Genomic DNA, 55,498 nt, shown 5'->3' with positions numbered 1-55,498 from the left:
GGGAGATCGAGGCTGGATTCTTGCCAAACGCGCACATATTCCGCTTCCGGTCTTGTCAGCGGGACCCAATATTCAGGCGACATCGGCGAGAGAACTCGGCAGAATGGCGGGGTTTGACTGTTTTCAGGGGGGCGTGCCGGTGCACAGTTATCTCAGCGATCTCGGGTTGCTCCGGGATCGCCGTTTCGCGCTGCTGCTGTCGGCGCGGACCCTGTCGGTCCTGGGCAGCGCGTTCGCCCCGGTGGCCCTGGCGTTCGGCGTGCTCGGCCTGCCCGGCGCCACCGCCGCGACCCTGTCCGTCGTGCTCACCGCCGAGTCGGTGCCCATGATCGTGTTCATCCTGTTCGGCGGGGTGCTCGCGGACCGGCTGCCGCGCAAGTGGGTGATGATGGCCGGTGAGTCCCTGATGGCGATGGGGTTCTTCGCGCTGGGCGCGATGCTGCTCGCCGGCTGGACCCCGCTGCCCGCGCTGTCCGCGGCGGCGGCGGTGACCGGGGTGGGTATTGCGATCATGTTCCCGGCGCTGACCGGGATCATCCCCGAGGTCGTGCCGCCCGACCGGCTGCAGGCCGGCAACGCCCTGCTCGGCCTGGGCCAGAACGCCTCGCGGGTGGCGGGCGCGGTGCTGGGCGGCGGCACGGTGGTGCTGTTCGGCGGGGGCTGGGCGCTGGTGGTGAGCGGCGCGATGTTCGCGGTGGCGGGCGCGCTGCTGGCGCTGCTGCGGATGGAGCCGGTCGCGAACCGGCGGGAGCGGCACTCGGTGCTGGCCGACCTGCGGGACGGCTGGCGGGAGTTCAGCTCGCGGCAGTGGATCTGGGTGGTGGTCGCGCAGTTCTCACTGATGGTCATGGCCATCCAGGCCGGTCACGGGGTGCTCGGCCCGCTGATCGCGAAGGAGACGCTGGGCGGGCCCGCGGCCTGGTCGGCGTTCCTGGCGGGCGAGGCGGTCGGGACGATCGTCGGCGTGCTGGTCGCGATGCGGCTGCGGCCGCGCCGGCCGATCCTGGTGGCCGTGCTGCTCTGCCTGCCGCCCGCGCTGCCGTACGTGCTGCTCGGGCTGGACGCGCCGCTCTGGGCGATCGTGGCCGGGGCGTTCGTGCTGGGCGTGTGCTTCGACGTGTTCGGCGTCCTGTGGCAGACCACGATGCAGCGCGAGGTCCCGTCCGAGTCGCTGTCGCGGGTGAGCTCGTACGACATGCTCGGGTCGATGATGTTCGGGCCGATCGGGCTGCTGGTGGCGGGGCAGGCGGCCGACCTGTTCGGCACGGAGGAGACGCTGCTCGCCTGTGCCGTCATCATCGTGCTGTCCACCCTCGCCGCCCTGCTGGCTCCCGGGGTGCGCAACCTGCGCGCCCCGGAGCGGGAGCCGATCTCAAGCTGACCTGAAGTAGGCGTTGGCCCTGGGCTGGAACATCAGCGTCACCGCCCCCAGCACGGCGACCACGTGCAGGATCCGGCTGCCCGCGAAGATCAGCCCCATCGCGTCCGTCCCGGCGACGGCCTCGGCGATCGAGCCGCCGGCCAGCAGCCACTGGACGGGGCCGATCACGAGAGAGAGCGTGCCGAAGACGCCGAGTGTCACGCCGAGGGTCCAGCGCGCCCAGTTCGCCCCGGCCTTGAGCCGCAGCGCCAGGAAGGCGGCCCCCGCGAACACCGCCAGCCGGATCCCGACCTGCGGCAGCAGTTCGGCGACCGTGGAGGCGCCCGTGTACAGCTGCTCGGAGACCACCAGCACGGTCTCCAGCGCCCCGAAGGCGACGGCGACCAGCCAGAGCATGGCGGCGGTGTGGACGACGGGCGGCGGGTCGGTTCTGCGGGGGTTGTCGAGGACGGTGGTCATGGCGTGGCCTCCAAAGGTGAATGACTACGCCTGAAGTGTCCGCTTTCGGGCGGGGTGGGGGCATGCCCGCTGGCCGCCGAGTTCCGGTGAGGCGAGCCCTACCACGCGTGCGCCGGAGGGCAGGCTCAGGCGATGATGAGCCGTACCACGACGCCCGCGCAGTTTCCCGCCACGCAGATCCGCACCGGCACCTCGGAGATGCCCGCGGCCGCGGGCACGCCGCTCACGTGGCCGTCGGGCCCGATGATCACGTCGCGGGGCAGCGTGGCGCGGTCGGTCACGGTGAACGTCGGCAGCACGCCGGACGGGCCGCCGTTGATGCCGATCTCCCCGTTCAGCGGGGTGCCGGCCCGGCCGGGGAAGGTCAGCTCGCGCGGCTCCCACGGCACGTTGCCGAGCACGACGAAGGTGAGCCGCTGGTCCTGGCACGACTGTCCCTCGCACATCCGGACGGCGGCGAGGTACGTGCCGGAGCGCTGCGGCTTGCCGTACAGCCGGCCGCTCTGGTCGACCCTGATCCCGACCGCGAGGTAGCCGGGGCGGAACGTGACGCCCTTCGCGGCGGGCAGGAGCTGCTGGTGCACCTCGATGCCCTCGGTGACGTAGAAGGTGTCCTCGACCAGGCTCCCGTGCACGGGGTCGAGGGGGAGCTGCCGGGACATCGGCGTCATGGTGAGCGTGGGCACGGCGGCGGACAACGCGCACACGGCGAAGCCCGCGAGCAGGAACACCCACCACTGCCGCATAGCCACCCCCGACCTCTTCCCCCGGGTAAGTACCCTCACCAGCGCGAACAGTCACTGGATAATCGATCGCATGGCCGCTGAATCCGCTCAGACCCTGGAACGCGGGCTTCGCCTGCTGAGACTGCTCGCCGACGGGAGGGGCGGCCGGACGCCGACCGAGCTGAGCGCCGAGCTGTCGCTGAGCCGTCCCGTGGTGTACCGGCTGTTGACGACGCTGATGAACGAGGGGTTCGTGCGGCGGGACGCCGAGGGGCGGGTGCACCTCGGGTTCGGGGTGCTGGTGCTGGCGCAGGCCGTGCAGCCGCTGCTGCGGGCCGCGGCGGTGCCGACGCTGCGGCGGCTGGCCGAGGCCGTGGGCGCGACCGCGCACCTGACCGTGGCCGAGGGCGACGACGGGCTGGCCGTGGCGGTGGTGGAGCCGTCCTGGACCGACATGCACGTGGCCTACCGCGAGGGCTCGCGCCATCCGCTGACGAAAGGCGCGGCGGGGCAGGCGATCCTGGCGCTGCGCGAGGGGCGGGACGACTACTTCGCGACGGAGGGGCAGTTGCAGGAAGGTGCGCGGGGCGTCGCCGCGCCTGTCACCGGGCTGCCCTGGTTGGAGGCGTCGGTGGGGGTGGTGACGTTCGGGCCGCTCGAGGAGTCCACGGGCCCTCGGGTGGTCGTCGCCGCCGCCGAGCTGGCCGCCGCGCTGGGTTGACATCTCCAGGCCGATGGCGGACGGTTGTTACATATAAAGGACATATCCGTCCGATAAACGGACATCATGGAGGCAGCGGATGCCGTACTACCGCGTCGTTGGGGAGGTGCCGCGCAAGCGGCACGTGCAGTTCAGACGGCCGGACGGTGGTCTCTACGCCGAGGAGCTGATGGGTGAGGAAGGCTTCTCGTCCGACTCCTCGCTGCTCTACCACCGCTACCTGCCGACCGCGATCGTCAAGGCGGAGGCGGTCACGCCGACGGTGGAGACCCGGCTGGAGCCCAACCTGCCGCTCTCGCCACGCCACTTCCGCACGCAGGAGCTGTCCAGCGCGGGCGACCTGGTCACGGGACGCATGCTGCTGGCGGGCAACGGCGACGTCCGATTGTCGTACGCCGTCAGCGACCGGCCGAGCGAGCTCTACCGCGACTCGATGGGCGACGAGTGCGTCTACGTGCAGGGCGGCCGGGTCCGCTTCGAGTCCACGTACGGCGTGATCGAGGCCGGCGAGGGCGACTACATCGTCATCCCGACCGGAACGATCCACCGCTGGGTGCCGGACGGCCTGGTCAGCGTGCTGGCCATCGAGGCGGCCGGGCACATCAGGCCGCCCAAGCGCTACCTGTCGCAGTACGGGCAGTTCCTGGAGCACGCCCCCTACTGCGAGCGCGACCTGCGCAGCCCCGCCGAGCCGTTCACGGTCGAGGGGGAGGAGGTGCCGGTGCTGGTGCGCACGCGGGGCGGGCTGAGCCGGCTGGTCTACCGCAACCACCCGTTCGACGTGGTGGGCTGGGACGGCTACCTCTACCCGTACGCGTTCAACATCGATGACTTCGAGCCGATCGTGAAGAAGACGCACGCGCCGCCGCCCGTCCACCAGACGTTCGAGGGGCCGGGGTTCGTGGTGTGCTCCTTCTGCCCGAGGCCGCTCGACTTCCACCCGGAGTCCGTGCCGATCCCGTACAACCACCACAATGTGGACTCCGACGAGTTCATGTTCTACGTGGGCGGCGACTACTCCGCGCGCAAGGGCTCGGGCATCGACATCGGCTCGATCTCGCTGCATCCCGCCGGGTTCACGCACGGGCCGCAGCCCGGTGCGGTCGAGGCGGTGATCGACGCGGTCTCCCGCGGCATCACGACGACGAGCGAGAAGGCCGTCATGGTGGACACGTTCCGCCCGCTCGACCTCGGGCAGGGCGCGCTGTCCTGCGAGGACACCGGCTACGCGTGGACCTGGTCACGATGAGCGTCTACACCGAACTCGTGGACGACGCGGGCCTGTTCCCGCCGACGTCCCTGCACATGGACGAGGCGCTGGCCCGCAACCGGCGCGACCAGGAGCACGGCAGCTCCGTGCTCACGCACCGCTTCCTGTGCCCGGCCAGCCGGCTGCACCGGCTGCGCGACATGGAGTACCGGCCGCGGCGGATCGGGCTGATCCTCGACCAGGAGGAGGTGCCCCCCTTCGACGACCTGCCCGTGGACTTCGTCGAGACCGCGCTGCCGCCGGGCCTGACGATCGAGGCGCTGGCCGGCCGGCTCCGGTTGCCGGCGGGCGTGCGGCTCTTCGTGGAGGTGGCGGCGGGGAAGGTGAGCGTCGAGGTGCCCGACGGGGTCGGGCTGAAGGTGCGCTGCGGCGGGCTGACGGCCGACACGTTCCCGACGGCGGAGCATCTCGCGGCGTTCATCGGGTTCTGCGTCGAGCACGACATCCCGTTCAAGGCCACGGCCGGGCTGCACCACGCCGTACGCCACTTCGACCCCGCGCTGGGCGTCGACCGGCACGGCTTCCTGAACCTGGTGCTCGCGGTCTGCGAGGCCGTGGACGGGCGCGACCCGGTGCCCGTGCTGCGGGCCACCGACGTCGGGCATCTCGTACGGCTCGCGCAGTCCGTACCGAGTGAAACCGCGAAACGGGCGCGGCGGCTGCTGGTGAGCTACGGCTCGTGCAGCACCAGCATCCCCGTCGAGGACCTGCGCACCCTGGGACTGATCGCGTGACGGAGGGAAATTTCGTGAGCTGGGGAGTGGACAACCTGCCCTACGGCGTGTTCTCGCGTCCGGGCCAGGCGCCCCGCGTGGGCGTCCGGTACGGCGACAAGGTGCTCGACCTGGCGCCCGCCCTGCACGACGAGGTCTTCGACGCGCCCTCGCTCAACCCGTTCATGGCCCGCGGGCGGACGGCCTGGCACGACACCAGGACGCTGATCCGCAACAAGCTCACCGGCGACCTCGCCGTGACCGAGCGGCACCTGGTCCCGCTGGAGCAGGTGCGGCTGCACATGCCGTTCGAGGTGGCCGACTACGTCGACTTCTACTGCTCGATCGACCACGCGAGCAACATCGGCCAGATCTTCCGGCCCGGCACCGAGCCGCTGCAGCCCAACTGGCGGCACCTGCCCGTCGGCTACCACGGCAGGGCCGGGACGGTCGTGGTGTCGGGCACGCCGGTCAGGCGCCCGCACGGGCAGCTCGGGCGCGGGGCGTTCGGGCCGTGCGCGAAGCTGGACATCGAGGCGGAGCTGGGGTTCGTGGTGGGTGTGCCCACCGAGCTCGGCTCGCCCGCCGGGGCCTTCGAGGACCACGTGTTCGGGGTGACGCTGGTCAACGACTGGAGCGCGCGTGACATCCAGTCGTGGGAGTACGTGCCGCTCGGGCCGTTCCTGGCCAAGTCGTTCGCCACGTCGATCTCGCCGTGGATCACGCCGCTGGAGGCGCTGCCCCGCGTCCCCGGCCGTGCCCAGGACCCGGAGCCGGCCGACTACCTGCGCAGGCGGGCGGACTGGGGGCTGGACATCTCCCTTGAGGTCCTGCTCAACGGGGAGGTCGTGTCGCGGCCCCCGTACGCGAGCATGTACTGGACGCCCGACCAGATGCTCGCGCACATGACGGTGAACGGGGCCTCCCTGCGGACCGGAGACCTGTTCGCCAGCGGCACAATCTCGGGGCCCTCGCGCGGCGAGCGCGGCTCGTTCATCGAGCTGACCTGGAACGGGACCGACCCGCTCAAGCTCGCGAACGGCGAGACGCGCTCGTTCCTGGAGGATGGGGACACGGTGACGATCCGGGCCACCGCCGGCGCCGTGACATTGGGGGAGGTTTCCGGAATTATCGGATAGGTGACTCAACGTGCTTGACCGATGACTCGCCGCTACCCTGATGTCACCCCCCTTCCCTCGGACAGCAGGAGTGACATGCGGCGGGCCGTGCTGACTTGTGTCGCCTTCCTCCTCCTGGTCTGCGGCTGCTCCTCGGCGCCGGCCAGGGCCCCGTCCGCGCCCCCGGTCGTGCGGGTCTCGCCCGCGTTCGACTCCACGCGGGCCCGCACCGACCGCGGCCTGGTGGTCAGGGCCCGCGGCGGCACGCTCAGCCGGGTGCTGGTCTCGGAGGGCGGGGAGCAGGTGCCCGGCCGGCTCGACGGCTCCCACACGATGTGGCGCTCCGCCTGGACGCTCAAGCCCGCGGCCGAATACTCGGTGACGGTCACGGCGACCGGCGCCGGCGGTCCGGCCACGGTCGCCGTCGGCCGCTTCCACACCCGGGCCGCGGTCAGGTCGTTCCAGGTGGCCGCGACGGCGCCGCTGCCGGGCGAGACGGTCGGCGCCGGCATGCCGGTCGTCATCGACTTCGACACTCCGGTGGAGGACAAGGCGGCCGTCGAGCGGGCGCTGGAGGTCCAGGCGGAGACGCCGGTCGAGGGTGCGTGGCGGTGGATCAGCGACACCCAGGTGGTCTACCGCACCCGCCGGTTCTGGCCGCCTCACCAGCAGGTCACGGTCACCGCGCATCTGGCCGGCGTACGCGCGGGCAGCGGCCTCTACGGCACCACCGACTCCACCTTCGCCTTCACCGTCGGGCGCAGGCAGACCAGCACGATCGACACCCGGACCCACCAGATGGTCGTACGCCGCGACGGTGCGATCGCGCAGCGGATGGCCATCAGCGCGGGCATGGCCACCACCCCCGAATACACCACGACCAGCGGCATCCATCTGACCATGGACAAGGGCAACCCGGTCCGCATGGTCTCCCCGGGGCGCGTCAAGGGCGACCCCGGCTTCTACGACATGCTGATCGACCACGCCGTGCGCATCTCCAACAGCGGCGAATACGTGCACGCGAAGGACAACGTGTGGGCGCAGGGCCGGGCCAACGTCAGCCACGGCTGCATCAACGCCCGGCCCGACCAGGCGGCCTGGTTCTACGACACCTCCCTGCGCGGCGACCCGGTCACGATCGTCGGCACCGACCGGGAGCTCGGCTGGGACAACGGATGGGGTTTCTGGCAGCTCCCGTGGGAGAAGTGGCGCGAGGGAAGCGCCCTGGTCGAAGCCGGTCCCGCAGGTGCACGGGTGCCACCGGGATGATTCCGGGATTACGGTAGAGAGGGGGGAACCTGTCGCGAACTCAGGCCCGTTGTCCCATCAGGAGGGCCGGACATGGATGAATGGATCATCTGGGTAATCCTCGCGGTAGTCCTCGGCGTGGCCGAAATATTCACCCTCACGGCCTCGCTCGGGCTGCTGGGTGCGGCGGCTCTGCTCACCGCCGTCACCGCCGCCATCGGGCTGCCCGTCCCCCTGCAGTTGCTCTGCTTCGCCCTGTCGTCCGCCGCCGGTCTGATGGTGCTCAGACCGATCGCGATGCGCCACATCAAGCAGCCTCCGCTGCAGCGGTTCGGCGTGGAAGCACTCGTCGGCAAGCCCGCCTACGTGGTCTCGGAGGTGACGGGCCGCGACGGTCGTGTGCGCATCGGGGGCGAGGAGTGGTCGGCGCGCGCCTACGACGAGACGCTGGTGATCCCCACGGGGGCGACCGTCGACATCATCGAGATCGAAGGGGCGACAGCCCTCGTATATCCCCGGGAGTGACTCATGGATCCGCTGTTGCTGGTCGGACTGCTCGTCATACTCTTCGCGGTGTTCACCGTGCTCAAGGCGGTGCGGATCGTCCCGCAGGCGCGGGCCCGCAACGTCGAGCGCCTCGGCCGCTACCACCGCACGCTCAAGCCGGGTCTCAACTTCGTCATCCCTTACGTCGACCGCGTCTACCCCATGATCGACCTGCGCGAACAGGTCGTCTCCTTCCGGCCGCAGCCCGTCATCACCGAGGACAACCTGGTCGTCGAGATCGACACCGTCCTCTACTTCCAGGTCACCGACCCGCGGGCGGCGGCGTACGAGATCGCCAACTACATCCAGGCCGTCGAGCAGCTCACCGTCACCACGCTGCGTAACGTCGTCGGCTCCATGGACTTGGAGAAGACCCTCACCTCGCGCGACACCATCAACAGCCAGCTCCGCGGCGTGCTCGACGAGGCCACCGGCAAGTGGGGCATCCGCGTCAACCGCGTCGAGATCAAGGCCATCGACCCGCCCAAGACCATCAAGGACGCGATGGAGAAGCAGATGCGGGCCGAACGTGACAAGCGCGCCGCGATCCTCAACGCCGAGGGCCAGCGGCAGTCGCAGATCCTCACGGCGGAGGGTGACAAGCAGAGCCGCATCCTGCGTGCCGAGGGCCAGCGCACCGCCGCCATCCTGGAGGCCGAGGGCCAGTCGCGCGCCATCGACCAGGTCTTCCAGGCCGTGCACCGCAACGACCCCGACCCGAAGCTGCTGGCCTACCAGTACCTCCAGGTGCTGCCGCAGCTCGCGCAGGGCGACGGCAACACGTTCTGGGTGATCCCGAGCGAGGTCACCTCGGCGCTGCAGGGGGTCTCCCGGGCGTTCACGGAGGCCCTGCCCCGGTCGGCGGCGACGCGGGAGGAGGCGCCGGAGACGTCGGAGTTCGACGAGGAGGTGGCCAAGGCGTCGGAGGCTGCGGCCGAGGCGGTGGCGGACGCGCAGGACGCCGAGAGCCCCGACGGCCCGCGCCAGCTCACCCAGGGCGTCGAGGAGCCGTCCCCGTTCCCCGACCTGGACCGCAAGCACACCGAGGCCGAGCGCTGACACCCCAGACGGGCGCCCGCCGCGAGCCGGTGGGCGCCCCCGGTTGAGGGTCGAGGAGTGAGGCTTCGCGCTCGAGGGCGAGGTGAAGTGGTCGAGGAGTGAGGTCTGAGTCAGACGGGTTCAGGCGATGACTTCGAACAGGTGGCGAAGCCCGTCTTCCCGATGCGCGGCTTGGAAATTCCAAGTAATCATGACCCTCAACCTAGCAACGTCCCCTACGTTCTGTAGTCACTCGAATGCAATGGGCCAGGCGGACATGGCGAGAGCGGCGATGTGGAGGAGGTCGGCGTGGGTGGCGCCGTCGCGGGACTGGGTGGACATGCCCTGGATGACGGCGGCGTAGAAGGTCGCCAGCCCCGCCGTGTCCGTGCCGGCAGGAAGGCGACCGGCCGCCAGGTCGTCGTCGATGCGTGCCTTGAGCGCCGCCTTGCTGCCTTCCCTGAAGCCGCGTAGCAGCTCCTCGACCTCGGCCGACTCCGGACCGCAGTTCACCGCCGCCGTGATGATCAGGCACCCCGTCGGATGCGAGCGGCTCGAATATTCGTCGGCGGCCTCGCGCAGCACGCGCTCGATGGCCTGGCGGCCGGTCGGTTCCTCGGCGAGGGCCCGGGTGGTGAAGGCGCCGTACGTCTCCTGGTAGCGCCGCACCGCCTCCTCGAACAGCCGTCGCTTGTCGCCGAAGGCCGCGTACAGGCTGGGTGGGCGGATCCCCATGGCGGCGGTCAGCTCGGCGATCGAGGTCGCCTCGTAGCCGTGCCGCCAGAACGCGAGCAGCGCGGTCTCCAGCGCTGCCTCCCTGTCGAACGCCCGCTGTCTGGCCATGCCCACATTCTATAGCGATCGCTATGCTATGGTTTCTGTATCGATCGCTAAAGAAAGGTGGGGTGCCGGGATGAAGACCGCGCTCGTGACGGGAGCCAGCAGGGGCATCGGCCGCGCCATCGCGCTGCGCCTGGCCGGGGACGGCTTCCGCGTGGCCGTCAACTACGCCAGGGACGAGGCGGCGGCCGAGGAGGTCGTCGGCCTGATCGAGAAGGACGGCGGCAGCGCGTTCGCCGTGAAGGCCGATCTGGGCGAGGGGAGCCGGGCGCTGGCGGAGCGGCTGAAGGACGAGACGGACGTCCTCGACGTGCTGGTCAACAACGCCGGAATCGGGATGTCCCGGCCCATCGGCGAGGAGACCCCCGAGGCGTACGACCGGCTGTTCGACGTCAACGTCAAGGGGCTGTTCTTCCTCACCCAGCAGCTGCTGCCGCTGATCCCCGACGGCGGGCGGATCGTCAACATCACCTCGGGCGTGGCCCGCATCGCCTTCCCGGAGGGGATCGCGTACGCGATGACGAAGGGCGCGGTGCAGGTGTTCACGCTGGCCCTGGCCAAGGAGCTGGGCCCGCGCGGCATCACGGTCAACAACGTCGCCCCCGGCATCATCGACACCGACACCAACGCGGGCTGGTTGCGCGGCGACCCGCAGGCGCAGGCGTACGCGGCGAGCAGGCACGCCCTCAACCGGATCGGCCACGTGGACGAGATCGCGAACGCGGTGGCCTTCGTCGCCTCGCCGGAGGCGAGCTTCATCACCGGCAGCACCATCGACGCCACCGGCGGCGGAAACCTCTAGGAGCCTCGCATGCCCACGGTCACCCACAGCTCGGGCCCCGTCCACTACCTGCGGGCGGGCAGCGGGCCCGGCCTCGTCATGGTGCACGGCACCGGCGGCGACGCCGTCAGCAACTACGCCCACCTCGTGCCGGAGTTCACCGATCTGCGCACGGTCATCACCCCTGACTACGCGGGCAGCGGCCAGACCGCCGACCCGGGCGGGGACCTCACGCTCGACCTGCTCGCCGGGCAGGTCGCGGCCACGTTCGAGGGCCCGTCCGACCTCGTCGGCTTCTCGCTGGGCGCGGCCGTGGCCGTGGCGGTCGCCGCCGAGCACCCGGAGCTGGTCAGGCGGTTGGTGCTGATCGCCGGCTGGACGCACGCGGAGGACTCCCGGCTGAGCCTGGGCCTGCGCACGTGGGCCAGGCTGGCGGAGACGGACCCGGAGAGCTTCGCCGCGTTCGGTCCGCTGGTGGCGTTCGGCCCGGAGTACGTGAGCGCGGTCGGCGCGCAGGCCCTCACCGCCGGAGAGCCGCCGCACGGCGTCCGCCGCCAGATCGAGCTGGACCTGCGCCTCGACATCAGGGACCTGCTGCCGAAGATCACCGCGCCCACGCTGGTCGTCGGCAACACCCGGGACTGCCTGATCCCGGTCAAGCACGCCCGCGCGCTGCACGCCGCCCTGCCCGGCAGCGAGTACGCCGAGCTGGACAGCGGCCACGTCGTCCTGCACGAGAAACCGGCCGAAGTGACGACCCTTGTCCGAGAGTTCATCACCCGCGTATCCGCCGATTGACCGTCCTGGTTACGCTCCAGCCTCATGCAGACCAAGAATCTCGCCCTCACCGGGGCCGCCGCGTTGTGCGCGCTGGTCCTGGTGGCGCCCCCCGCGCAAGCCGGCGCCGCCTCGGTCACCGTCACCGTCATGGGCACGTCCGACCTCCACAGCAACGTCCTCAACTGGGACTACTTCAAGGACGCCGCGTACGCCGACAGCGCGGGCAACAGCGTCGGCCTGGCCAAGGTCTCCTCGCTGGTCAACCAGATCAGGGCCGAGCGCGGGGCGGACCGCACGCTGCTGTTCGACTCGGGTGACACCATCCAGGGCACCCCGCTGGCGTACTACTACGCCAAGGTCGAGCCGATCACCCAGACCGGCCAGATCCACCCGATGGCCAAGGCCATGAACGCCATCGGGTACGACGCCGTGACGCTGGGCAACCACGAGTTCAACTACGGTCTGCCGCTGCTGGCCACCTGGATCAAGCAGATGCGGGCACCGGTGCTCGGCGCGAACGCGGTCTACGACCGGACGGGGCTGCCCGCGTACAAGCCTTTCGTGATCAAGACCATGAAGGTCAACGGCGACAAGCCGGTCAAGGTCGGCGTGCTCGGGCTGACCAACCCCGGTGTGGCCATCTGGGACAAGGCGAACGTCGAGGGCAAGCTCCGCTTCACCGACCTGGTCGAGTCGGCGAAGAAGTGGGTGCCGGTCATCCGCGGGCTGGGGGCGGACGTGGTCGTGGTGACCGCGCACGCGGGCGACAGCGGCCTGTCGTCCTACGGCGGCGACCTGCCGGTCGAGAACGCCTCCGCGATGGTGGCCGAGCAGGTGCCGGGCATCGACGCGGTGCTGTTCGGGCACGCGCACAACGACGTGCCGCAGCGGTTCGTCACGAACAAGGTCACCGGTCAGCAGGTGCTGCTGACCGAGCCGGGCAGGTGGGGCCAGCGCCTGTCTAGGCTGGACTTCCAGCTCACCAAGCAGCGTGGCAGGTGGGTGGTCACCGGCAAGTCCGCCGCCACGATCAACACCAACACGGTCCAGGAGGACCCGAAGATCGTCCAGCTGCTCAAGCCGCAGCACGACACGACCGTGGGTTACGTGAACAAGGTCGTGGCCAAGTCGGCGCAGGCGCTGTCGGCCGCGGAGTCGCCGTACAAGGACACGCCGATCCTGGACTACATCCAGCAGGTGCAGGTGGAGACGGTCAAGCAGGCGCTGCCGGACAACACGCTGCCGGTGCTGTCGATCGCGGCGCCGTTCAGCCGCAGCGCCGTCTTCCCCGCCGGCGATATCCGTGTCAGGGACGTGGCCGGCCTGTACGTCTACGACAACACGCTGCTGGCGGTCAAGCTGACCGGCGCGCAGATCAAGGACTACCTGGAGTACTCCGCCAAGTACTTCAACCAGCTCGCTCCCGGCGACCCGGTGGACGTGACCAAGCTGACGAACGCCGGCAACACCCCCGACTACAACTACGACCAGCTCTCCGGGGTGTCGTACGACATCGACATCTCCAAGCCGGTGGGCCAGCGGATCGCCAACCTGTCCTACGACGGCGCGCCGGTCCCGGCCGGCAAGGAGTTCGTGGTCGCGATCAACAACTACCGGCAGTCGGGCGGCGGCGGCTTCCCACACGTCACCGGCGCGCCGGTGCTCTACAACGCCCAGGTGGAGATCCGACAGGCGCTGATCGAGTACGCCACCGCGAAGGGCACCATCGACCCGAGCGGGTTCGCCGTCCAGAACTGGAAGCTGACCAGGGACGGGGTTCCCGTCTTCTGACCTGCCGTCACAGATAGGACGGCCCCGTGACCCGATGCCTGAACATCCACCACACCCAGCCCTGGGCGGCCACCAGCAGCGGGATCAGGGTCAGGATCACCGGCACCAGCACGGGGCCGGAGGTGCCGGGCTCCAGCGGCAGCCGGAGCCCGGCCAAAATCCCCACCGCCGTCAGCGCGGCGGCCGTCAGCAGGTAAGTGCGGGCCTCGCCCGCCCCACCCGACAGCAAGGCCGCCCGCTCCCGCAGCGTCCCGCGCAGCCGCAGGGCCGCGAACGCCAGCCCGTGCGTGGCGAACAGCACGGCCACCACGAGGGCGGACGCCATGCCGACCAGTACGTGGCTCAGCAGGGCCCCCCAGCTCAGCGCCAGCCCCCAGCTCCCGGCCACGATCGCGCCGTCCCAGAACGTCTGCCACCGCGGCCCCGGCATCCGCCCCCGCAACCACAGCCCCATGTCACGCACGACCCACGACAGGACCAGCGCCACGACGACCGTGTAGTTGCCGCTCAGCAGCTCGCCCTCCAGCTCGGGGAACAGCCCGGCCAGCACCCCCGCCGTGGCGACCAGCCACACCTCGTTACCCAGGAAGAACGGCGCGATGGCGGCGATCACCTCGCGGCGCTCGGCCGCCGTCCGGCCCAGGTACGGCAGCACCATGCCGACCCCGATGTCGGCCCCGGCCAGCACGAGGTAGCCGAGCGCGAAGAAGGCCAAGACGAAGATCTCCATGACGGCTCCTCAGAAGCTCAGTGCGGGGGTGGCGGGGGCGCCCAGCGACTCCGCGCCGGGCCCGCGGCGGGCGTGCCTGGCCAGCAGCCAGTAGTTGATCGCGATCAGCACCGCGAACACCGTGGCGAAGGCGATGATCGAGAAGCGCATCTGGGCCGCGGTCACCGGTGACATCGCGTCGGCCGTCCTCAGCAGCCCGAACACGGCCCACGGCTGGCGTCCCAGCTCCCGGAAGATCCAGCCGGCCAGCATGGTCACGAACGGGACCGGGATCATCAGGGTCAGCAGCCAGTGCCACGGCCTGAACCCGCGTACGACGGGCCGGATGAGCATCAGCACACAGCTCAGCGCCGCGACCACGGTCATCACCAGCCAGAGCAGCATCATCGTGATGCCCGCCGCCTGCACGGGACCGACGGGCGGCAGGTAGTCGCCGGGGCCGTGCGCCGCCACCATCTGGGCCTGCGCCTCGGCCAGCCGGTCCGGATCGCCCGTCCACGCCGCCGATTTGGTCGGCTGCAGGGTCTGGAACGAGATCCCGCCGAAGGTCACGGTGAAGAACAGCGCGGGCAGCGCCACACCGATCCCGATGCGCAGCGACTTGCGGAAGAAGTCCTGCTCGGCGGTGCGCTTACGCAGGTGGTACGCGCTCACCCCGGCCATGAAGAACCCGCCGGTGATCATCGCCCCGCCCATCACGTGCCCGAACGCGATCAGCGCGGCCGGATTGCCCACCATGGCCCCGAGGTCCGCCAGTCGCAGCACGCCGCCGTCCAGCACGTGGCCGACCGGGTGCTGCAGGAAGCCGTTCGCGACCATGATCCAGAACGCCGACGCGTACGCGGTCAGCGTCACGACCCAGATCACCGCCAGGTGGGCCCACCGGTTCAGCTTGTCCCAGCCGAAGATCCACAGGCCCAGGAACGTGGACTCGACGAAGAACGCCACCAGCGTCTCGATGGCCAGCGCCGACCCGAAGACGTTGCCCGCGTACTCCGTGAGCCCGCTCCACGACAGCCCGAGCTGGAACTCCATGACCAGCCCTGTGACGATGCCCATCGCGTAGTTGATGATGTAGAGCTGGCCCCAGAACCGCGTCATCCGCAGATGCACGGGATCGCCGCTGAAGGTGGCCCAGGTCTGGATGACGGCGACCAGCGTCGCCAGGCCGAGCGTCAGCGCCACGAACAGGAAGTGCGCGCCCGCCGTGAGTGCGAACTGCAGGCGGGCCAGGTCCACGGTGTCCATGCCCCAGAGCGTCCCGGTACGGCTTCGCCCGCCGCGTCATGCCCGGGCGGCAACCCGGCGTACATCCCGGGTCGCACGAGGGCTCCCGGGCTACGACTCAGGGAGTAGCCCAGCCCGGGATGATCATGCCGGCCTCGTACGCGATGATCACGAGCTGGGCCCGGTCGCGGACCGACAGCTTGGTCATGATGCGGCTGACGTGCGTCTTCGCCGTGGCGGGGCTGAGCACGAGCCGGGCCGCGATCTCGTCGTTCGACAGGCCGCAGGCGACCAGCGCCATGACTTCGCGCTCGCGTTCGGTGAGCGCGTTCAGCTCGGGGCCGGGCTCGGGGCGCTTGACCCGGCCGGCGAACTCGGCGATCAGCCGCCGCGTGATCGACGGTGCGATCAGCGCGTCGCCCCTGGCCACGACCCTGACGGCGTGGATCAGCTCGGCCGGCTCGGTGTCCTTGACCAGGAAGCCGCTCGCGCCGGCGCGCAGCGCGCCGTACACGTAGTCGTCCAGGTCGAACGTGGTCAGGATGATCACCTTGACGTTCTCGAGCCGGGGGTCGCCGGAGATCTGCCGGGTGGCCTCCAGGCCGTCGAGCTCCGGCATGCGGATGTCCATGAGCACCACGTCGGGATGGTGCTCGCGGGCTCCGGCCACGGCCGCCGCGCCGTTGGCGGCCTCGGCGACGACCTCGAAGTCGTCCTCGTCGCTGAGTATGGACCGGAACCCGGCCCGTACCAGGGTCTGGTCGTCGGCGAGCAGTACGCGGATCATCGAGCCCCATTCCCGAGCGGCAGCCGGGCGACGACGCTGAAGCCGCCCTCGGGACGCGGGCCCGCCTCCAGGGTGCCGCCGAGCGCGGTGGCGCGCTCGCGCATGCCTTGCAGGCCGAAGCCGCTGCCCCCGTCGTACGTGGCGCCCGGCCCGTCATCCTCCACCCGGATCATGATATTTCCGTACGTGTTGTTGATGGTGAGGGTGGCCTGCTTCGCACCGGAATGGCGGGAGACGTTGGTCAGCGCTTCCCTCACGATGCGGGCGGCTGCCAGGTCCACCTCGGTCGGCACGGCGTCGAGCGGCCCCGACAGATCCGTGCGCACCTCCAGCCCCGACGCCGCGACCAGCGCGTCCACCCGGGACAGGCTGTCGGCGGGGGCGGTCGGCGCGTCCTCGTCCACCTGGCGCAGCACGCCCAGCGTGGTCCGCAGCTCGCGCAGCGTCTCCTTGCTGGTGTCCTTGATCGTCCGCAGTGCTGTCTCGGCGTCCTCCGGCCGCTTCCTGAGCCCGTGCAGCGCCGCCGCGGCCTGCACGTTGATCATGGAGACGTTGTGCCCGAGCACGTCGTGCAGCTCGCGCGCGATCCGCAGCCGCTCCTCGCTCGCCCGCCGCCTGGCCTCCTCCTCCTTGCTGTGCTCGGCTTCGAGCGCGCGCTGCTCGACAGCCTGCAGGTAGAGGCGGCGGCTGCGGGTGACGCTGCCGAACGCGACCGCCGCCACCTCCCAGCCGGCGATCATGAGGAACAGGCTGTTCTCGACGTGCCTGACGCCGCTGGTCTCGCCGAGCCCCATGCCCAGCAGCGACGCCGCCCCGATGGCGATGGCCGCGGTGAGGTGGCCCTTCTCGGCCGCCGTGTAGAGGTTGACGAACGGCAGGATGACGACGGGCCCGTCGAGCCCCGCGTACCGGTAGTAGGCGGCGACGCAGACCATCACCAGGAGCAGCGCCCCGACGGGATAGCGCTCCCGCAGCAGCAGGCCGCAGCAGGCGACGATCGGCAGCACCACGTCGAGGACGTTGGTCTGCGTCTGGCCCCTGGTCGCGTAGGAGATGGCCATGCCGACCAGCAGGCCCGCGATCACCACGAGTGACACGATCATGCTGGTCGACGGCTTGCGCATGCTCCCATTCTGGGGGGTAATCTCCGGGGCGCATCTGGGTAGAGCACGTAAATGAGCACAAAGGACGACCTGCGGCAGGTCGAAGAGGACCTGGCCCGGCTGAGGGCCGAGAACCAGGACCTCCGCAACCAGAGTCGCGACATGGGCGCGACCGACCAGGTGGAGATCTCGGCGTTGATCAGCCAGGCGGACGAGCAGGAGGAGCTGATCGCTCAGCTCGAGGGCCGCCGCGACTCGCTGCTCAGGCGCCTTGAGTCGGAAGGGGGCGCCTGAGCGCGGCACCGACCTCGTGCAGGTGGCGTAGTGCCTGCCCGTACGACTCGATCAGGCCGGTCTGGAGGTAGTCGACGCCGATCTCCGCGCAGTACCGCTCGACGATCGGCTGCGCCCTGCGCAGGTTGGGGGCCGGCATGTTGGGGAAGAGATGATGCTCGATCTGGTAGTTGAGCTGGCCGAGCGCCACGTCCGCGAACAGGCCGCCCCGTACGTTCCGCGAGGTCAGCACCTGCTTGCGGAGGAAGTCCAGCTTGTCCTCCGCGGTCAGGATCGGCATGCCCTTGTGGTTGGGCGCGAACGTGCACCCCAGGTAGATCCCGAACACTCCCTGGTGCACGATCAGGAACAGCAGTGCCTTGCCGACCGGCAGGATGGTGAAGACCAGGCCGAAGTAGAGTACGAAGTGCGTGAGGAGCATCGTCAGCTCCGACCCCCGCCGCTTGGCCTCGGGCTGGAACAGGGCCTTGACGCTGGCGATGTGAAGGTGCCAGGCCTCGAGCGTCAGCAGCGGGAAGAACCAGTAAGCCTGATATTTCGCGACAAATCGCGGTAGGCCGATGCTCCTGGCGACCTGCTCCTCCGACCAGACGATCACGGCGGGGGAGACGTCGGGGTCGTGGTCCTCGTGGTTGGGGTTGGCGTGGTGGCGGTTGTGCTTGGTGGTCCACCAGCCCCAGCCGAGCCCGATGGCGAGGTTGCCGATGATCAGGCCCGCGACGTCGCTGGGCCGCCGCGTCCTGAAGACCTGCCGGTGCCCGAGATCGTGGGCCAGGAACCCGAGCTGCGCGAAGACGACCGCCAGCGCGACGGCCACGAGAAGCTGCAGCCACGAGTCGCCGAGCCAGACGAACAGCGCCCAGCCGCCGAGGTAGACGGCGGCCATGATGGTCATCCGGATCGCGTAATAAAAGGGACGCCGGTCAAGAAGACCGGCGTCCGTGATCTGACGGGCTAGTCGGGCGAAGTCGCTGCCTCTGGTGTCGAGCCTGCCGGGACTGGCCACGGGTCTCCTTACAAGTGCGAGGTAGGTGACCCTAACCCTTGCGCATCGGGGACGGATCCGGAAGATAGGCTTTCCGGAGTGATCTATGCCGATATCCCGCTTACCCCGGAAATCCGTGCGGCCATGGCGCTGACCTGGGATGTCACGGGGAACGGCGAACGATTGCACGGTGGCGAGGAATCCGCCGCGTACCGGCTTGACGGCCATGTTATCCGCGTCGGACCGGTGGGGCGCACAGCCGCCGAGAGCGAGTGGTGTCACGCGATCGCCCGCCACGCCGCCGGCACGCTCCCCGAGGCTGTCGCACCCGTGCCGGCCCCCGACGGGGCGACGGTCGTCTTGGTGGCGGGCCGCCCGATCTCCTGCTGGCCGTACGTCGAGGGCGAATGGCCGGACTCCGACGTGCCCGCCCAGCGCGCGGCGGGCGCCCGCCTGCTGGCCAGGCTGCACGAGTCGCTGGCCACGTTCCGCCCGCCGCCGCGTCCGGTGCCCGCCTTCCAAGAGTCCGGCCTGTACGGCGACCCGCCCCGGGACGCCCTCGAACTGGACGACCCCGCCCTCGACCGCTGGCTGGCGGAGTTCCACGCCCGTCACCCGTTGCGCCACCCCCTCCACGGCGACTACTACACCGGCAACACCCTCGCCAGGGACGGCGGGATCGTGGCGGTGCTCGACTGGGACGAGACCTTCGTCGGCGCCCCGGAGATGGAGCTGGCCGCCGCCGCGCTCGAATGGGGGGACGACGAGCTGGGGCCGAGCCGGGCGTTCGTGGAGGCGTACCACGAGACCGGGGGCACCGCCGGAGAGCTGGACGAGGAGACGCTGGCCCAGCTCATCAGGCACAAGCTCCGCAGGGAGTACGCCTACTTCCGGAAAGCCGTGCGCGCGGGGGTGCGGCACGACGAGGACGACCTCGAATACCACCGCGACCGCGTGGCGCTGTTCCACAAGCTCCGTCCGTGAACGGGCCCAGAAAAGGGCATGGCAGCGGCTGACAGAGATCTGACAGTGCCCCCAGGGATCGTCCTCGGCATGACACACGTGCTGATCGTCGGCTCCGGGCCGACCGGACTGACCCTGGCCATCGAGCTGGCCCGCAGAGGCGTCGACCTCCGCATCGTCGAGAAGTCGCCGCAGCCGCCCGCGGGCGTGCGCGGCAAGGGCCTGCAGCCGCGCACGCTGGAGGTCTTCGACGACCTCGGCGTGGTCGACGAGATCCTCGCCACCGGCCGCGAGTACCCGAGCCTGCGCAGCTACCAGGGCGACCAGGTGGTCTGGGAGGGCCGGATGGACGAGATCCGCGAGCCGTCCGCCGACGTGCCGTACCCCAACCTGATCATGCAGCCGCAGTGGCGGACCGAGCAGATCCTGCGCGATCGGCTGGCCGAGCTGGGGCACGAGGTCGAGTTCGGGGCCGAGGTGACCGGCTTCGAGCAGGACGAGGACGGCGTGACCGTCACCCTGGGCAGCGGCGAGCAGGTCCGCTGCGCTTACCTGGTGGGCGCGGACGGCGGTCGCAGCGTCGTACGCAAGCAGTTGGGCGTCGGCTTCGTCGGCGACACGTTCGAGAGCGAGCGCATGCTGCTGGCCGACGTCAGGACCGGTGACCTGGACCGCGAGCACTGGCACGTGTGGGGCTCGCCGGCCGAGCAGAAGGTTCACTTCACGCTCTGCCCGCTGCCGAACACCGACGTCTTCCAGCTCGTCGCCCCGTACACCGGTGACGACGACCTGATCGCGCTCGTCGCCGAGCACGCGCCGCACGTGCGGATCGAGGAGATCCTGTGGCGGTCCGAGTACCGCGTCAACATCCGCATGGCCGACCGGTTCCGGGTCGGCCGGGTGTTCCTGGCCGGCGATGCGGCCCACGTGCACACGCCGGCGGGCGGTCAGGGGCTCAACACCGGCGTGCAGGACGCCTACAACCTGGGCTGGAAGCTGGCCATTGGCGCCGAGGCGCTGCTGGACACGTACGAGGACGAGCGGATGGCGGTGGCCGCGCACGTGCTGGGCCTCAGCACCCGCCTGTACCGGGAGCAGGACAACAAGCGCGGCGACGACACCAACCAGCTCGGCCTGGCCTACCTCGGCAGCCCGCTGTCCGTGGGCGAGCGCGGCGGCGAACGCCTCGGCGCGCTCTTCGCCGAGCAGCGCGGCACCGGCTTCCTGCTGCTGGCCGACACGGAGACGGCGTACCCGTTCACGGTGCTGCCGCCGCTCGACGGTCAGGAGGGCGTCATCCTCGTCCGCCCCGACGGCTACATCGGCTATCACGGGGACGAGAGCGGCCTCAGCGCGTACCTCTCCGGGTTCGGGATCGACGCGCCCCTCGCCGACGCCTCGCGGTAGCCGTGCTCGCCCAGCGCGGCCCGGCACTTGGCGGCCAGCTCGTTGACGTGGGGATCGGCGGACTCGCCGATCCCTCTCAGCGCCCGCGCGGCGCCGAGCAGCTCGGCGGCCGCCTCCGGCTCCAGGTGCTCGGCCACCCCTTCCAGCACGGTCGCCCGCGCGGTCCTGTCGGAGCACGTGGCCATCAGCTCCAGGGCCCGGCGCAGCGGCTCGCGAGGCTCGCGGACCCGGGCGAGCTCGACGTTCATGTACGCCCTGAGCTGGGCTGACACCTCGACGTCGAGCGCCAGCGCCGTCTCCAGCAGCCGGGCGGCCTCCTCCGGGTGGCCGATGCGCCTGGCCAGCTCGGCCCTGGCGTGCATGACCCTGACCACGATCGCCTGGTCGTCGGACCGCACGGCCGACTCCCACGCCTGTTCGAGCGCGCGGGCCGCTCCGGCATGATCGCCCGCCCGCCCTTTGAGCTGGCCGACCCGGATCAGGAACGTCATCGGCCCGAGCGGCGTGTCGAGCCCGGACAGCTCGGTGGCCAGCCGCTCCGGCTCCTCGGCCAGGGTTACCGCCGTGGCGAAGTCCCCGTGGTTCTCCGCGACCAGCGACAACCAGAAGAGCCCGGCCCACTGCCCCCACCGGTCCCCGACGGCCCTGAACCCGTCGACCGCCGGCGCCAGCAGGTCCTCGGCCCCGGCCACCGCCCCGTACTCGAACCGCACGATACCGGTGGCCAGCAGCGCTGCCGACCTCGTCCACAGGTCGGGATGGTCGCGCAGCCGCCCCGACTGCCGCTCGGTGAGGCTCACCACGTCGGCGGGCGTCCCGACCCCGGCCAGCGCCCACGAGTTCAGGGCGGCGGGATGGTCGGACTCCAGCACCGCCTCGGTCGGCGCGAACCCCGCCAGCACCCGGCAGATCCCGTGCGCCAGCTCCCGCCCCGGCGGCGGCGTGTCGCCCACCCTTCGCAGCACCGACGCGGCCTGCTCGTTGATCTCGCGATGCCGGCCGCGGATGATCCACGACCAGAGCCGCGGCAGGATCACCCGGAGCGGGTCGTCGGAGTGGCGCAGCGCCGCGTCCAGGTTGCCCCGCTCGGCGTCCAGCACGGCCAGCCACTTGAGCTGTTCGCCGGTCCGCAGGTGGGGGTCGGCGGTCTCGGCCAGCTCGGTGTAGTAGCGGGCGTGGGCCTGGCGCAGCTCGGGGAGGTCGGCGGCGGCGTACTGCCTGATGGTCTCCAGCATGGTGTAGCGGTCGCCGGAGACCGCGATGAGCGACTTGTCCACCAGCGAGGAGAGCAGGTCGAGGTCGCCGCCGCAGACCTGGGAGATCGCCTCGTACGTGGCGCCGCCCGAGAACACCGTCAGGCCCCTGAGCAGCTCGCGCTCGCGGTCGGAGAGCAGGTTCCAGCTCCAGTCGATGACCGCGCGCATGGTGCGGTGGCGCGGCTCCGCCGTACGGCCGCCGCGGAAGGCCAGCCGGTCGCCGAGCTGCTGCACCAGGACGGACAGCGGCATCGTACGCAGGCGCGCGGCGGCCAGCTCGATGGCCAGCGGGATGCCGTCGAGCTCGCGGCAGATCCGCGCTGCCTCTTCTGGTGCTACCCGCAGGTCGGGCCGGGCGGCGGCGGCCCGCTCCGCGAACAGCTCGGCCGCCTTCACCTCGGGCAGCGGCAGCACGTGGTGCAGGGTCTCGCCGGGGATGTCGAGCGGCTCCCTGCTGGTGGCGAGGATCCGCAGGCCCGCCACCTCGGACAGCAGCGTACGGGCCGTCGTGGCGGCCTCCTCGATCACGTGCTCGCAGTTGTCCAGCACGATCAGCGGCGCGGTGCCGCGCAGGGCCCTGACCGGGTCGGTCGTCCTGAGCGCGCCCTCCAGGGCGGCCCGTACGCCGGTGGCGGTGGCGAGCTCGACCAGCCACACGCCGTCCGGCACGTGCAGGCCCGCGGCCACCTCCACGGCCAGCCGCGTCTTCCCCGCGCCGCCCGGCCCGACGAGCGTGACCAGCCTGGCCCTGCCTAGCCGGCCCTTCAGCCGGGACATGTCCTCGGAGCGGCCCACGAAACTCGTGAGGCGGGCGGGCAGGTTGCTCTTCGGCTCGGCGTCCCGCAGCGCCTCCAGGTGGGCTTCCCGCAGCTCGGGCCCCGGGTCCACGCCCAGCTCCTCGGCCAGGGCCGCCTTGATCCGCTCGAAGAGCGCGAGCGCTTCGGCCCGCCGGCCCTGGGTGGTGAGGGCGCGCATGAGCAGGGCGTGGAACGGCTCCCGTAAGGGATGCGCGGCAACCAACCCCTCCAACTCCGCCACCAGCCCCGCCCCCCGTTCGGGATGCTCGGCGGTCGCCGCGGTCGAGGCGGGGGCCGGGTCGGTGGTGATCGTCGTGCTCAGGTCGGCGGCGATCCTCGTGGCCAGGGCGGTCAGGCGCAGCTCCTCCAGGCGGGCCGCCGGGGCCGTGGCGAAGGGCAGATCGGCCGCGTCGGCCAGCGCCGGACCCCGCCACAACGCCAGTGCCCGGCGCACGTCACCGGCCCGTACGAGCCGCTCGAACGCCCACGCGTCCACCTCACCCGGCGGCACATCCAACGCATATCCGGAGGGATGGGACGAGATCACGCCCGGCGCCTCTCTGCGCGCCCTGGACACCAGCGACTGCAGCGCCGCCATCGGATGCGCTGGCGCCTCACCCGGCCACAGGTCGTCGATCAGCCTGTCCGTGGTCACGACGCGTCCGGGGTCGAGCGCCAGCCGCACCAACAGCGCCCGCACCCGGGCACCGCCGACCGCGCACCCCGCCACCTGAAGCGGCCCCAGAATCCCGACCCGCATCCACCCTCCCCGCCCGGACTCCAGCGTACGCACCCCACACCCTCCCACCGCAGCCCCATCCCCCATCCGCACTTCGGCCGGGGTCCTTGGGGGAGGGGTGAGGTGGCTCGGGCTACCGCGCTCCGCGCCTCGCGCTTGGCGGTTTGGGCTTCGGGGCGGGACGGGGGTCAGGGGGTGAGGTGGGAGTCGAGGAGGTCGGCGGGGAGGTGGGGGACGGTGGCTTCGGTGAACTCGGGGAGTCCCACCACCAGCCCGTCCTCCCCGATCCCCAGCCCCGCCCTGGCCGGGTGCTTGCGGATGTGCCGGGGCTCGAAGTTATAGAAGCTGCCCGTCCCGTAGTCGATCCGTACGCTCTCCAGCGACGGCCGCGCGCTGGCCAGGCACGCCCCCATCGGCAGGCCCAGGTCGGTCGGGGAGGTCAGGGTGTGGAGGTTGCCGGCCACGACCAGCGCGGGTTCGGCGTGGGCCGCCAGCACCCGCTGCGCCATCAAGGCGTCGCGCTGCGACCAGTCGCCCGTGTTCGTCCACCCGTCGAACAACGTGACCCGCAGCCCCGGCACGGCTCGCAGCACCGCGAGGTGGCCGGCGGTGATGGCGCCGCTGCCGAGCCACCAGAGCGGATGGTCCAGCCCGGTCCCGTCGGTGAGGTAGCCGTCGAGCTGCGGCTTCAGCTCCTCGGGCCATTCCAGGGCCAGGCTGGTCAGGCCGAGCAGCCGCATGAGCCCGAGGATGACGAGCGGGTTCTCCCTGACCCCGTGCACCTCGCCGAGGAGCAGCAGCCCGCACGCGTCGAGCGACCGTCTGGCCCGGTCGAGCGCCGCCGCCTCGACGGGCAGCTCGTACGCGTCCGGATCGAACTCCGCGACCGCCAGCAGGAGGCCGTCCATCGTGTCGACGCCTGGCATGCCTCCACACTCTTCGCCCGGCCCCTCCCGCGCAACAGCCCGGGTCAGGAGAACACCTTGGCCTTCAGCGCGGGGAAGCGCTGGACCACCCGGAGGAAGACCTTGAACCCCGTCCGGCTCACCCTGCTGCCGCCGACGAACTGCTCGGCCGCGCGCATCGAGTCGCGGACGGCGGCGAAGCCGTACTCGCGCATCCGGGCCTCGTAGCCCGCGATGGCGTCAACAGGGTCGCCCCCGCTGGTGAGGGCGGCGCAGAGCAGGCGCGCGTCGCGCAGCGCGGTGTTCGCGCCGATGCCGCGCATCGGCGTCATGCTGTGGATGGCGTCGCCGAGCAGGGTGATGTTCGTGGCGGGCCAGGGGTCGATGGGGATCGAGGTACGGATCGGCAGCAGCGTGATCGTGTCGGGGTTGGACCGGCCGACCACTGTGCGCAGGTCGGGGTGCCAGGATTCGATCTTCCGGGCCACGGTGGCCTGGAGCTGCTCGCCCGACATTTCGGAAATGTCGGTTGGGAAGGCGGCGCCGGGCGCGCCGAACGCCCACAGGATGTAGCTGCTGGAGTTGTCCATCAGCGCGCCCTCCTGCTCCGTCACCCCGAACTCGCCGTACGCCACCCCGTCGCCCAGGTCGTGCGGCGCGGTGAAGAACCCCATGCCGCTGGGCGGGATGACGCTGTTCGGCCCGTCGAGCAGCCGCGGCGCCACGAGCTTCCTGGTCTCGGCGGTGATCGGGAACTTGCCCGCCACCGTCGTGATCCCGGTGTCCACCCGCTCGGCGTGCGGCAGGTACTGCTTACGCACCCGCGAGTTCCCGCCGTCGGCGGCGACCACGATGTCCGCGGTCGCGCTCGTGCCGTCCGCGAAGAACAGCTCGACCCGCCCGTCGGGGAGCCGCTCGTACCTCTCGTACGTCTTCCCGAACCGTACGACGTCGTCGAGCCCCGACAGCAGCACCTGCCTGAGCGTGATGCGGCTGGCCGAGTGGTGGTCGTCGGCCGGGTCTGCCGCCGTGGGCGCCTCGATCAGCGCGAGCCGACTCAACCGCTCGGTGACGAAGCCGAAGTCCTGCCCGCCGTGCCGCCCGGTCGTGTCGAGGAACGCCTGCCACAGATGCGCGGGCAGGCAGTCGTGCAGGGCGCGGGCGCCGTTCGGGTCGATGTGCACGCGGTAGCCCTGCAGCCGGTCGGCCGGGGTCCTGTCCCGCTCGTAGACGGTCACGTCGAGCCCTGCCTTGCGCAGCCCCTGGGCCAGGCAGAGCCCGCCGATGCCGCCACCGATGATCGCGATGTTCCGTGTCATGGCTCGACTATCATCCATGCGGATGATTCTGTCAACCATCCGGATGGATGATAGAGTGCGGACCATGAGACGAGCGCCCGAAGAGAAGCAGCGCGACCCCGAGCGCACGAAGGCCCGCATCCTGCAGGCGGCGCTGGAGGAGTTCGCGGCGAAGGGGTTCGCGGGGGCGCGTGTCGGCGAGATCGCCACCAGGGCCGGGGTGAACAAGCAGCTGATCTCGTACTATTTCGGCGGAAAGGAGGGCCTCTACGAGGCCCTGACCGCGCGCTGGCAGGCCGAGGAGAGCGGGTTCGCCGACCGGTCGGCCTCGCTCGGCGCGCTCGCCGCCGAATACGTGCGGGCCAACGCCGCCCGCCGCGACTACGGCCGGCTGATGCTCTGGCGGAGCCTCACCGACGACGGGCCGCCCGACCCTTCCTTCGTCGAGGACGTACGCCGGGATCTGGAGCTCCTGCGCGAGCGCCAGCGGGACGGGGAGTTCCCCGCGGACCTCGACCCGGCGGCGGTGCTGGTGGCGCTGTTCTCGATGGCGGCGGCCGGCATCGCGTTCCCGCAGCTCGTCCAGGCGGTGTGGGGGCGGGATCCGGCGTCGCCGGAGTTCGCCGAGCACTATGCGGGGGAGGTCGAGAAGCTCATGGGCCACCTGCGGGGTTCGTGACGGTCCGGGGTCCGTGCGGTGGTTTCCTTGTACTCATGCCTGATCTCGTGGTGGACGGCAGCGGCAAGCTCTGCGTGCAACTGCTCATCGAACTGCGCGGTCACGTGCGCCAGGCCGGTCCCGGAGCGGTGATCCACCTCATCGCCACCGATCCCGCCGCGCCCGTCGACCTGCCTGCCTGGTGTCATCTGACCGGGCACACGTACCTGGGGCCGGTGCCGGGGGCGGAGCCGCCGACGTACGCGCTGCGCGTGGCCGGGGCCGCCAAGGAGACCGAGGACGCCAAACCCTGGCACGTGGCTTAAGCGGTTAATTCCCTTACCGAATGGGGTGGCCTAGAGTATGAGGGTTACCCGGTTCAGAGAGGGAGTCCGTGAAGCGACCCACGATCGCCGACATCGCCGGCCGGGCGGGAGTGTCCAAAGTGGCGGTCTCCTATGCGCTCAACGGGCAACCGGGCGTATCGGACGCGACGCGGGCCAGGATCGTCGCCATCGCCGAGGAGATCGGCTGGCGGCCCAACAGCGCGGCGCGAGCGCTCAACGGCGCCAGGGCCAACTGCGTGGGCCTCGCGCTCTGCCGTCCCGCCCGCATCCTGGGCGTGGAGCCGTTCTTCATGGAGCTGATCAGCGGCATCGAGGGCGTGCTCGCAGACCGCTCGTACGCGCTGCTGCTCCAGGTCGTCACGAGCCATGAGCAGGAGAGCGAGGTCTACCGGCGCTGGTGGGGCGAGAGCCGCATCGACGGCGTGTTCCTGGTCGACCTGCACTATTCGGACTCCAGAGTGGTCGAGCTGGAGCGGCTGGGGATGCCGGTCGTCGTCATCGGACATCCCACCGAGTCGGGCTCGCTGTCGGCGGTCTGGTCGGACGACGGCGAGGCCGTGCGCGAGACCGTCGGCTACCTGGTGGCGCTGGGCCACCGCCGGGTCGCGCGGGTGGCGGGGCTGCCGGAGCTGGTCCACACGACCGTCCGCGACCAGGCGTTCGAGCAGGCGTGCGAGGGCGTGGCCGAGCACGTGACCGTGCACACCGACTACACCGGCGAGGAGGGCGCCAGGGCCACCCGGCGGCTGCTCAGCTCGCCCAACCGGCCCACGGCGATCATCTACGACAACGACATCATGGCCGTGGCGGGCATGTCCGTGGCCCAGGAGATGCGGGTCGAGGTGCCGCGCGACCTGTCCATCGTGGCCTGGGACGACTCGCCGCTGTCCCAGGTCGTCCGGCCGCCGCTGACCGCGCTCACCCGCGACATCCCCGCGTACGGGGCGCACGCCGCCCAGCGGTTGCTCGCGCTGATCGCGGGCGAGACCGTGCCCCCGTACGAGGACCAGGCGGCCGTGCTCACGCCGCGCGGCAGCACCGGTCCCGCTCACTCCGTGTAGCGCCGGCCTCGGCGCGTGCCGCGGGCGGGGCGGGCGGCTGGCAGACCGCCGTGTCCCGACCCGCGGCACGTGCCGTCCCCTCCTCCGCGGCACAGCCCGGAGCCGCCATGAACTCCCCCCGGCTCCAACCCTGACGGAGTACGCGGAAGAGCGTCTGAGTACCCCTATACCTAAACGAGATGAGACCGTGACCAGGCGTAGTGCCCATGATCGGGGCTTAACGGCTGGTCAGGCGGGTAGGCGGGCGATATGACCCGCTGAGGGGGTAACACAATGGTCGAGCCGGGCCCATGGATCGAGGGGTACGTACGTGCCTGGAACTCCAACGATCCTGACGACATCGCCGCGTTGTTCACCGAGGACGCCGTCTACTACACCGAGCCGTACAGCTCTCCGTGGCAGGGGCGGGACGAGATCATCTCGCAGTGGCTCGGGCGGCAGGACAAGCCTGGTGAGACCGAGTTCGAGTGGCATCCGGTGAACGTTGCCGACGACGTCAGTGTTATCCAGGGGGTCACGACATATCCCGACAAAACGTACAGTAATCTATGGGTGATCAGGTTTGTGCCCGATGGCCGGTGTCGTGAATTCACCGAATGGTGGATGCGGCATGATGCCAAATGATGCAATGGGCCGAGCCGTCTTCATCCGAGGAGATCCGTTGAGAGACAACCTCGACCTCGCCGCGAGCGCCCAGGAACTGGCAGACGCCGCCCCGACGGGATCGATCGACCACGCCGCAGCGTCGTCCGTGGCCATCACGCTCGCCACCACTCGTGACATCACCGATGCCAGGAAGACGCTGGACGGGGTCTCCCCGGAAGAGGTCCGGGAGGCGGCCCTGGCCCTCTTCGAACAACTGTCGACCGACGACTGACGCCTGGAACCCGGGCTCGGGCGCCGCATCTGCCGCGCCCGAGCTTTCGCGTGCCCTGGGACCGGTGGGAGCCGAGCGCGCCAGAGGTCAGGTGGTGAGGCGGGTCTGGATGGCTTGGCGGGCTCGGGAGGGGGCCGCCGGGTCGTGGTGGAGCTGGAGGGCGTGGTTCAGGGCCATGACCGCGCCGAGCAGCTCGAACGCGAGCTGATCCGGATCCGTCCCCGCGGGCAGCTCGCCCGCGTCCGCCGCGCGCCCGGCCTCCTTGCGCAGCCGTCCGCGCCAGGCGTCGAACCTGGCCTCCACCGCGTCCCGCACCGGCCCCGGCCGGCCGTCGAACTCGTGGGCCGCGGCCACGAAGAAGCACCCGCCGGGGAAGACCCCGCGCTCCAGGTACGAGATCCACGCCTCGCACAGCACCCGCAGGCGGGTCAGCCCGGGTGCGGCGGGCCGGGCGGGCTCCCAGACCTCGGCGCGGAAGATCTCCCCGGCCCGGTCGAGGACGGCGAGCTGCAGCGCCTCCTTGGAGCCGAAGTGCCCGAGCACTCCTGACTTGCTCATGCCCAGCTCACCGGCGAGGCGGCCGATGGTCAGCCCTTCGAGTCCCTCCGCGGAGGCGATGGCGACCGAGCGCTCCAGGATGGCCGCACGCGTGCCGAGGGCCTCTGCGACGGATCTGCGGGGACTCATGCGGGCAGTTTAGCGTCCGAACGTTCGCTTGCTATAGTCCGGCTTCATGACGGGATCACGACTTGTCGCCACAGGCCACTATCAACCAGCAAAAATCCTGACAAATGATGAGCTGGCGGCCATGGTGGACACCAACGACGAGTGGATAACCAAGCGCGTCGGCATCCGTACGCGGCACGTGGCCGAACCCGACGAGACCGTGACCGACCTGGCCCAGCATGCCGCCGCGAAGGCCCTGACGGCGAGCGGCCTGGACGCCGCCGACATCGACCTCCTCCTGATCGCCACCTGCACCCAGACCGAGCGCGCCCCGAACATCGCCTCCCGCGTCGCCGCCCGGCTCGGCGTGCCCAGCGCGGGGCTGATGGACGTCGGCGTGTCGTGCTCCGGCTTCACCCACGCCCTTGCCGTGGCCGACCACGCCATCCGCGCCGGCGCGGCCACGAACGCCCTGGTCGTGGGGGCGGACAAGATGACGGCCGTCACCGACTGGACCGACCGGACCACGTGCGTGCTGACCGGCGACGGCGCGGGAGCGGCCGTGATCAGCGCCGCTCCGGAGGCCGAGATCGGCCCCGTGGTGTGGGGCTCCGCGCCGGAGCTGGGCACCGCCGTACGCATCGAGGGCACCCCGACCCGCTTCTCCCAGGACGGCCAGACCGTCTACCGCTGGGCCACCACCCAGCTCCCCGACATCGCCAGGAAGGCGTGCGAGCGCGGCGGCGTACGGCCGGAGGACCTGGCGGCGGTGGTCTTCCACCAGGCGAACCTGCGCATCATCGAGCCCGTCGCGGCCAAGCTCGGCGCGGTCAACGCGATAGTGGCGCGCGACGTGGTGGAGTCGGGCAACACCTCGGCCGCGAGCGTGCCGCTGGCGCTGTCCAAGCTGCTGGAGCGGGGTGAGGTCCGGCGCGGGGCGCCGATGCTGCTCTTCGGGTTCGGGGGGAACCTGTCGTACGCGGGGATGATCGTCCGCTGTCCCTGACGGACCCGCCTCAGGAGACGCCCGGCGGGGAGGTGGAGTCGCGGATCACGAGCTGGCAGGGCATCTTGTGCACCCCGGGCGTCGCCTTCCCGTCGATGGCGGCGAACAGGTGCTGGGCCGCGGTGCGCCCCAGTTGCTCCAGGTTCATGTCCACGGTGGTCAGGGCGGGCCGGGTCTCCGTGGACAGCACCTCCCAGTTGTCGTAGCCGACCACCGCGATGTCCTCCGGCACCCGCCGCCCGCGTTCCCTGGCCGTCTCCACGAAGCCGGCCGCGATCTGGTCGCTGCCGCAGAACACCGCGTCGACCTCCGGCTCGGCCATCAGCAGCATCTCGGCCGCGTGCCGCCCCCACCGCTGCGACCACGGGCCCGACAGCGTCTGCCCCGCCTGCGGCAGCCCCGCCTGCGCGAGCGCCTGGCGCAGGCCCTCCTCGCGGTCGCGTGACGCCTTGTAGTGCGTGGGCCCCGTGATGTGCGCGATCCTGCGCCGGCCCATCGCCAGCAGGTGGTTGACGGCCATGGCGGCCGCGCCGACGTCGTCCGGCACGAAGGACACGTCCGACGGGTCGTCCGAGGGGCCGTAGGCGTACACGACCGGCACCGGCAGGTCCTTGCTCACCGACGGCCGCGGGCTCGTGCTCTCGCCCACCACGATCAGCCCGTCCACCCGGCGCGACAGCAGCGCCCGCACGTGGTGCTGCTCCCTGATCGCGTCGCCGCGCGCGTCGCAGAGCAGCACGGCCATCTCGCCGGCCCCGAACGCGTCCTCCGCCCCGAGGAGCACCGGAATGCCGAACCGGCCGACGCTGTCGGAGGTCAGCAGGCCGACCGTGCGCGTCTGTCCTGAGATCAGCCCCCTGGCCAGGGCGTTCGGCTGGAAGGAGAGCTCCGCCGCGGCGGCGAGCACCCGCTCGCGCGTCGCGGCCCGCACGTCCTGGCGCCCGTTGAGTGCTTTGGACGCCGTGGCGATCGAGACCCCCGCCAGCGAGGCCACATCGGAGATGGTCGCCCGCTTACTCGCCATGTTTCGAAACCCTTTTCGTCACCTGTGAACTGCATAGAACCCTAGCACCCATTGACATGGACTCTTGTTTCTTCTACGTTTCCGAAAACCTTTAAGTCCAGGAGCACAACATGAGACGAAGGCTGGCCGGGATCTCCCTCCTCGGTGTGTTAGCGCTCACAGCGGCGGCCTGCGGCAGCGGCGGCGGTGGTGGTGGTGGGGGCAGCACGCCGTCGGCGGAGAGTCCCGTGACGATCACCATGTGGACCCGTGCGGCCACCCAGACGCAGAGCGAGCGGCTGGTCAAGGCCTACAACAGCAGTCACAAGAACATTCAGGTCAAGCTCACCGTCATCCCGACCGACAACTACCAGCCGCGCATCGCCGCGGCGGCCGGTGCCAAGCAGCTCCCCGACGTGTTCGCGGCCGACGTCATCTTCGTCCCGAACTACACCTCTCAGGGTCTGTTCATGGACATCACGGACAGGGTCGCGAAGCTGCCGTTCAAGGACGGCCTGGCCCCCTCTCACATGAAGCTCGGAACGCTCGACGGGAAGATGTACACGCTCCCGCACACGCTCGACCTGTCGGTCTGGTTCTGGAACAAGGACCTCTACCAGAAGGCCGGGCTCGACCCGGAGCAGGGGCCGAAGTCGCTGAAGGAGTTCGCTCAGCAGGCGACCACGATCCAGGAGAAGCTCGGCAAGGACGGCAAGGTCCACGGCACCTTCTTCGGCGGCAACTGCGGCGGCTGCTACGTCTTCACATTCTGGCCCTCCGTCTGGGCCGGCGGCGGCCAGGTCATGAACGCCGAGGGCACCCAGTCGCTCAACGACCAGGCCGCGATGACCGACGTGTTCAAGATCTGGCGCGACCTGTACGACAAGAAGGTCACCGGGCCGACCGCCAAGGAGGAGCAGGGCCCGACCTGGACCGGTTTCTTCCCCAAGGGCGAGATCGGCGTCATGCCGATGCCCTCCACCACGCTCGGTCTCATGCCCAAGGACATGAAGATCGGCGTCACCCCGATCGCCGGCCCCGACGGCGGCGAGTCCACGTTCGTGGGCGGCGACTCCGTCGGCATCTCCGCCACGTCCAAGAACCCGGACGCGGCCTGGGACTTCCTGTCCTGGACGGTCTCCGACGACGCCCAGGTCGAGGTCATGGCCAAGAACAAGGACGTGCTCGCGCGTACCGACCTGGCCAGCAACAAGTACTCCGCGGAGGACCCGCGCGTGGTGCTGATCAACTCGCTGGTGGCCAAGGGCCAGACGCCGTACGCGCTGCGCTTCGGCCAGACCTTCAACGACCCGCAGGGTCCGTGGCTGCGCTACGCGCGCGAGGCCGTGTTCGGTGACGCCTCGAAGCTCCCGCAGCTCAACGCCGAGATCACGAAGTCACTTCAACAATGACTCTGACGATGAACCGAACCGGGCGGCGGGCGGCGCACTCCGCGCCTTCCGCCCGGTGGCGGAGCAGGAAGGTACAGGGCTGGCTGTACACGGCTCCGACGGCCGTCATCGTGGGCGTGCTCTTCATCGCGCCCCTCGTGCTGGTCGTCTGGATGTCACTGAACCGCTGGCCCCTGCTCGGTCAGGCCACGTTCAACGCCCCCGACAACTACCTCAAGATCGGCGACAACCCGCTCTTCATCGACGCGATCCTCTTCACGCTCAAGTACACGGCCATCACGACCGTCCTGCTGTCGGCCGTGGCGCTCGGTCTCGCCATGCTGGTGCAGGACCGCAAGCCGGGCATCGGCTTCTTCAGGACCGCGTTCTTCCTGCCCGGCGCCGTGGGCTTCGCCGCCGCCGGTCTGCTGTTCTACGGGATGCTGAACAACGACTTCGGCCCCATCGACCCCCTGCTCCAGGCGCTGCACATCACCAGCGAGCCGGTCAAGTGGATCGGCACGCCGAACATGGCGCTGTTCTCCACGATCACCCTGGTGCTGTGGCGCTTCGCCGGGTTCAACATGCTCATCCTGCTGACCGGCCTGCAGGCCATCCCGACCGAGGTGTACGAGGCCGCGAGGAGTGACGGCGCGAACCGCTGGCAGATCTTCACCAAGATCACGCTCCCGCTGCTGCGCCCGACGCTGGCGCTGATGCTGATCCTCAGCGTCACCGGCTCGCTGCTGGCCTTCGACCAGTTCTTCGTCTTCACCAACGGCGGCCCCGACAACAGCACGGTCTCGATGGTCATGGTCGTCTACCGCGACGCGTTCTTCCGCTTCGACCTCGGCGGCGCGGCGGCGCTCTCGGTCGTCCTGCTGGTCGCCCTCGTCGGGCTCAACACGCTGATGATGCGGAGGCTGCGATGAGCCGTTACCTCACGCTGTCCGCCCTGGCGGTGCTGTTCCTGTTCCCCTTGGTGTGGAGCGGCTACGCCTCGTTTGAGGAGCCGGGCAACTACCTGGAGATGGCCCGCTTCGGCGAGGGGCTCGGCACGTACGCGACCAACAGTGTGCTCGTCTCGGTGATGACGGTGGCGGGCACGCTGGTCGTCTCCGCGCTCGGCGGCTACGGCTTCGCCCGCTTCGACTTCCCCGGCAAGAACCTGCTGTTCCTGGCCACGCTGGCGATCCTCATGGTGCCGTACGCGACGATCCTGATCCCGCTCTACGTGCTGCTCGGCTACCTCGGCCTGCAGAACTCCCTGGTCGGGCTCTCGCTGGTGTTCGTCATGTTCCAGCTGCCGTTCGCGCTGTTCATGATGCGCAACGCGTTCGAGGCGCTGCCGCGCGAGCTGGAGGAGGCCGCGCTGGTGGATGGCTGCGGCACGTTCAGGGCGTTCGCCAGGATCCTGCTGCACGCCGTGCGGCCCGCGCTGATCACGGTGGGCCTGTTCGCCTTCCTGGCGTCGTGGAACGACTTCTTCGCGCCGCTCATCCTGCTCAACGACGGCGCTTCGTTCACCCTGCCGGTGGCCGTGGTCAGCATGACGCAGCAGACGTTCGGCGCCATCGACTACGGCATGCTCCAGTCCGGCGTCATGGTCATGGCCTTCCCCTGTCTCATCCTCTTCATCGTGCTGCAGCGCCACTACGTGCGCGGATTCATGTCAGGAGCTCTGCGTGGCTAACCCTGTCCTGCCCTCATCGGGCGCCCTGTCCCCCCTCGGCCTCGACGCGGTACGGCTGCTCCCCGGCTTCTGGGGCGACCGGGCCGCGCTCAACCGCGAGGTCACGATCGCCCACTGCCAGGAATGGGAAGAGCGAGAAGGCTGGATCGGCAACTTCCGGGGCGAGCGGCCCCGCCGGGGGCGGGAGTTCAGCGACTCCGAGATCTACAAGCTGCTGGAGGCCATGGCCTGGGCCGACCACCCGGCGCTGCCCGAACTGGCCGCGACCGTGGCCCAGGCCCAGGAGGGCGACGGCTACATCAACACCCGCTGGTCCGGCAGCCGCTACACCGACTTCGAGTGGGGCCACGAGCTCTACTGCTACGGGCACCTGATCCAGGCCGGGGTCGCCCGGCTGCGCATGCACGGCGAGGACCAGCTCACCCAGGTCGTGATCAAGGCCGCGGACCACGTGTGCCGCCGCTTCATGGAGGGCACCCAGACCTGCGGCCACCCGGTGATCGAGATGGCCCTCGTCGAGCTCTACCGCGTGACCGGCACCGAGCGCTACCTGGAGATGGCCCGCCGCTTCGTCGAGCGCCGCGGCCTGCCCGCGCTCGCCGACATCCCCTTCGGCCGTATCTACTACCAGGACGACATCCCGGTCAGGCAGGCCCAGGTGTTCCGCGGGCACGCGGTGCGCGCGCTCTACCTCGCCTCCGGCGTGGTGGACGTGGCGGTCGAGACCGGCGACCAGGAGCTGCTGAAGGCGATCGAGTCCCAGTGGGAGCGCACGGTGGCCCGGCGTACCCACCTGACCGGCGGCATGGGCTCGAGGCATGCCGACGAGTCGTACGGCGAGGACTACGAGCTGCCGCCGGACCGGGCCTACAACGAGACCTGCGCGAGCATCGCCTCCGTCATGCTGGCGCACCGGCTGCTGCTGGCCACGGGCGACGCCCGCTACGCCGACCTCGCCGAGCGCACCCTGTACAACATGCTCGCCACGGGGGTGGCGCTGGACGGCAAGTCGTTCTTCTACGCCAACCCGCTGCAGGTGCGGGTGCCGGCGGTGCCGCTGGAGGGGGTCAACCACGCCGCGGAGGGCGGGCTGCGCTCGCCCTGGTTCGACGTGTCCTGCTGCCCGAACAACATCGCCCGCACGATGGCCTCGCTGGCCGCGTACGTGGCCACGACCACCGCGGACGGGATCCAGATCCACCACCACACGCCGTCGGAGATCCGGCACGACGGCCTGGCGGTACGCGTGGAGACCGGCTACCCGTGGACCGGCTCGGTGAGCGTGCGGGTGCTGGAGGGCGGCGAGGGCCGGATCGGGCTGCGCGTCCCCGCCTGGGCCACGGACGCCACGCTCGCCCACGTCCCGGCGTCCTCGCCGGAGGCGCCGCTGGCGGAGAGCCCGGCGGTACGCCCGGTGGATCCCGGTTACGCCTACGTCGAGGGGCCGTGGCGGGCCGGTGACGAGATCCGGCTGGAGCTGCCGATGGCGCCCAGGTGGACGATGCCCGATCGGCGGATCGACGCGCTGCGGGGGAGCGCGGCGGTGGAGCGGGGGCCGCTGGTCTACTGCGCCGAGTCGGTGGCCGACGAGCCGGCGCTGGGCGACCTGACCGCGCGGGTCCAGCCGCCCGTGGAGCACCACGAGGCGGACGGCGTGGTGGAGCTGGAGGTGGAGGCGTCGCTGGGCGCCGGCGCCGGCAACGGCTGGCCGTACGCGCCCGCCTTCGACGGGCAGGCGGGTGGCGCCGGCGTCAGGCTCCGGCTCGTGCCCTACCACCGGTGGGGCAACCGCGGCCCCGCGACCATGCGTGTCTGGCTACCGATCTAGGAGAGGCAAGTGCGTAAACCGTTGGTGTGCTTAGCTGTGTTAACGCTCACAGCTTCGCTTGCCGCGTCACCTTCGTACGCCGCCCAGGACGACCTGGGGATGCCGGTGTTCACGGGCGCAGACCCGGTGCCCGCCGAACCCGTGGCGTACCACCCCCGCAAGATGATGGAGGAGATCTACAAGAAGGAGAAGGGCGGCGACTCGTACTGGATCGACCGCATGCTGGCCCGCCCCGGCGACGATCCGGCGGGCCCGTGGTTGATGACGCGCGGGCGGGCGCTGTTCATGAAGGAGCACGACCCCTCGGTCATCGGCTTCGGTGGGTTCGTGGCGTATTGGGAGAGCATCGACAACCGCGGCGCGTACGAGGTCTCGCTGGGCACCCAGCTCGCCGAGGACGTCTCCAAGCGCCTGCAGATGCCCAGCCACTGGACCGGGCAGTACACGGGTGACGGCCTGTCGGTCGGGGTGAAGAAGTTCATCACCCACGAGAACGTGGCCGTGACGACGCTGGAGATCACCAACACCGGGTCCGCGGCGCGCTCCGTGCCGATCACCGTGACCTCGCCGTACACCAGGACGCCCGACGGCGACCGCGAGCTGACCGGGACCGTCTGGGCCAAGAACAAGCTGACCACGATCTTCCCCCGGCTCAGCGGTGACGGGCTGAAGGTCTCCGACGGCACGCTCAAGGGCTCGCTGACGGTCGAGCCGGGCAAGACCGTGCGGACCAAGGTGCAGATGGGCTTCTTCACCGACGAGCTGCCCGGGTCGCGGGCCGAGTACGACGGCTACAAGGGCCGCTCGCCCGAGACGGCGCTGAGGCGCCAGCTCCAGGACTACAACGCCTGGTGGGCCGAGAACCTGCCCTACATCGACGTGCCCGACGAGAACATCAAGAAGTTCGTGTACTACCGCTGGTGGCTCATGCGCTTCAACTTCCTCGACGCCGACATCCCCGGGAACGACTTCCAGTTCCCCACGTCGGTCGAGGGGGCGCTGGGCTACAACAACGCGATCGTGCTGACCGTGCCGATGTTCGTGCAGGACCTGAAGTACCTGCGGGACCCGATCTACTCGTACGGGCCGTGGGTGTCGGCGGGCGAGGTCTCGCGCAACTCCAAGTACACCGACAACCCGGGCGACCCCGAGAACTGGTCGAACAGCTACACGCAGTACATCTCGGCCTCGGCCCTGGAGAGCTACCAGATCCACGGCGGCCAGCCGTCGATCCTGCGCAACCTGGCCCGCTACGCCGAAAAGGACGTGTACGGGCAGCTCAACGCCTATGACTCCAACAAGAACGGGGTCATCGAGTACGACCGGGAGTACATGACCGGCAACGACGCCGACGCGGTGTCGTTCCACTACTACGGGCGGGCGAACGAGCGGCTCGAAGGCGCGTACGTGTACGCCAACGCGATGGCGGCGGCGCAGGCGTACGAGCTGACCGGCGACGCCCTCAAGGCGGCCGAGATGCGCGGGGTGGCCGACAAGGTCAAGAACGGCATCCTCACGCTGCTCTGGGACGAGCAGAGCAAGCTGTTCAAGCACCGCGACCTCCAGACGGGCAACCTGATCCCGTGGAAGGAGTCCAACAACTACATCCCGTACGCCACCGGGCTCGTGCCGACGGACGACCCGAAGTACCGGGAGGCGCTGCGCCTGTGGACCGACCCGGCGGAATATCCGATCTTCCCGGCGTACACCGCGAACCAGAAGGACAAGGCGGAGGCCGCGGCAGCAGGTAACCCCGGCTCCAACAACTTCTCGCAGATCAACTCCACCCGGAACTTCGCGCTGTTCTCCAAGGCGCTGCGGCAGTACGCCTCGCCGTACATCACCGCCGACCAGTACAAGCAGCTCCTGTACTGGAACGCCTGGTCGCAGTACGTCGGCGGCGACACCCGCTACCCCGACGCCAACGAGTTCTGGGCCGACTGGAACCAGAGCACCAAGTCCATCGGCTACCGCTCCTGGATCCACCACACGATCCTGGGCAGCAGCAACTGGACCGTCATCGAGGACGTCATGGGCCTGCGCCCGCGTTCGGACGGCAAGGTCGAGCTCTGGCCGGTGGACATCGGCTGGGACCACTTCAGCGTCAACGGCATCAACTACCGGGGCCGTGACCTGACCATCGTCTGGGACAAGCCGGGCGACGGCACCAAGCACTACGCCGGGGTGCCCGAGGGGTACTCGATCCTGATCGACGGCAAGCGCAAGGTCACCCTGTCGGGGCTGGCGCACGCCGTCTGGGACCCGGCCACGGGCAAGGTCGAGGGCGGTCAGGTCGTGTACGCCGAGAAGGCCGCCTCGATGAAGGCCCCCGCCCAGGTCGAGCTGACGGGCGACCGCGTCGAGGACCTGTTCCAGAAGGCCGGCGTGGACCTGCGCTCCACCCGCCCGAACCTGGTCAAGTCCGCCACCGCCTCCCACGGCGACCCGGCCGGCGCGGTGGACGGCTTCACGATCAACGAGCCGTACTGGGGCAGCAAGGGCTCCGGCGACGCTCAGGACTGGCTGGCGGCGGACCTCGGCTCGGCCCAGAAGGTCGACCAGGTCAAGCTGTGCTTCTCCAACGACCGCAAGGCGGGCGGCTACCGCGAGCCCGCCTTCTACACGGTGCAGTACCAGGACGGCGACACCTGGAAGGACGTGCCGGGCCAGGCCAGGAAGCCGGCCCACCCGCGGGCCAACCTCAACGTGGTCCGCTTCCCGGCCGTCACGACGCAGAAGCTGCGGGTGCTGGTCACGCACCAGCCCGGTTACGCGACGGGGCTGAAGGAGGTGCAGGCGTACCTGACGGGCGCCGGCGCCGGCCCGGTCGCGAACAAGGCGCCGTCCGTGGTGGTCGTGCCCGATCCCACGTTCAGCCGCCCGGGCCAGGCCAGGTTCGACGCGGTGGTCAAGGACGACGCGTTGCCGTCGGGCAGGCTCACGACCCAGTGGGCCAAGGTCGACGGGCCCGGCGAGGCGTTCTTCACCAACCCGACGGGCACCGACACAGTGGTCTCGTTCTCCGAGGCGGGCGCGTACCGGCTGAAGCTCACGGCCACGGACGGCGAGAAGAGCAGCTCCACGACCGTGACCGTGACCACGACGCCGCAGGCCGCGCAGGTGAACGTGGCTCCCAAGGCCACGCCCACGGCCTCCTACACCTCGCCGTGGGAGAAGGTCACCGCGATCAACGACGGCATCGACCCGCCGCGCTCCAACGACGGCGCCAACCCGCGCTGGGGCACCTGGCCGCAGCAGGGCACGCAGTGGGTGCAGCTCGAATGGCCGTCGGCGGTGCGGGTCAACAAGAGCGACGTGTACTTCTTCGACGACGGCGGCGGCGTGCGCGTCCCCGCCTCGTGGAAGATCCAGTACTGGGACGGCGACTCGTTCGAGGACGTCACCGGCGCCGCCTCCTACCCGAAGGCGGCGGACGCCTACAACACGGTCGCGTTCGACACCGTGACGACCTCGAAGCTGCGCGTCCAGCTCGAGGCCGGCGGGGCGTCGGTCGGCCTGCTGGAGGTCAAGGCGTACGAGGTCCCGCCGGACTCCGTGCGCCCCGTGCACATCCCCACCCTGGCCGGCACGCTGCCGAAGCTGCCCGCCACCGTGGAGACCCTCTACGCGGACGGCACCCGCAGTTCGGCCGCCGTCACCTGGCAGCAGGTGACGTCCGACCAGGTCAAGACCGGCGGCACCAGCTTCACGGTCGTCGGCCTGGCCGAGGGCGTGCGCCAGCCCGCCCAGGCCACCGTGTACGTCCGCACGACCTCGGCGGTGACGATCACCTCGATCGCCGAGGAGGCCGTCGCCACCCGGGCCGGGGTCGCTCCCTCGCTGCCCGGGACCGTCGTGGCGACGTACAACGACGGGTCGAAGGACGGCTCCGTCGAGGTCACCTGGGAGGCGATCAGCCCTGACAAGTACGCCCAGCCGGGCACGTTCACGGTGAACGGTCAGGTGGCGGGCACGACGGTCGCCGCCAAGGCCACGGTTACCGTCGGGTAGCACCGATGCTCCCTGCCCTGGCTCAGCGGCGATCGCGGGCCAGGGCAGGGCCCCGCGGATAACGTCCCGGAAACGCCGTACGGATTCATCCCGATTAAGGGGTCATAATCCTCTTCTACGGGAGGCGTGCCGGGGATCGGAGAGGCGGAGCGCGGGATGGCTGGGGGATTCGCCGAGGTCGCCGATGACGAGAAGCCGGGACGGGGGGTGAGAATCGCCTCCGTGATCATGGCGGTGGTGTCGCCGGCGCTCACCGTGGTCGCGCTGCTGATCTGGGCTGGACTGCCCGAGGCGTGGACGCCCGAGCGGACGGTGTCCCCGCAGACGGCCGCCGCGCTGACGTTCCCCGCGGTCGGCGCGTTCCTCATCTTCCACCGGCCCCGCCTCAACCTGGCGTGGCTGATGTGCGCGGGCGGCCTGGCCGCCGCCGTCAGCGACTTCGCGCAGGCGATGATGTTCCACGCCGCCGCCGGCGGCGACCTCGTCCTCGCGGGCTACCTGCGGCTGCCGGGCCACCTCGGCTGGGCGGTGTGCGGCGTGACGCTCACGATGGTGCTGCCGCTGTACTCGCCCGACGGCCGCCTGCCCTCGCCGCGCTGGCGCCTCGCCCTGGCGCTGGGCGTGGCCTCCATCACGGCCGACTTCCTGCGCGCCGTGTTCCGCGTGCCGGGGCCCGTCGAGGCGTACCCGTACCCCCAGGTCATCCCGAACCCGCTGCAGATCCCCGCGCTGGCCCCGTACGGGCCGACGGTCTCGGCGATCGCCTGGACGGGCATCTACGTCGCCATGGCGCTGTCGGCGCTGTCGCTGACGGTGCGGTTGCGGCACGCGGACTCCGTCACCAGGCGGCAGATCGGCTGGCCGCTGCTGGCGTTCGCCGGCTACATCGTGTTCCTGGTCGTGGCCGCGTTCGTGCCCGCGCTCACGTGGATCGCGTTCGGCTGGGCGGCGATCATCCCGGTCGCGATGGCGTTCTCGGTGATGCGGTACCGGCTCTACGGCATCGACACGGTGATCAGCCGGGCGTTCGTGGCCGCCGGCGTGGTGGCCGTGGTCAGCGCCGTCTACTTCGGCGCGGGCGCGCTGTCCGGCCTGCTCGTCTCCGGGTACGGCCAGGTGGCCGGGATCGCCGCCGCGCTGTTCGCGGGCGCCTTCTTCCAGCCGCTGCGGCGGGCGCTGCAGCAGGCCGTGGATCGGCTCCTGTACGGCGCCGTCGGCGACCCCGGCGTGCTGGCCGAGCGCCTGACCCAGGCGGTCCGGCGCGGCGACCCGGCCAAGGCGCTGACCTCGGTGGTGAGCGTGCTGCGCGACGGCCTGGCGGTCGAGGGCGTGGCCGTGGAGGTGGCCGACGGCGAGCCCCGCTACGTGGAGAACGGCCGGGTGGGCCCGATTCCCCGCGAGGTGCCGCTGGTCTGGCACGGGGAGCGGGTCGGCCGCCTGCTCGTCGGCCTGCCGGGCCCGCGCCGCTTCCCCGCCGCGCACAACGAGCGGGTGCTGGCCACGCTCACCCCGTACGCCGCGGACGTGGCCCACGCGGTGCGGATGGCGGCGGACCTGCAACGTTCCAGGGAGCGCATCCTGACGACCAGGGAGGAGGAGCGCCGCCGCCTGCGCCGCGACCTGCACGACGGGCTCGGCCAGACGCTCTCGGCCATGGCGATGACCATCAACATGGCCAGGCTCAGCCTCAAGAAGTCCCCGGAGGTCGCCGACGAGCTGCTACGGGAGCTGCACACGGGCATGGGCGCGGTCACGGGGGACATCCGCGAGCTCGTGTACGGCCTGCGCCCGCCCGCCCTCGACGACCTCGGCCTGGTCCGCGCGATCGGCGACCTGGCCGGGCAGTCGGCGCCGCCGGCGGAGGTCGAGGTGCAGGGCGAGCTGTCGGAGCTGCCCGCGGCCGTCGAGGTGGCGGTCTACCGGATCATCCAGGAGGCGCTCACCAACGTCCGGCGGCACGCCCAGGCGTCCAGCTGCCGGATCGTCCTGCAGCGGGAGCGGTCGGTGCTGCGCGTGCTGATCGCCGACGACGGCAAGGGGCTGCCCGAGGAGCATCGCGCGGGCGTGGGGCTCGGCTCGATGCGCGAGCGGGCGGCGGAGCTGGGCGGGATCTGCGTGGTCGGCGGCGAGCCCGGGGCCGGGACGCGCGTGGAGGTCATGCTGCCGCTCCTGACCGCGCCTCCGGCTGACATGAGCGTTCACTCATGACATTTGCGCAGCTCAGTATTGGTGTTCATGCCTTGGCCCCCGCATAGTGGGCGCATGAAGTCCTCGCTGAAGGTCGCGGTCGTCGGGGACCACGACAAGACGTTCGTCCCGCACGTGGCCACCGACGGCGCGCTGGGCCACGCCGCCGATCACCTGGGAATCACGGTCGAGGTCCGCTGGCTGGCCACCGAGCCGCTCGAATCCGACCTGTCCGGCGTGCGGGCCGCCGACGTGCTGTGGTGCGCCCCTGGGAGCCCGTACCGCAGCCTGCGCGGCGCGCTGGCCGCGCTCCGGCACGGTCGCGAGCACGGCGTGCCCACCCTGGGGACGTGCGGCGGCAGCCAGCACATGGTGATCGAGTACGCCCGCCACGTGCTCGGGTTCGAGGACGCGCAGCACGCCGAGTACGACCCGTACGCGTCCAACCTGTTCATTTCCGAGCTGACCTGCTCCCTCGCGGGCCGGACCATGCCGGTCACGCTCACGCCGGGCTCCACGGTGGCGGCCCTGTACGGCGAGAGCGAGGTGAAGGAGCAGTACTACTGCAATTTCGGCCTCAACCCGGCCCACCAGAGCGCCCTGCACGAGGGCGGCCTGCGCGTGACGGGCCGTGTGACAGGCAGGGACGACAGCGGCGAGGCCCGGGTGCTGGAGCTGCCCGGCCACCCGTTCTACCTGGCCACGCTCTTCGTGCCGCAGACGAGATCGCTGCCCGGACGGCCGCACCCGCTGGTCGTGGGGTTGCTGCGCGCGGCGCTATGACGTTCACGCAGCTCAGGATCCTGCTGGCGGTCGCGCGTACCGGCAACATGACCCGCGCGGCCGAGGAGCTGAACACCACGCAGTCCGCGGTCAGCCACGCCCTGCGCGGCCTGGAGAGCGAGCTCGGCCTCTCCCTGCTCGTCAGGGGGAGCCACGGGGTGCGCCTGACCAGCGCCGGGCGGGCAGTCCACCGCCGTGCAACGCTCATCCTCACCCAGCTCGAAGCGCTGGAGCAGGAGGCGGCCGCGGCGCGCGGGGCGGACACCGGCAGCCTGCGCGTGGGCGTCATCCCCAGCGCCAACGCGCGCCTGCTGCCGCGGATCCTGCGGCTTTACGGTGAGTCGCACCCGCGCGTGCGGCTCACCGTGATCGAGGGGTCGGACGGGGAGGTGATCGACTGGCTCCGGACCGGGGCCGCCGACGTCGGCACCCTCACGGCAGGCGCCGTGCCCGCTGACATGGCCACCGACGTGGCGGGGCTGGTCACGCGCCCGCTGGCCACCGACCGGATGCTGGCCGTCCTGCCCAGCGGTCACGCGCTGGCCGAACATGCTTCCGTGCCGGTCGCCGAGCTGGCCAGGCACCCGTTCATCATGTCGACGGGCGGGTGCGAGCCGCTGATCGCGGCCCTGGCTCGGGCGGCGGGGGCGAGCCTGCGCTGCCACTACCGCGTCCGCGACACCGGCAGCATCCTCGCCATGGTCGCCGAGGGGCTCGGCGTGACCGTCGTCCCCGAGCTGTCGCTGCCCGCCCACCACCCGGGCGTCCACGCCGTCCCCCTCGAACCGGCCTCCGAGCGCACCATCCTGCTGGCCCTCCCGGCCGACCCGCTCCCCGCGGCCACCGCGTTCGCCGAGCTGGCGGGGCTGCTCGGCACTTCCTGAACAGCGCTTGGGCTGCGGTTTTGCGGGCAGGTTGCACTTGAGCGAACAAATCAAGCCGCAGGGGAGGCGAGATGCGTTCATCCATCCCTCTGGGCCGCATCGGGGGCGTGCGGGTGGGGCTCAATGTCAGCGTGCTGGTGATCGTCGCGATCCTGGTGTTCGGGCTGGGTTTCGGACGGTTCCCCGCGGTCTTCCCCGGCTACCCGCGGGCCGCGTACGTGCTGGCCGGGCTGGCGGCGGCGGTGCTGTTCATGGCCTCGCTGCTCGCGCACGAGCTGGCGCACGCGCTCGTAGCCCGGCACGAGGGCGTCGAGGTGTCGCGGATCACGCTCTGGCTGCTGGGCGGGGTCGCGGAGCTACGCGGCGAGCCCCGGTCGCCGGGTGCGGATCTGAAGATCGCCGTGGTGGGGCCCGCGACGAGCCTGCTGGCCGGCGTGGTGTTCGGGGCGGTCGCCTTTCTGGTCTCCGGGGCGGCGCTGGCAGGCGGCATGTTCGCCTACCTGGCCGGGGTGAACGTGCTCCTCGCCATCTTCAACCTGGTGCCGGCCGCCCCGCTGGACGGCGGGCGGGTGCTGCGGGCGATCCTGTGGGCGCGGTGGCACGACCGGGCGCGGGCGGCGATCGCCGCGGCCCGGGCCGGGCGCTGGTTCGGATATGTGCTCATCGCGATCGGCTTCCTGCAGGTGGTCACCGGGCGCAGCTTCGACGGGCTGTGGCTGGCGCTGATCGGCCTCTTCCTGGTGAACGCCGCCAGCGCCGAGGAGCAGCAGACCCGGCTCGGCACCGCGCTGCACGGGGTCCGCGTCGAGGAGGCGATGTCGGGGCACCCCGTGGTCGCCTCGCCGGACGAGACCGTGTCCGGCCTCATCGACCGGGTCGTGATGCGGCACCGGCTGTCCACGTATCCGCTGGTCGCCGCGGACGGGACCTTCGCCGGCCTGGTGACGCTCAACCGGATCCGCCGGGTCGAGCCGGAGCGCCGGGGCACGACCCGGCTCGCCGACATCGCCTGCCCGCCGGAGGAGGTGCCGCGGGCCCGGCCCGACGAGCCGCTGACCGACCTGCTGGCCAGGATGGAGGGGAGCGCCGACGGGCGCGCGGTCGTGCTCGACCCGGCCGGGCGGCTGATCGGCCTGCTGACCCCCACCGACATCAGCCGGACGATCCAGATGGCGGACCTGCACGCCACGCTGTCGGGGCCGCGCGGCGCCGATCTCGCCCCGCCGTACCACGGCCACCACCGCGACGCCGCGTAGGCCTTAGGGAAGCCGTAAGGAATCCTTAAACGCTGTCCGCCAGGCTGAAGCCACAGAAGGACGGCAGGGCCCGCAAGGCCCTCACGGCGAGATGGAGTGGCGAAAATGGCGAGCAAGCTGGTGGTTTCGACCTTCCTGTCCCTTGACGGCATCATGCAGGGCCCCGGCGGACCCGGCGAGGACGACTCCAACGACTTCCCGCACGGCGGCTGGCTGCCGCCGTACGTGGACGAGGGGTTCGGCCGCATCATGGGGGAGCAGCTCGAGCGGGCGGACGGCATGCTCCTGGGCCGCCGGTCGTACGACATCCTTTCGTCGTACTGGCCGGACGTGCCCGACGAGGAGGGCGGCGCCAAGATCAACGGCATGCCGAAGTACGTCACCACGAGGACCCCGATGACCGCCGACTGGCGCAACACGCGGGTCCTGGTGGGTGAGGCGGCCGAGACGGTGGCCGAGCTCAAGAAGAGCACCGACGGCGAGATCCTCGTCCAGGGCAGCAGCGACCTCCTCCGCACGCTGCAGCGGGCCGAGCTGATCGACGAGTACCGCCTGCTGGTCTTCCCCGTCATCCTCGGCGAGGGCAAGCGGCTCTTCGCCGAGGGGACCGCTCCGGCCGGGCTGAAGCTCACCGGATCGACCGCCACCGACGCCGGCGTGGTCTACGTCACGTACGAGTGGGCCGGCAAGCCCTCCTACGGCGCAGTCGCATAGCGCGGCAACATAGTGCGGCTTTGACGCATTTTGATATGTTCCTGATGGGTGTGCCGGGAAGTCTGGTCGGCGATCGTGCCGTCGTTCCCGGAGGTCGCCCCTCATGCTCATCGAGTCGCCATGACCGCCACCGCCTGGGTGGCGGTGGCCGCCTTCCTCTTCGCGTACACGCTGATCGCCACCGAGAAGGTGCACCGGGTCGCGGCGGCGCTCGGCGGGGCGGGGGTCATGCTACTGATCCACGCCACCGACGGGAGCGCGGCGTTCTTCGACGAGCACACCGGGATCGACTGGAACGTGATCTTCCTGCTGCTCGGCATGATGGTCATCGTCGGTGTCCTGAAACAGACCGGGATATTCGAATATTTGGCGATCTGGTCGGCCAAGCGGGCTCGCGGGCAGCCGTTCCGGCTCATGGCGCTGCTGATCGTGATCACCGCCTCCGCCTCCGCGCTGCTGGACAACGTCACCACCGTGCTGCTGATCGCCCCGGTGACGTTCCTGGTGTGCGAGCGGCTGGCGCTGCCGGTGGCGCCGTACCTGATCGCCGAGGCCATGGCGTCCAACATCGGCGGCGCGTCCACGCTGGTCGGCGACCCGCCGAACATCATCATCGGCAGCCGCGGCGGCCTGACGTTCAACGACTTCCTCGCGCACATGGCGCCGCTGATCGTCGTGCTGGTGGTGGTGTTCGTCGGGCTGTGCCGGTGGTTGTTCAGGGCGTCGTTCAGCTACGACCCCGAGCGGGTCGCGGAGATCATGTCGCTGAACGAGCGGGAGGCCATCGCCGACCGCAAGCTCCTGTGGCAGTCGCTCGCCGTGCTGGCCCTGGTACTGGCCGCGTTCGTGCTGCATCCCGTGCTGCACTACGCGCCGTCGGTCGTGGCGCTGCTGGGCGCGGGGGTGCTGGTGGCGGCCACCAGGGTGACGACCGAGGAGGCCATCCGCGAGGTCGAGTGGCCGACGCTGGTGTTCTTCGCGGGGCTGTTCGTCATGGTGGGGGCGCTGGTGGAGACCGGGGTGATCGGCCAGATCTCGAAGGCCGCCTCCGAGGCCACCGGCGGCCGGCTCGGCCTGACCACGATGCTGCTGCTGTGGGTCTCGGCCGGGCTGTCCGCCGTCGTGGACAACATCCCGTACGTCGCCACCATGAGCCCCATCGTGGCCGACCTCGTCCAGGCCAACGGGGGCAACGGCCCCGCCCAGGTGCTGTGGTGGGCGCTGGCCATCGGGGCCGACCTGGGCGGGAACGCCACGGCCGTCGGGGCGGCGGCCAACGTCGTCGTCATCGGCATCGCCGCCCGTAACGGCACCCCGATCAGCTTCTGGCAGTTCACCAAGTACGGGCTGGTCGTCACGCTCGTGACCGTCGCGCTGTCGGTGCCGTACCTGTGGCTGCGCTACCTCATCTGAGCTACCTCATCTGAGCGGCAGCACGTCCACGCCTTGCTCGTCGTCGCCGCGCGGCCCGAAGATGCGGCGCTCGCTCTCCTCGATGCGCACGTCGTTGATGCTCGCCTCCCTGCGCCGCATCAGCCCCGACTCGTCGAACTCCCACTGCTCGTTGCCGTAGCTGCGCCACCACTGCCCGGAGGCGTCGCGGCACTCGTACTGGAACCGGACCGCGATGCGGTCGCCCAGCACGCCCCACAGCTCCTTGCGCAGGGAGTAGTCCAGCTCCCGTTCCCATTTGCGGCGCAGGAAGTCCCTGATCGCGTCGCGGCCGGTCACGAACTCGTCGCGGTTGCGCCACACCGAGTCCTCCGTGTACGCGAGCGCGACGCGGTCGGGGTCGCAGGTGTTCCAGGCGTCCTCGGCGGCCTGCACTTTGACGCGCGCGGTCTCCTCGGTGAACGGCGGGACGGGCGGACGTGACATGGTCGCCTCCTCGGCACTGCTTCAGAGAGGCAGCAGCTTATCGAGCGTGATCGGCAGGTCCGTGACACGCCTGCCCGTGGCGTGGCGCACGGCGTTGGCCACGGCCGCGCCCACGCCCGTGATGCCGACCTCGCCCACCCCGATCAGCCCGAGCGGCATCGTCGGGTCCGGCTCGTCCAGGCAGTGCACGTCGATGCGCGGGACGTCGGCGTGCACGGGCACGTGGTAGTCGGCCAGGCTGGCGTTGACGATCCGCCCGCTGCGCGGATCGACCAGCGTCTCCTCCGACAGCGCCAGGCCGATGCCCATCACGATGCCCCCGCGCAGCTGGCTGGCCACCGTCTTCTCGTTGATCACGGTGCCGACGTCGAACACGCCCGTCCAGCGCGAGACCCGTACCTCGCCCGTGTCGCGGTCCACCCGCACCTCGCAGAAGTGCGCCCCGCTCGCGGCCTTCACCCACCGGCTGCGGTCGCGCACGGTCTTCGCCATGAACCTCAGCATGCCGCCCCCGGCCGCGGCCTCCAGGTGGTCGCGGCCCGCCCGGGTCAGGATCGCCGCGTACGTCTCGCCCCTGGACCCCTGGTAGAGGCCGCCGTCGCGGGCCTGCGGATCGCGCACGCCGCGCAGTGGGGAGTCCGGCGACTTGCGTGCCAGGTCGAGCGCGGAACGCCGCAGCTTGCGGCAGGCCTCCAGCACGCTGGCCGCCGCGCTCGCCGTCTGCCCGGAACCGCCCGCCATCGGGCCCGCGGGGAGCTCGGAGTCGCCGATCTCGACGCGTACCGACTCCAGCGGCACCCCCAGCTCGTCCGCGGCGATCTGCGCCTGCACGGTCGCCGCGCCCACGCCGATCTCGTGCAGGCCGCACCGCACCACGACCCCACCGTCCGCGCCCAGCCGTACGGTGACGCTCGCCGGGAGCTGGAACGCCGGGTGGTACGCCGACGCCACCCCCATGCCGACCAGCCACCGCCCGTCGCGCATCGAGCCGGGCCGCGGATCGCGCTCACGCCACCCGAACCGCTCCGCCCCCACCTCGTACGCCTCGCGCAACATCCGGTGCGCGAACCGTTTGCCGTCCATCGGGTTACGCGCCGGCTCGTTGAGCATCCGCAGCTCGATCGGATCCATGCCCAGCTCGCAGGCCAGCTCGTCCATGGCCGATTCCAGGGCATAGGTGCCGATGGACTCGCCCGGGGCCCGCATGAACGTGTTGGAGATCAGGTCGAGCTGGACGAGGCTCTGGCGCAGGCGGATGTTCGGGGAGTCGTACAGGTGCCGGGAGGCCGAGGTGATCTGCTCGCCGCCGCCGCCGACCCGGCCCGTCCTGGCGACGCTGGTGTGGATCAGCGCGGTCAGCTTCCCGCCGGATTCCGCGCCCAGCGCGACCCGCTGAGTGCTCGGGGTCCGGCCGCCGACCGTGTGGTAGACGCCCGCCCGGGTGAGCGCCAGCCGTACCGGGCGCTTGGTGGCCCGGGCGGCCAGCACGGCGAGCAGCGTGCCCGCCCACACCGAGCCCTTGCCGCCGAACCCGCCGCCCACGTAAGGGGACAGCACGTGGATGTTCCGCTCGGGAACGCCGAACCGCTGCGCGAGATGGCTGCGCAGCCACGTGATGCTCTGCGTGCTCTCGTGCAGGGTCAGGCGGTCGCCGTCCCACACGGCGGTCGCCGCGTGCGGCTCGATCGCGTTGTGGTTGTGCGGCGGCGTGGTGAAGCGCAGGTCCACCGAGACCGCCGCGGCCGCCAGCGCCGCCTCCGCGTCCCCCTTGTCCGCCGCCGCCGGCATCAGCGCGTTGCCCTTCTGCGGGGTGGCGTTCGGCTCCTCGGCAGCGAAGTCCACCACGGCGGGCAGTTCCTCGTACGTGATCCGCACCAGGCCCGCCGCGTGCCGCGCGGCCTCGGGCGACTCGGCCACCACGACCGCCACGGGCTGGCCGTTCCAGTGCACCTCGTCCGTGGCCAGGTAGTTGACCGACGTCCCGATGACCATCGTGCTGAGGTTCAGCAGGCTCCGGGAGGGCGGGGGCTTCATCGCGGGGGCGTTCTCGTGGGTGAGGACCTCGATCACGCCCTTCGCCGCGCGGGCCGCGTCCGCGTCGACGGCGGTGATGCGGCCGCGGGCGATCGTGGAGTGCACGAGGGCGGCGTGGGCGAGGTCCGGATAGTCGTGCTCCGCCGCGAAACGGGCCCGGCCGGTGGTCTTGTCCCGGCTGTCGAGCCGGTCGACGGGGCGGCCGACGTACTTGATGCTCATGCCGGCTCCCTCAACGTCTCGATGCTCATGCCGGGCCCCTCAGCGTCTTGATCTTCATGCCAGCTCCCTCAGCGTCGCCACGATCGTGGCCCTGGCCAGGTCCACCTTGAACGCGTTGCCCGGCTGGACCGTCGCTGGCGCCAGCTCGGCGTCGGCCGCGCGGCCGAACGCCTCCTCGGTCGCCGGGCCGCCGACCAGGACCCGTTCCGCCTCGAGGGCCCGCCACGGCTTGGTCGCGACGCCGCCCAGCGCCAGGCGGGCCGCCGTCACGGTCCCGTCGCGCACCTCCAGCGCCGCCGCCACCGAGACCAGGGCGAACGCGTACGACGCCCGGTCCCGCACCTTGCGGTAACGGGAGTTGGCCGCGACCGGCGCGGGCGGCAGTTCGACCGCCGTGATCAGCTCGTCTTCGGCCAGCGCGTTCTCGACCTGCGGCGTGTCGCCCGGCAGCAGGTGGAAGTCGGCCAGGGGGATCCGCCGCGTGCCGCGCACGCTCCGCACCTCGACCGTGGCGTCCAGGGCGGCCAGCGCCACGCACATGTCGGACGGATGCGTGGCGATGCAGCTCTCGCTCACGCCCAGGACCGCGTGCCCGCGGTTGAACCCGCCGAGCGCGTCGCAGCCGCTGCCCGGCTCGCGCTTGTTGCAGGCGTGGGCCTGGTCGTAGAAGTAGTTGCAGCGGGTACGTTGCAGCAGGTTGCCGCCGACGGTGGCCATGTTGCGCAGCTGGGGGGAGGCGCCGGCGAGCACGGCCTGCGACAGGACCGGGTAGCGGGCGCGGACGCGGCGGTCGGCGGCGAGCGCGCTGTTGCGTACCAGCGCGCCGATCCGCAGGCCGCCGCCGGGCAGCTCGTCCACCTCGTCGAGCGGCAGGCCGGTGAGGTCGACCAGCGTTTCGGGATGTTCGATGCCCTCGCGCATGAGGTCGACCAGATTCGTCCCTCCGCCCAGGAACTTGACGGTGGGGCCGGCCGCTTGCAGGGCCTCGTCGATGTCGAGCGGCTTCACGTACGTGAACGGCTTCATGGCGCCTCCTGCGCGGCGACGTCCTTGATGGCGTCGAGGATGCCGTTGTAGGCGCCGCACCGGCACAGGTTCCCGCTCATGCGCTCCCTGATCTCGTCATCGGTCAGCTCGATGCGCTCTGTCGTGGGGGTGACGGCACTGGGCATGCCGGCGGCGTGCTCGGTCAGCATGGCGACGGCCGAGCAGATCTGGCCCGAGGTGCAGTAACCGCACTGGAACCCGTCATGGCGCACGAACGCCTCCTGCATCGGGTGCGTGCCGTCCTCGCCCTTCGCGATCCCCTCGATCGTGGTGATCTCCTTGTCGGCGTACTGCACGGCCAGGGCCAGGCAGGCGTTGATCCGCACCCCGTCCGCGAGAACCGTGCACGCGCCGCAGGCACCCTGGTCGCAGCCCTTCTTCGGGCCGGTCAGCCCGAGGTGGTCGCGCAGCGCGTCGAGCAGGCTGACCCAGGGCTCGATGTCGAGGGTCCGGGTGACGCCGTTCACCCGCATTTGTAGCTCTGTCACACGTTTCTCCCCTCCGTAGGATGCCGACGCTAACAGAACGGTGTTTCCTTAACAAGAGAACGTCGTCCTCTAAAGTCTGGTCACCTATGCTGGAGCGCGACATGAAGCGGGCATTCGTCCGGGCCAGGCGGCCGGAGCACAAGCAGCAGCGGCGCGAGGAGATCCTCGCGGCCGCCCGCGATCTCGCCATGGCCTCGGGGGTTCGGAACGTCAGCCTGGGGGCGGTCGCGGAGGCCGTCGGGCTGGCGAAGTCCAACATCATGCGCTATTTCGGGACTCGCGAGGAGATCTACCTCATCCTGGCCGCCGACGAGTGGCACCAGTGGGCGGCGGCCGTAACCGCCCGCCTCGACGCCCCGCCGGGCGGGGTTGCGTCGGGTGGGGTCGCAGCGGGCGGGGTCGCAGCGGCGCTCGCGGAGACGATCGCGGACCGGCCGCTCCTGTGCGACCTCCTCAGCCAGACCGCGACGACCCTGGAGCACAACGTCTCCGTCGAGGCGGCCCGCACGTTCAAACGCGCCATCCATGCCGTCATCGCCGACCTGGGCGAGCAGGTCGCCCGAGTGACCGGCTTGACGGCCGACGAGGGAACGGAACTGGTCGCGGCCGCCACCGCCCTGGCCAGCGTCCTCTACCCCGTCGCGAACCCCTCTCCGGTGCTCGCCGAACTCTACGCCCAGGACCCCGACATCGCCGCGACCTGCCCCGACTTCGTCCCCACCCTCGTCCGCGCCCTCAAGGCACTCCTCGCTGGCCTCCCCACGCTCAGAGAGGACTGAGCCCGCGGATGGTGACGGTCGGCGTCGATCTCGCCGCGGAGGCGGTGCGAACCGCGGTGGCCTGGCTCGACTGGTCGACCGGACGCGCGCGGCTCGTCAGGGTGGTGGCCGGGGCGGACGACGCCCTGATCGTCGAGGCGGTCATGGCCGCGGACAAGGCGGGGATCGACTGCCCGCTCGGCTGGCCCGACCGGTTCGTCGACTTCGTCACCGCCCACCGCACCGGTCACGTCCAGGTGCCGCCGGACCTGGCAGGCCGGGCCTGGCGCCGCGACCTGGCACTACGGGTCACCGACCAGGTCGTACACCAGCAGACCGGCCTGACCCCGCTGAGCGTGTCGGCCGACCGCATCGCGCACGCCACCATGCGCTGCGCCGCCCTCCTGGCCGAGCTCGCCCGCCGAGACCACCCGGTCGACCGCCGCGGCGCCGGCGCCGTCGTGGAGGTCTACCCCGCAGCCTGCCTGAAGCAGTGGGGCCTGCCGCACCGCGGCTACAAGCGCACCGCGAACCTCGCCGAGCTGGGCCACCTAGTGGACCGGCTCCAGGAGGCGGCGCCATGGCTGGACCTGGGCGAACACGAGCCCCTCTGCCGGGCCTCGGACCACGTCACCGACGCCGTCGTGTCGGCCCTCGCCGCCCGCGCCGCCGCCCTCGGCCTGGTCACCGTACCGACGGGGGAGCAGGCGAGCGCGGCGACCACCGAGGGCTGGATCGCCCTGCCCACCACACCCCTGGACCGCCTCGCCACCAACGACCGGGGACGGTCGACCAGATCTTGATCAGCTGCCCACGGAACGCCGCCGAGCGTGCCACCGAAGGGACGTCCCAGCTCGCCGGAGGCTGATAGGTCCAGGTCGGCGTACAGGGCGGCTTGCCGTCGTAGGGGATCATCTCGCGGTCGCCACGCTCGTGGGCGGCGATCGCCTCGGCCACGCGGCTCGGAAACTCCTACGCCGCAGGCGGCATCATGCGTAGTTGTAGTCTGTATATATCGCCATATATATGCAGATTCCTCTCGAATCAGTGCCGCAGGCGCGTCCCAGAGCCCGGGCTCCGCAGGATCGCACTTGACCCCGACGGAGACCCTGGTGACGTGGTGAAGGGCAGGGAATGGGGATGGGCGAACGGCGTGCGCAAGATCCGCGGATCATGCGGACGGACCTGGTTTCCGAGCAGCGGAAACGGCTCCTGGCGGTGGTCGGTGACGATCTGTGGGGGATCGAGGTCCTGCGGTTCGCGATCCAGCAGGCGGTGGCTGAGCTTGCCGGGCTGGGCGGCATGGTGCATCTTGGCAGTCCCGGCTACGGCGGCGGGTTGCGCCTGGCGGTGGCCAGCGGATTCCCCCCGGCCTTCACCCGGGTGTGGGAGCGCATTGACGGGAACGGTCCGCTCGCCCCGGCGCGCGCGTTCCGGGACGGTGGGTTCGTGCGGGTGTCCATGGCGAAGCTCGCCGATGGGATGCCCGAAGATGGTGCGACGGCGAGCCGGCGACCGGACAGGGCCGCAGCCGAATCCTGGTACTGGCCGGTCGGCACGGCGATGGCGGCCGTCCCGCTGTTCGGCCCCGGCGGTCCGATCGGCACGCTCTCGATCGTGACGGCCTCCCCGCACGAGCCGTCGGCCGGGCAACGGGTCTTTCTCGACACGCTGGGCCGCTGGGCCGGCGAGCGTCTGAACAAGTCCACCGCGCCTCCGCCCGGTCCGACCATTCGGGGGCGGCCGGAACAGCCCACCAACTCGCATCCGCAGCAGGACCTGCAGGCGGTCGGCACATGGGACTGGAACATCTGGACCGGTGACGTCATCTGGAACGACGCGATGCTCACCGTGCTCGGCCTCGGTCCGGGCACCTTCGACAGGCGAATCGAGACCTGGATGGGCACCATCCACCCCGAGGATCTGCCGTGGGTGCTATCCGACATCGACGAGGCGATCCGCACGGGGAGGATGCACAGCACCGAGTATCGAGTGTGCCGCCCGGACGGGACGTCCGGCTGGGTGCGAGTCCGTGGCCGACCGGTGTTCGATGAGAACGGTGAACCGGCACACATGGTCGGCACCCTGTGGAACGTCACCAAGACCCATGACGTCCTGGAGACGGTCCTGGAACCGCAGACGCGTGACGGCGAGGGCGCTTCCGTGGCGCGGGCCTCCCATATCAGGCAGTTGACCAGGGCGCTGGCCGAGGCGGTCACCGTTCGAGACGTCGTGGACGCCGCCGCCGATCACATCCTGCCGTTGCTCGGTGCCTCCGGGCTGATACTCGCCTTCCTGGAGGGTGACCACCTGCGGCCGGTCGGGTTCACCGGGTATCCAACGGAGGTCATCGATCAGGTGTCCCAGATGCCGGCCTCCTGGGGACTCCCGATCACGGGGGTCCTGCGGGGGCACTCCCCGATCTTCATCAGCTCGCTCGAGGAGTGCATCGAGTGCTACCCCATGACAGCCGATCTTCCGGTGGTGGGAGACAAACAAGCGTGGGCCTTCCTGCCGCTGATCGCCTCGGGACGCCCCGTCGGCAGCTGCGTCGTCTCCTTCACCGATCCGCGCCAGTTCACGGGCGAGGAGCGCAACCTGCTCACCACGCTCAGCGGGCTGGTCGCCCAGGCCATGGAACGGGCCCGCCTGTACGACAGGGAGCACACGCGCGCCCAGGAACTGCAGCGCGGGCTGCTCCCCCGCGACCTGCCCGACGTGCCCGCGGTCACCGCCGCGGCCCGCTACCTGCCCGCCGGCAAGGACATGGAGGTGGGCGGCGACTGGTACGACGTCATCCCGCT

General features: G+C 70.8%; 51 protein-coding genes. 34 read left to right on the top strand and 17 right to left on the bottom strand.

Annotation, left to right across the window (positions count from 1 at the left end; all coding sequences use genetic code 11):
- Positions 1 to 139 precede the first annotated feature (139 nt).
- Positions 140 to 1,381: an MFS transporter gene (locus ACIHFD_RS52400; RefSeq protein ID WP_350738410.1), complete on the top strand. Its 1,242-nt coding sequence runs from the start codon at positions 140 to 142 to the stop codon at positions 1,379 to 1,381.
- On the opposite strand, the gene ACIHFD_RS52395 is transcribed toward ACIHFD_RS52400, so the two are convergent.
- The gene (locus ACIHFD_RS52395; protein WP_350738407.1) at positions 1,373 to 1,840 is read right to left on the bottom strand and encodes a hypothetical protein; all 468 of its coding nucleotides are present in this window, start codon (positions 1,838 to 1,840) and stop codon (positions 1,373 to 1,375) included. The genes ACIHFD_RS52400 and ACIHFD_RS52395 overlap by 9 nt on opposite strands.
- A 125-nt stretch (positions 1,841 to 1,965) precedes the next feature.
- Positions 1,966 to 2,592, bottom strand: a complete 627-nt coding sequence (locus tag ACIHFD_RS52390) for a hypothetical protein (RefSeq protein WP_355209597.1) — start codon at positions 2,590 to 2,592, stop codon at positions 1,966 to 1,968.
- 64 nt (positions 2,593 to 2,656) lie between these two features.
- On the opposite strand from ACIHFD_RS52390, the gene ACIHFD_RS52385 reads away from it, so the two are divergent.
- The 7 genes from ACIHFD_RS52385 (at position 2,657) to ACIHFD_RS52355 (ending at position 9,240) form a co-directional block, all read left to right on the top strand.
- The gene (locus ACIHFD_RS52385) at positions 2,657 to 3,286 is read left to right on the top strand and encodes a helix-turn-helix domain-containing protein (protein ID WP_397373283.1); all 630 of its coding nucleotides are present in this window, start codon (positions 2,657 to 2,659) and stop codon (positions 3,284 to 3,286) included.
- A 79-nt stretch (positions 3,287 to 3,365) separates the two neighbouring features.
- Positions 3,366 to 4,535: a homogentisate 1,2-dioxygenase gene (locus tag ACIHFD_RS52380; protein WP_397373282.1), complete on the top strand. Its 1,170-nt coding sequence runs from the start codon at positions 3,366 to 3,368 to the stop codon at positions 4,533 to 4,535.
- Positions 4,517 to 5,290 (top strand): hypothetical protein, encoded by a 774-nt coding sequence (locus ACIHFD_RS52375; RefSeq protein ID WP_397373281.1) that lies wholly within the window; start codon positions 4,517 to 4,519, stop codon positions 5,288 to 5,290. The genes ACIHFD_RS52380 and ACIHFD_RS52375 overlap by 19 nt, the downstream gene beginning before the upstream one ends.
- Positions 5,291 to 5,304: 14 nt before the next feature.
- Positions 5,305 to 6,408: a fumarylacetoacetase gene (fahA, locus tag ACIHFD_RS52370; protein ID WP_397373280.1), complete on the top strand. Its 1,104-nt coding sequence runs from the start codon at positions 5,305 to 5,307 to the stop codon at positions 6,406 to 6,408.
- 75 nt (positions 6,409 to 6,483) lie between these two features.
- On the top strand, positions 6,484 to 7,656 hold the full coding sequence (locus ACIHFD_RS52365) for an Ig-like domain-containing protein (protein ID WP_397373279.1): 1,173 nt from the start codon (positions 6,484 to 6,486) through the stop codon (positions 7,654 to 7,656).
- A 72-nt stretch (positions 7,657 to 7,728) separates the two neighbouring features.
- Positions 7,729 to 8,160: an NfeD family protein gene (locus ACIHFD_RS52360; RefSeq protein WP_350738386.1), complete on the top strand. Its 432-nt coding sequence runs from the start codon at positions 7,729 to 7,731 to the stop codon at positions 8,158 to 8,160.
- A 3-nt stretch (positions 8,161 to 8,163) separates the two neighbouring features.
- On the top strand, positions 8,164 to 9,240 hold the full coding sequence (locus ACIHFD_RS52355; RefSeq protein WP_363970238.1) for an SPFH domain-containing protein: 1,077 nt from the start codon (positions 8,164 to 8,166) through the stop codon (positions 9,238 to 9,240).
- A gap of 228 nt (positions 9,241 to 9,468) precedes the next feature.
- Here the strand turns inward: ACIHFD_RS52355 and ACIHFD_RS52350 are convergent, their stop codons facing one another.
- Complete coding sequence (locus ACIHFD_RS52350) at positions 9,469 to 10,062, bottom strand: TetR/AcrR family transcriptional regulator (protein ID WP_397373278.1); 594 nt, start codon at positions 10,060 to 10,062, stop codon at positions 9,469 to 9,471.
- Positions 10,063 to 10,132: 70 nt separating this feature from the next.
- Between ACIHFD_RS52350 and ACIHFD_RS52345 the strand changes: the two genes are divergently transcribed.
- From ACIHFD_RS52345 to ACIHFD_RS52335, 3 genes are read left to right on the top strand one after another with little or no spacing between them, the layout of a single operon-like run.
- Positions 10,133 to 10,861, top strand: a complete 729-nt coding sequence (locus ACIHFD_RS52345; protein WP_397373277.1) for an SDR family NAD(P)-dependent oxidoreductase — start codon at positions 10,133 to 10,135, stop codon at positions 10,859 to 10,861.
- 9 nt (positions 10,862 to 10,870) lie between these two features.
- Positions 10,871 to 11,638: an alpha/beta fold hydrolase gene (locus tag ACIHFD_RS52340; RefSeq protein WP_397373276.1), complete on the top strand. Its 768-nt coding sequence runs from the start codon at positions 10,871 to 10,873 to the stop codon at positions 11,636 to 11,638.
- A 24-nt stretch (positions 11,639 to 11,662) separates the two neighbouring features.
- Positions 11,663 to 13,411, top strand: coding sequence for a bifunctional metallophosphatase/5'-nucleotidase (locus ACIHFD_RS52335; RefSeq protein WP_397373275.1), 1,749 nt, complete (start codon positions 11,663 to 11,665; stop codon positions 13,409 to 13,411).
- 7 nt (positions 13,412 to 13,418) lie between these two features.
- On the opposite strand, the gene ACIHFD_RS52330 is transcribed toward ACIHFD_RS52335, so the two are convergent.
- From ACIHFD_RS52330 to ACIHFD_RS52315, 4 genes are all read right to left on the bottom strand, one after another.
- The gene (locus ACIHFD_RS52330; protein WP_397373274.1) at positions 13,419 to 14,141 is read right to left on the bottom strand and encodes a cytochrome d ubiquinol oxidase subunit II; all 723 of its coding nucleotides are present in this window, start codon (positions 14,139 to 14,141) and stop codon (positions 13,419 to 13,421) included.
- A gap of 9 nt (positions 14,142 to 14,150) precedes the next feature.
- The gene (locus ACIHFD_RS52325; RefSeq protein WP_397373273.1) at positions 14,151 to 15,389 is read right to left on the bottom strand and encodes a cytochrome ubiquinol oxidase subunit I; all 1,239 of its coding nucleotides are present in this window, start codon (positions 15,387 to 15,389) and stop codon (positions 14,151 to 14,153) included.
- A gap of 97 nt (positions 15,390 to 15,486) precedes the next feature.
- Positions 15,487 to 16,155, bottom strand: a complete 669-nt coding sequence (locus ACIHFD_RS52320; protein WP_397373272.1) for a response regulator — start codon at positions 16,153 to 16,155, stop codon at positions 15,487 to 15,489.
- Complete coding sequence (locus tag ACIHFD_RS52315) at positions 16,152 to 17,279, bottom strand: sensor histidine kinase (protein ID WP_397373271.1); 1,128 nt, start codon at positions 17,277 to 17,279, stop codon at positions 16,152 to 16,154. Before ACIHFD_RS52315 ends, ACIHFD_RS52320 begins: the two co-directional genes overlap by 4 nt.
- Positions 17,280 to 17,330: 51 nt before the next feature.
- Here ACIHFD_RS52315 and ACIHFD_RS52310 point away from each other — a divergent pair, with 51 nt between their 5' ends.
- Complete coding sequence (locus tag ACIHFD_RS52310) at positions 17,331 to 17,552, top strand: hypothetical protein (protein ID WP_350738358.1); 222 nt, start codon at positions 17,331 to 17,333, stop codon at positions 17,550 to 17,552.
- Here the strand turns inward: ACIHFD_RS52310 and ACIHFD_RS52305 are convergent.
- Positions 17,521 to 18,447, bottom strand: a complete 927-nt coding sequence (locus ACIHFD_RS52305) for an acyl-CoA desaturase (protein ID WP_350738355.1) — start codon at positions 18,445 to 18,447, stop codon at positions 17,521 to 17,523. The genes ACIHFD_RS52310 and ACIHFD_RS52305 overlap by 32 nt on opposite strands.
- Before the next feature lie 189 nt (positions 18,448 to 18,636).
- On the opposite strand from ACIHFD_RS52305, the gene ACIHFD_RS52300 reads away from it, so the two are divergent.
- Both ACIHFD_RS52300 and ACIHFD_RS52295 read left to right on the top strand, forming a co-directional pair.
- The gene (locus tag ACIHFD_RS52300; protein WP_397373270.1) at positions 18,637 to 19,521 is read left to right on the top strand and encodes a phosphotransferase enzyme family protein; all 885 of its coding nucleotides are present in this window, start codon (positions 18,637 to 18,639) and stop codon (positions 19,519 to 19,521) included.
- A 69-nt stretch (positions 19,522 to 19,590) separates the two neighbouring features.
- Positions 19,591 to 20,907 (top strand): FAD-dependent monooxygenase, encoded by a 1,317-nt coding sequence (locus ACIHFD_RS52295; RefSeq protein ID WP_397373269.1) that lies wholly within the window; start codon positions 19,591 to 19,593, stop codon positions 20,905 to 20,907.
- On the opposite strand, the gene ACIHFD_RS52290 is transcribed toward ACIHFD_RS52295, so the two are convergent.
- From ACIHFD_RS52290 to ACIHFD_RS52280, 3 genes are all read right to left on the bottom strand, one after another.
- Complete coding sequence (locus ACIHFD_RS52290) at positions 20,829 to 23,720, bottom strand: BTAD domain-containing putative transcriptional regulator (RefSeq protein WP_397373268.1); 2,892 nt, start codon at positions 23,718 to 23,720, stop codon at positions 20,829 to 20,831. The genes ACIHFD_RS52295 and ACIHFD_RS52290 overlap by 79 nt on opposite strands.
- Positions 23,721 to 23,887: 167 nt before the next feature.
- Positions 23,888 to 24,625, bottom strand: coding sequence for a hypothetical protein (locus ACIHFD_RS52285; protein WP_397373267.1), 738 nt, complete (start codon positions 24,623 to 24,625; stop codon positions 23,888 to 23,890).
- 44 nt (positions 24,626 to 24,669) lie between these two features.
- Positions 24,670 to 25,923 (bottom strand): FAD-dependent oxidoreductase, encoded by a 1,254-nt coding sequence (locus tag ACIHFD_RS52280; RefSeq protein WP_397373266.1) that lies wholly within the window; start codon positions 25,921 to 25,923, stop codon positions 24,670 to 24,672.
- 64 nt (positions 25,924 to 25,987) lie between these two features.
- On the opposite strand from ACIHFD_RS52280, the gene ACIHFD_RS52275 reads away from it, so the two are divergent.
- The 5 genes from ACIHFD_RS52275 (at position 25,988) to ACIHFD_RS52255 (ending at position 28,845) form a co-directional block, all read left to right on the top strand.
- Positions 25,988 to 26,581, top strand: a complete 594-nt coding sequence (locus tag ACIHFD_RS52275; protein WP_397373265.1) for a TetR family transcriptional regulator — start codon at positions 25,988 to 25,990, stop codon at positions 26,579 to 26,581.
- 35 nt (positions 26,582 to 26,616) lie between these two features.
- Positions 26,617 to 26,886: a sulfurtransferase TusA family protein gene (locus tag ACIHFD_RS52270; RefSeq protein ID WP_319707263.1), complete on the top strand. Its 270-nt coding sequence runs from the start codon at positions 26,617 to 26,619 to the stop codon at positions 26,884 to 26,886.
- Between the two features lie 68 nt (positions 26,887 to 26,954).
- Positions 26,955 to 27,968 (top strand): LacI family DNA-binding transcriptional regulator, encoded by a 1,014-nt coding sequence (locus ACIHFD_RS52265; protein ID WP_355209653.1) that lies wholly within the window; start codon positions 26,955 to 26,957, stop codon positions 27,966 to 27,968.
- A 273-nt stretch (positions 27,969 to 28,241) separates the two neighbouring features.
- Positions 28,242 to 28,592: a nuclear transport factor 2 family protein gene (locus ACIHFD_RS52260; protein ID WP_397373264.1), complete on the top strand. Its 351-nt coding sequence runs from the start codon at positions 28,242 to 28,244 to the stop codon at positions 28,590 to 28,592.
- Between the two features lie 37 nt (positions 28,593 to 28,629).
- The gene (locus ACIHFD_RS52255) at positions 28,630 to 28,845 is read left to right on the top strand and encodes a hypothetical protein (RefSeq protein ID WP_319707265.1); all 216 of its coding nucleotides are present in this window, start codon (positions 28,630 to 28,632) and stop codon (positions 28,843 to 28,845) included.
- 87 nt (positions 28,846 to 28,932) lie between these two features.
- Here ACIHFD_RS52255 and ACIHFD_RS52250 read toward each other — a convergent pair whose 3' ends face one another.
- Positions 28,933 to 29,532, bottom strand: coding sequence for a TetR/AcrR family transcriptional regulator (locus ACIHFD_RS52250; protein WP_397373263.1), 600 nt, complete (start codon positions 29,530 to 29,532; stop codon positions 28,933 to 28,935).
- Positions 29,533 to 29,578: 46 nt separating this feature from the next.
- On the opposite strand from ACIHFD_RS52250, the gene ACIHFD_RS52245 reads away from it, so the two are divergent.
- Complete coding sequence (locus tag ACIHFD_RS52245; protein WP_397373262.1) at positions 29,579 to 30,517, top strand: beta-ketoacyl-ACP synthase III; 939 nt, start codon at positions 29,579 to 29,581, stop codon at positions 30,515 to 30,517.
- Positions 30,518 to 30,527: 10 nt separating this feature from the next.
- On the opposite strand, the gene ACIHFD_RS52240 is transcribed toward ACIHFD_RS52245, so the two are convergent.
- Positions 30,528 to 31,541, bottom strand: a complete 1,014-nt coding sequence (locus ACIHFD_RS52240; protein WP_350738322.1) for a LacI family DNA-binding transcriptional regulator — start codon at positions 31,539 to 31,541, stop codon at positions 30,528 to 30,530.
- A gap of 110 nt (positions 31,542 to 31,651) precedes the next feature.
- Between ACIHFD_RS52240 and ACIHFD_RS52235 the strand changes: the two genes are divergently transcribed.
- From ACIHFD_RS52235 to ACIHFD_RS52185, 11 genes are all read left to right on the top strand, one after another.
- A complete protein-coding gene (locus tag ACIHFD_RS52235) occupies positions 31,652 to 32,932 on the top strand; it encodes an ABC transporter substrate-binding protein (protein WP_397373261.1) in 1,281 nt (426 codons plus the stop codon).
- Positions 32,933 to 32,940: 8 nt separating this feature from the next.
- On the top strand, positions 32,941 to 33,843 hold the full coding sequence (locus ACIHFD_RS52230; RefSeq protein ID WP_350738316.1) for a sugar ABC transporter permease: 903 nt from the start codon (positions 32,941 to 32,943) through the stop codon (positions 33,841 to 33,843).
- Positions 33,840 to 34,604, top strand: a complete 765-nt coding sequence (locus ACIHFD_RS52225) for a carbohydrate ABC transporter permease (protein ID WP_397373260.1) — start codon at positions 33,840 to 33,842, stop codon at positions 34,602 to 34,604. Before ACIHFD_RS52230 ends, ACIHFD_RS52225 begins: the two co-directional genes overlap by 4 nt.
- Positions 34,597 to 36,432 (top strand): glycoside hydrolase family 127 protein, encoded by a 1,836-nt coding sequence (locus ACIHFD_RS52220; protein ID WP_397373259.1) that lies wholly within the window; start codon positions 34,597 to 34,599, stop codon positions 36,430 to 36,432. The genes ACIHFD_RS52225 and ACIHFD_RS52220 overlap by 8 nt, the downstream gene beginning before the upstream one ends.
- A gap of 99 nt (positions 36,433 to 36,531) precedes the next feature.
- Complete coding sequence (locus ACIHFD_RS52215; protein WP_397373258.1) at positions 36,532 to 40,443, top strand: Ig-like domain-containing protein; 3,912 nt, start codon at positions 36,532 to 36,534, stop codon at positions 40,441 to 40,443.
- 156 nt (positions 40,444 to 40,599) lie between these two features.
- Positions 40,600 to 42,651, top strand: coding sequence for a sensor histidine kinase (locus ACIHFD_RS52210; RefSeq protein ID WP_397373257.1), 2,052 nt, complete (start codon positions 40,600 to 40,602; stop codon positions 42,649 to 42,651).
- A 54-nt stretch (positions 42,652 to 42,705) separates the two neighbouring features.
- Positions 42,706 to 43,413, top strand: a complete 708-nt coding sequence (locus ACIHFD_RS52205; protein WP_397373256.1) for a hypothetical protein — start codon at positions 42,706 to 42,708, stop codon at positions 43,411 to 43,413.
- On the top strand, positions 43,410 to 44,297 hold the full coding sequence (locus ACIHFD_RS52200; RefSeq protein WP_397373255.1) for a LysR family transcriptional regulator: 888 nt from the start codon (positions 43,410 to 43,412) through the stop codon (positions 44,295 to 44,297). The genes ACIHFD_RS52205 and ACIHFD_RS52200 overlap by 4 nt, the downstream gene beginning before the upstream one ends.
- Before the next feature lie 71 nt (positions 44,298 to 44,368).
- Positions 44,369 to 45,553: a site-2 protease family protein gene (locus ACIHFD_RS52195; protein WP_397373254.1), complete on the top strand. Its 1,185-nt coding sequence runs from the start codon at positions 44,369 to 44,371 to the stop codon at positions 45,551 to 45,553.
- A gap of 105 nt (positions 45,554 to 45,658) precedes the next feature.
- Entirely contained in the window at positions 45,659 to 46,267 is a 609-nt protein-coding gene (locus ACIHFD_RS52190; RefSeq protein WP_397373253.1) for a dihydrofolate reductase family protein, read from the top strand.
- Positions 46,268 to 46,387: 120 nt separating this feature from the next.
- Entirely contained in the window at positions 46,388 to 47,680 is a 1,293-nt protein-coding gene (locus ACIHFD_RS52185) for an ArsB/NhaD family transporter (protein ID WP_363970293.1), read from the top strand.
- 6 nt (positions 47,681 to 47,686) lie between these two features.
- Here the strand turns inward: ACIHFD_RS52185 and ACIHFD_RS52180 are convergent, their stop codons facing one another.
- The 4 genes from ACIHFD_RS52180 to ACIHFD_RS52165 are packed head-to-tail and all read right to left on the bottom strand — an operon-like array spanning position 47,687 to position 51,921.
- Complete coding sequence (locus ACIHFD_RS52180) at positions 47,687 to 48,145, bottom strand: nuclear transport factor 2 family protein (protein WP_363970295.1); 459 nt, start codon at positions 48,143 to 48,145, stop codon at positions 47,687 to 47,689.
- A 21-nt stretch (positions 48,146 to 48,166) separates the two neighbouring features.
- Positions 48,167 to 50,401: a xanthine dehydrogenase family protein molybdopterin-binding subunit gene (locus ACIHFD_RS52175; protein ID WP_397373252.1), complete on the bottom strand. Its 2,235-nt coding sequence runs from the start codon at positions 50,399 to 50,401 to the stop codon at positions 48,167 to 48,169.
- A gap of 54 nt (positions 50,402 to 50,455) precedes the next feature.
- Positions 50,456 to 51,427: an FAD binding domain-containing protein gene (locus ACIHFD_RS52170; protein ID WP_397373251.1), complete on the bottom strand. Its 972-nt coding sequence runs from the start codon at positions 51,425 to 51,427 to the stop codon at positions 50,456 to 50,458.
- Positions 51,424 to 51,921 carry a 2Fe-2S iron-sulfur cluster-binding protein gene (locus tag ACIHFD_RS52165; protein ID WP_355209710.1) on the bottom strand — a complete coding sequence of 166 codons (498 nt, stop codon included), beginning with the start codon at positions 51,919 to 51,921 and terminating at the stop codon, positions 51,424 to 51,426. Before ACIHFD_RS52165 ends, ACIHFD_RS52170 begins: the two co-directional genes overlap by 4 nt.
- 116 nt (positions 51,922 to 52,037) lie before the next feature.
- Between ACIHFD_RS52165 and ACIHFD_RS52160 the strand changes: the two genes are divergently transcribed.
- From ACIHFD_RS52160 to ACIHFD_RS52150, 3 genes are all read left to right on the top strand, one after another.
- Entirely contained in the window at positions 52,038 to 52,715 is a 678-nt protein-coding gene (locus tag ACIHFD_RS52160; RefSeq protein WP_397373250.1) for a TetR family transcriptional regulator, read from the top strand.
- An 8-nt stretch (positions 52,716 to 52,723) separates the two neighbouring features.
- Positions 52,724 to 53,497 carry a DUF429 domain-containing protein gene (locus tag ACIHFD_RS52155; protein WP_397373249.1) on the top strand — a complete coding sequence of 258 codons (774 nt, stop codon included), beginning with the start codon at positions 52,724 to 52,726 and terminating at the stop codon, positions 53,495 to 53,497.
- 337 nt (positions 53,498 to 53,834) lie between these two features.
- Positions 53,835 to 55,498, top strand: a 1,664-nt coding sequence (locus ACIHFD_RS52150) for a PAS domain-containing protein (protein WP_397373248.1), incomplete at its 3' end; no start/stop codon positions are given.

The organism is Nonomuraea sp. NPDC051941, assembly GCF_044593615.1.
Note: the sequence above shows the minus strand (reverse complement) of the source record. Positions and strands in the feature narration are given on the sequence as shown.

What these genes read in the sequence shown, in the direction of transcription:
- ACIHFD_RS52395 (WP_350738407.1), bottom strand. Translation starts at nt 1,840, where the DNA reads ATGACCACCGTCCTCGACAACCCCCGCAGAACCGACCCGCCGCCCGTC.
- ACIHFD_RS52385 (WP_397373283.1), top strand. Translation starts at nt 2,657, where the DNA reads ATGGCCGCTGAATCCGCTCAGACCCTGGAACGCGGGCTTCGCCTGCTG.
- ACIHFD_RS52380 (WP_397373282.1), top strand. Translation starts at nt 3,366, where the DNA reads ATGCCGTACTACCGCGTCGTTGGGGAGGTGCCGCGCAAGCGGCACGTG.
- ACIHFD_RS52365 (WP_397373279.1), top strand. Translation starts at nt 6,484, where the DNA reads ATGCGGCGGGCCGTGCTGACTTGTGTCGCCTTCCTCCTCCTGGTCTGC.
- ACIHFD_RS52360 (WP_350738386.1), top strand. Translation starts at nt 7,729, where the DNA reads ATGGATGAATGGATCATCTGGGTAATCCTCGCGGTAGTCCTCGGCGTG.
- ACIHFD_RS52355 (WP_363970238.1), top strand. Translation starts at nt 8,164, where the DNA reads ATGGATCCGCTGTTGCTGGTCGGACTGCTCGTCATACTCTTCGCGGTG.
- ACIHFD_RS52350 (WP_397373278.1), bottom strand. Translation starts at nt 10,062, where the DNA reads ATGGCCAGACAGCGGGCGTTCGACAGGGAGGCAGCGCTGGAGACCGCG.
- ACIHFD_RS52345 (WP_397373277.1), top strand. Translation starts at nt 10,133, where the DNA reads ATGAAGACCGCGCTCGTGACGGGAGCCAGCAGGGGCATCGGCCGCGCC.
- ACIHFD_RS52340 (WP_397373276.1), top strand. Translation starts at nt 10,871, where the DNA reads ATGCCCACGGTCACCCACAGCTCGGGCCCCGTCCACTACCTGCGGGCG.
- ACIHFD_RS52335 (WP_397373275.1), top strand. Translation starts at nt 11,663, where the DNA reads ATGCAGACCAAGAATCTCGCCCTCACCGGGGCCGCCGCGTTGTGCGCG.
- ACIHFD_RS52330 (WP_397373274.1), bottom strand. Translation starts at nt 14,141, where the DNA reads ATGGAGATCTTCGTCTTGGCCTTCTTCGCGCTCGGCTACCTCGTGCTG.
- ACIHFD_RS52325 (WP_397373273.1), bottom strand. Translation starts at nt 15,389, where the DNA reads ATGGACACCGTGGACCTGGCCCGCCTGCAGTTCGCACTCACGGCGGGC.
- ACIHFD_RS52320 (WP_397373272.1), bottom strand. Translation starts at nt 16,155, where the DNA reads ATGATCCGCGTACTGCTCGCCGACGACCAGACCCTGGTACGGGCCGGG.
- ACIHFD_RS52315 (WP_397373271.1), bottom strand. Translation starts at nt 17,279, where the DNA reads ATGCGCAAGCCGTCGACCAGCATGATCGTGTCACTCGTGGTGATCGCG.
- ACIHFD_RS52310 (WP_350738358.1), top strand. Translation starts at nt 17,331, where the DNA reads ATGAGCACAAAGGACGACCTGCGGCAGGTCGAAGAGGACCTGGCCCGG.
- ACIHFD_RS52305 (WP_350738355.1), bottom strand. Translation starts at nt 18,447, where the DNA reads ATGACCATCATGGCCGCCGTCTACCTCGGCGGCTGGGCGCTGTTCGTC.
- ACIHFD_RS52295 (WP_397373269.1), top strand. Translation starts at nt 19,591, where the DNA reads ATGACACACGTGCTGATCGTCGGCTCCGGGCCGACCGGACTGACCCTG.
- ACIHFD_RS52290 (WP_397373268.1), bottom strand. Translation starts at nt 23,720, where the DNA reads ATGCGGGTCGGGATTCTGGGGCCGCTTCAGGTGGCGGGGTGCGCGGTC.
- ACIHFD_RS52285 (WP_397373267.1), bottom strand. Translation starts at nt 24,625, where the DNA reads ATGCCAGGCGTCGACACGATGGACGGCCTCCTGCTGGCGGTCGCGGAG.
- ACIHFD_RS52280 (WP_397373266.1), bottom strand. Translation starts at nt 25,923, where the DNA reads ATGACACGGAACATCGCGATCATCGGTGGCGGCATCGGCGGGCTCTGC.
- ACIHFD_RS52275 (WP_397373265.1), top strand. Translation starts at nt 25,988, where the DNA reads ATGAGACGAGCGCCCGAAGAGAAGCAGCGCGACCCCGAGCGCACGAAG.
- ACIHFD_RS52270 (WP_319707263.1), top strand. Translation starts at nt 26,617, where the DNA reads ATGCCTGATCTCGTGGTGGACGGCAGCGGCAAGCTCTGCGTGCAACTG.
- ACIHFD_RS52260 (WP_397373264.1), top strand. Translation starts at nt 28,242, where the DNA reads ATGGTCGAGCCGGGCCCATGGATCGAGGGGTACGTACGTGCCTGGAAC.
- ACIHFD_RS52250 (WP_397373263.1), bottom strand. Translation starts at nt 29,532, where the DNA reads ATGAGTCCCCGCAGATCCGTCGCAGAGGCCCTCGGCACGCGTGCGGCC.
- ACIHFD_RS52245 (WP_397373262.1), top strand. Translation starts at nt 29,579, where the DNA reads ATGACGGGATCACGACTTGTCGCCACAGGCCACTATCAACCAGCAAAA.
- ACIHFD_RS52240 (WP_350738322.1), bottom strand. Translation starts at nt 31,541, where the DNA reads ATGGCGAGTAAGCGGGCGACCATCTCCGATGTGGCCTCGCTGGCGGGG.
- ACIHFD_RS52235 (WP_397373261.1), top strand. Translation starts at nt 31,652, where the DNA reads ATGAGACGAAGGCTGGCCGGGATCTCCCTCCTCGGTGTGTTAGCGCTC.
- ACIHFD_RS52230 (WP_350738316.1), top strand. Translation starts at nt 32,941, where the DNA reads ATGAACCGAACCGGGCGGCGGGCGGCGCACTCCGCGCCTTCCGCCCGG.
- ACIHFD_RS52225 (WP_397373260.1), top strand. Translation starts at nt 33,840, where the DNA reads ATGAGCCGTTACCTCACGCTGTCCGCCCTGGCGGTGCTGTTCCTGTTC.
- ACIHFD_RS52215 (WP_397373258.1), top strand. Translation starts at nt 36,532, where the DNA reads ATGCCGGTGTTCACGGGCGCAGACCCGGTGCCCGCCGAACCCGTGGCG.
- ACIHFD_RS52210 (WP_397373257.1), top strand. Translation starts at nt 40,600, where the DNA reads ATGGCTGGGGGATTCGCCGAGGTCGCCGATGACGAGAAGCCGGGACGG.
- ACIHFD_RS52205 (WP_397373256.1), top strand. Translation starts at nt 42,706, where the DNA reads ATGAAGTCCTCGCTGAAGGTCGCGGTCGTCGGGGACCACGACAAGACG.
- ACIHFD_RS52200 (WP_397373255.1), top strand. Translation starts at nt 43,410, where the DNA reads ATGACGTTCACGCAGCTCAGGATCCTGCTGGCGGTCGCGCGTACCGGC.
- ACIHFD_RS52195 (WP_397373254.1), top strand. Translation starts at nt 44,369, where the DNA reads ATGCGTTCATCCATCCCTCTGGGCCGCATCGGGGGCGTGCGGGTGGGG.
- ACIHFD_RS52190 (WP_397373253.1), top strand. Translation starts at nt 45,659, where the DNA reads ATGGCGAGCAAGCTGGTGGTTTCGACCTTCCTGTCCCTTGACGGCATC.
- ACIHFD_RS52185 (WP_363970293.1), top strand. Translation starts at nt 46,388, where the DNA reads ATGACCGCCACCGCCTGGGTGGCGGTGGCCGCCTTCCTCTTCGCGTAC.
- ACIHFD_RS52180 (WP_363970295.1), bottom strand. Translation starts at nt 48,145, where the DNA reads ATGTCACGTCCGCCCGTCCCGCCGTTCACCGAGGAGACCGCGCGCGTC.
- ACIHFD_RS52175 (WP_397373252.1), bottom strand. Translation starts at nt 50,401, where the DNA reads ATGAGCATCAAGTACGTCGGCCGCCCCGTCGACCGGCTCGACAGCCGG.
- ACIHFD_RS52170 (WP_397373251.1), bottom strand. Translation starts at nt 51,427, where the DNA reads ATGAAGCCGTTCACGTACGTGAAGCCGCTCGACATCGACGAGGCCCTG.
- ACIHFD_RS52165 (WP_355209710.1), bottom strand. Translation starts at nt 51,921, where the DNA reads ATGCGGGTGAACGGCGTCACCCGGACCCTCGACATCGAGCCCTGGGTC.
- ACIHFD_RS52160 (WP_397373250.1), top strand. Translation starts at nt 52,038, where the DNA reads ATGAAGCGGGCATTCGTCCGGGCCAGGCGGCCGGAGCACAAGCAGCAG.
- ACIHFD_RS52155 (WP_397373249.1), top strand. Translation starts at nt 52,724, where the DNA reads ATGGTGACGGTCGGCGTCGATCTCGCCGCGGAGGCGGTGCGAACCGCG.